Here is a 57,671-nt window from a genome sequence, read left to right as displayed (position 1 = left end):
CTACCGCCGTCCTCACGCCGTGCAAGGCGGCGAATACCGGATCGGACGCGCGGTTCAAGCTGATCGAGAACGCCAGTTGCAGCGCCATCAGGATCAAGCCGGTAAGCGCGGCGAGCACCCACATCGGCAGCATCCGCATCAGCGGATTGCGCTTGTCCACGACACCTTGCCAATGCGGCGACAGATCGCGTTCGAGCGGACCGCGCCGCTCGCGGATCATCGCCAGCAGCCGCTCGCGCAACACGTCGAGTTGTGCGCGGCCGCCTTCGATCAGGCGGTAGCGCCCTTCCATGCCGAGCGCGAGACACACGTACATCAGTTCGAGCACCTCGAGGTTGGCGCGCGGGTCCTGCGCGAGCCGCTGCAGGATCATGAAAAATTTCTCGCCGCCCGACGCCTCGTTGTGGAACAGGATCAGCAGGCTGCGCCCCGACCAGGCCCCACCCCCGCCCCACGGCGTGCTCGACACCGTTTCGTCGAGAAAGGTGCACAACGCGTAGCGCGCCGCCGACAATGTTTCGACACTGAGGTTCGCCGCACGGGCTTCGCTCTCGAACTGACGCACGCCGTCGACGAGACGGCGGCGCAGATCTTCGAGATCGGAATGGGTCGACATGTGGCGCAGCGGCACGATCAGATCGAGCAGCGGATTAGCCGCGCGCAACAGCGGATTGAGTCCGCTCGTCGGGATCGGGCCGGACAGAGGCGCGTCGGCCGGTCTGGATGCCGCCATGGGTGGCTGGGTTGGCGGCGGGGACGCCGGCACGCCGCCTGACGCGCCGGGCGTTGCGCCCTTGCCTCCCGGACGCGGCACCAGGAAGGTCGCGTCCTGATCCGCAGCGAAGTCGTCTCGACTCATGATCGGCTATCTCCTGATGGCCCAGAACGTCAGTTGCAGACCCGGAAACTCGCCCGCCACATGCATTGCGAAGCCGGCCGAGGTGGGCAACAGCTTCCACAGATCGTTGCTGCGGTCGAGTTCGAAGTACGTGAAGCCGGCGTGGAACGGCAACTGCCGTGGCGCGACCGGCAGTGCGCGCAAGGCGATGCCGGGAAGCTGCAAATTGACGAGGTCGCGGATCTTTTCTACCGGCCCGATCTTGACCTGTTGCGCGAAGCTGTTGCGCACGGTTTCGGCCGGCATCTGCGCGTTGACTGCGAGCACGAACATCGCCGACTTGTAGAGCTCGGTGTCGGGCACCACCGCGACATGCACGCCGAACTTGCGAGCGTCGAGCGGAATCGGCACGACGGCGGAATCCATCACCATGCTCAAGGACTGCCGCAGATCGGCAATCACCGGCATGAAGGTTTCGGCGAGGCGGTCATGGCGGTACACCGGGTATTGCGCGGTGCGCTTGTTCGCCTGCGAGAAGGTGGCCAACTCGCCGGCCAGCGCCACTGCAACACGGAACAGTTCTTCCGGGTGCAAGCCGGTCATGGTCGCCAGATGAGCGATCAGCGGCTCGGCACGATTGACGAGTTGCAGCAGCAGAAAGTCCTGAATCTCGGCGGCGCCGCCTGTGCCCGGCGCGCTCAGGCGGCTCGCGAGCGCCTCGCCGCGCTGGCGCAACAGTCCGGTGAATTCGTCGGCGAATGCGGCGAGTCGTGGCGCCACCCGGAAGTCGAGACACGGCGGCGCATAGTCGGAATCGAGCACGACGCGGTTGTCCGCGCGCCGCTCGATCACACGCGCGACGCCCAGGCATGCATGCGCATTCACCACTTCGGATTCGAACGCGAGTCTCAGGCGCAGCTTGCCGATCTGCAGCAGTGCCGCGCCGGTGCCGTCCGAGTTGCTGTCGTTCACTTCGTATTCAAGCGTGCCGTAGCGCGCGAAACTGTCGGTGGACGGCGCGGCCGTGGCCTCCGGAATCCCGGGCCGGCGCACCGGCAGCGCGAGCACGACGAGCGCGTTGCGTGCGTCATCGGGAATGTCGATGCCCGGCGGCGGGGCCTCGTCGGCTGAGAGCGCGAACGGCGTGCCGTCCGGCAGCACGCCCGCGCATTCGAGAATCGCCAGCTTGCCGAGCGCGAGTTGCGCGTCGTCGAGCCTGAGCGCGGTGAAGCCCCAGCCATACGGCCGCAGGCCGGCCGCTCGCGATTCGACCAATGCGTGCAGGTAACGGTCGTGTTGCTGGAGATGCTGCGGCTGCAGAAACATCCCCTCGGACCAGATGACTTTGTTGTTCCAGGACATCGCGTGTGCTAACTCCGGTGATGCTTCGATTCATCAATTCGTCTGCCTGGCTGACGCGTTCGGGACTGTCATTACCCGCCTGCCGACAGCCGATGTGCGCTGTTCACTCTACGAATGGGGCGCGCCGCCTTGACTTGCCGCTACCGCAGGCGCTGCCCCTGGCGCGATCGCAACGCCCAGTGCCTCGAGCCGAACCTCGACTCGTTTCACCTCGGCCGGCCATACGTCGATCACCGCCCGCCAGCTCGCCGAGTCGACGTCGCGATACGCGGCCAGCACGGCAACCTGGCGAAGCTCCTTCGCGCGCTCCAGCACCGCCGTGCGGCTCGTGCCGGGTTCGATCAGAAGGTCCTCGCGCGCCAGCAGGTCGGCGCCGAGCAACGCACTGTCGTGATCGAACAGCGCAAAGAAGTCGGCATGGGCGAACTTGCTCGCCGATTTCAACTGATAAAGCCGCACCGCAAGCGGTGAGGGCCGGCCGGTGATGTCCGGATTCAGTTCGGCGGCGGCCTTCAGCGTGATGTCGATAAGCTGCGGTTGCGGCGCAGCCGGGGCCGGTGGAGGCGGCGGCGGTTTGGCTTTGCCGATCAAAGGCAGTTTGTCCATCATCCCGCAGCCGGCCAGCAGCGAGCCGGCCGCGCCAAGAACCAGCAGGCGGCGCATATGACCGGGCGTCCGTGGCCGCGCAGCGGGCAAGCTCTCGCACGGTATCGCCAGCGAGCGGTGGAACAGATCCAGCGGAGAACGAGTTTTCATTTCGAGCGGATGCGTCCGATCTGGTCTTCGTAGGCGCTTGCGAAACGTTCGCCGAACAGGCGCTGGAAGTCGTCGTCGGCCTCGCGCACCATCTCGTCGTACATTTCGACCTGGCGGTCCCACATGCGCGCCTTGCGGTTGCCGCCGAGCATCTTGTCCATCACGCTCGGCGCCGAGATACGCTTCTCGATCGCCGCCGGATCGAAACGCTTGAGCACGTCGAGCAGCGCCGCGCGCATGCCGGCCACCATCGCGAGCTCGTGCGCCTTGATATCGTCGAACGAGGCCCAAATTGCCTTGAGCGGCGGCAGGTAGCCCACCCCACGGCCCGACAGCATCTGCATCAGCGCGCTATCCACATCCGGGAAAAATTTCAGCGGATTGTTGTCGCGCACGCCGATCACCGTCATGTCGATGCGAATTTCCTTCTTGGTCAACGCACGGGCCATCAGCACGTCGATGGTGCCGCCCAGCGATTCGCGCAGCATCTGGCCGACCAGTTCGGCGAGGTCCACCGCGCTGCGCGAGCCGAGCGGCAGATCGGGCACGCCGAGACCCTTGAGTAGCGCCTGCAGGATGGCGTCCTGGCTCGGCGAGGACGTGGGGGCAGGAGCAGCAGCGGCCGCGGCGGTGTGGATCGGCGGGGTTGGCTGGGCTGCGTGCGCAAAACCCGGCGGCTGAGACGGCGCTTCTGCGTGCCGCGCATCGGGCATCGGCCCGGCCGGCTCCGCTCGCGCAATCACGGGCGGCGTATCCACCCGAGCAGTCTGCGAGCGCGCCGATAGCGAATCCGCCCGATCATCATGCGCAGGCGGCAACGGTGCAGCCGGAACCGGTGCCGGGCGGCCGAGAATCGTGAACTCCGGCAGCAGCACCGGCGCGGGCGCGGCCACAGGCGCTTCACTCATTGGCGGCGCATGCCGCGGCGCAGCCGTCACCGTGTCATGACCCGCTCGATCAGCTCGACCACCATGCCCCAGATCGGCGAACGGATCGTAGTCCGTAGGAATGCCCATCGACGCACCGGTAAACGGCAACGACTCCGGCGCCGCCTGCGTGCCCATCGAGCCGCTGTAGCCCGGTGTCCGTTCGAGCAACGGGCGTTCGAACAACGCATCGGCCAGCGGCCCCGCGTGCGAGTTCAGCGCGCCATTGAGTCCAAGCGGATCGTCCGCCGGCCCGCTGCCGATCTGCAGCGCCTCGAGTCCCGCCGGCACCGCCAGCGGATCGGGCAAGGGCACACCCCCGCCCGCACCGAGCAGATCGTCGAGACCGTTGGGAACGGCCGTTGAAGACGGCGCCGCCATAACCGCCGGCGCCTCGGCCTGCACCACCACGCTCAACAGATACTCGCCTATTGCAAGATCGTCGCCATGCGTCAGACGGGCCTGTCGCGAGCCGCCCAACGGTCTTCCGTTCAACACGCTAGGATTGCTGCCCACGTCCTGAATCAGAAAGTTGCCGTCCCGAAACTCGATGCGGGCATGCGCGCGCGAAATAAGTTTGTCCGGGTCGGGCAGGACCAGGTCGTTGTCGGTTGAGCGGCCGATCGTGCCGCCGTCCACTCCGAACTTCCTTTCGATCGCCTCGGGCGCCGCCGCGTTGCGATAGTGTTCGACGCGAAGGATCAGGAACATGACGGATTACCTCGTACCATCGTCGGCCTCCGTGGGCGCCTCGGGCGCTTGCGGCGAGGCCGCCTGCGCGGAACCTCCGCTGTTCGCCCCGCCGCCGTTGATATTGACCATCGCCGAGCCGACGATAGCGACGGTCGGGCCCGAGATCGAGATACTCTCGCCCGCGAGTACGATCGTGCTGCCGCCGACTTTCAAGGTCAGCATCTGGTCCGCTTCCAGCGTGATATTCATGGCCTTGAGATCGATCCGGCCATCCGCACTCAACGCGATGTTGCCGCCCGACTTGTGCTGGGTGTCGCCCGTCACGTCGAACGAGAGCGTCCCGCCGATCTTGCCGTTGTGCGCGCCGACTACCGTGTCGTGCCGGTCGCCCGCCACCTTGGCGTAGTGATTGCCGGCGATCGAAAGATGGCGGTCCTTGCCCACCGATTCGAGCGAGTCGTTCTTGACGGTGTTGTCCTGGTTGCGGCCCGCGAAGAGAAACAGTTGCTCACTGCCGCCCTTGTCGTCGAAGCGCAGTTCGCTGTAGGTCTCGCCACCTTTGAACGAATCGCTCCTGATCGCCGAGCGCGTGGCGTTGTCGGGCAGCGCGTAAGGCGGCATCATGCCCGCGTTGTAGACACTGCCCGTCACCAGCGGCCGGTCGGGATCGCCGTCGAGAAACTCGACGACCACCTCCTGTCCGACACGCGGCAGAAACAGCGCACCCCAACGCTTGCCGGCGAACGACTGCGCAACGCGCACCCAGCATGAACTGTCGCCGTCGCTGACGCCGGAGCGATCCCAGTGAAAGCGCACCTTGACGCGGCCGTACTGGTCTGTCCAGATTTCCTGATCGTTATTGCCGGTCACGAACGCGGTCTGCGGGCCACGTATCGAGGGCCTCGGCGTCGTGAGCGGCGTGCGAAAGGCATGCGTGCTGTCAAGTGCGTCGAACCTGCAGGAAAACTGCAGGCCTTCCGCCGCACCGCCGGCCGACTCGTAGCCGCCGTATGAAATTGCGTAGCGTGCGCCGGTCACGAGATAGCTGGTGTTCTGATCCGCTCGCGGATGGTCGTGCAGATCGAACAGTCCACCCGGCGTGATCGCGCATACGTTCGAGCGGCCACTGGCGCGCTGCGCCTGCGCTTCGACCGCTTCCATGCGCGTGCGCACCACGGTCTCGGCGGCGGTCCCGGTCAGAAAACCACCCGGATAATCGAACCGCGCCGCGGAGGCGTTCTCAAAGTCCGATTGCAACGTGGCCTGCGCCAGCGGAATACTGGCCTCGCGACTGGTCGCCATTTCGAAGTTGAAATCCGCCGCGCTCTGTTCGTGCGTTTGCAGCGCGCCCTGCAACGTCCACTCGTCGATGCATTCCATGCCCCGTGTACCGCTCGCACCACCGGACAGATAACGGATCGATCCGGCGTCCTCGAGTGCGTTGTGCGCCGCGTACGAATCGGCGAGCACGAGCGTGTGGCTCGAAGCATCCTGACGGAAGAAATAGTAGATGCCGGCCGACTCCATCAGGCGGCTCACGAAGGCAAAGTCCGTCTCACGGTATTGCACGCAATACGGCAGCGCCTCGTACGTGTTCGAAAGCGATGCGTCGAAACTCGCCGGATAGTCGTTGAACACGTCCTTGATGATCTCGACGACCGTCTTGTTCTGAAACACCCGGCAGTTGTGCGCGCGCGTGAGAAACCATAGCCAATGGTGCAGCGTCGCCTGATAAGTCGCGAAACGGCCGCGCCAGCCGGTGTGCGCGAACTCGGTCACGTAGCCGTGAAAATACCGCGGGTTGCCGCCCGGCCGGTCGATGCGCACGCCCACCGGCTGCCCGAGAATGTCGTGCAGCACGATCGAGCCGCTCTCGCTCAGCAGGTCGAGCCGGTATTCACTGAGCCGGCCGAGTTCGTCGTCGCCGTTCATGCCGGCAAACAGCAGCGCGTCGTCGCCAAGCGGGCTCGATACGGCGCACGGGCGGTTCTTCTGAGTGGTCATGGGGGTGGTCGCCAAGGTCGCCACGTATCAGCCTCTAGGGAATCATCGTTTTGACAGTGCCCGGCGCGACGAAGCTGACCGCGCCGCCCCAGGTGCACAGGCAGTTCGACGTGTTGTCGAGGGCCGGGAAATTGCCGATCGTCACCGTCGGCGCACCGGGTGTCCACGGCGACACCGTCGCGGGCACGCATGGCATCGGTGTCAGCACGCCGAGCGCGGCCGCCGTCGCGGCGGCGACCGTGGGGTTCGCGAGCGAGTTGCACATGCCGAACGGCATGATGTTCACAAGCGGAATGTGGTCCATGATGTTCGCGGCGGGCGGCCCCTCCGCGAATACCTTGTTGGTGGGCAACACGACGAGGCTCGACGGCGCCGCGCCGAACGAGCACTTCAGGGTCGCGCCCATCGAGACCTGGCTAGCCATGGCAGCGTCGCTCCTCAATCAAAGGCATAGCTGAACTCGCCGTTCGACACGGTGATATGCGCGCGCCGCACCGGCTTGCCGTCCATCAGCCGCGTCAGGAATTCGCCGCTGATGGCGGGCAGCAGACTGTTGGTCAGGATCGCGTCGATCATCCGGCCACCGCTTTCGAGCTCCGTGCAGCGGCTCGCGATCAGCCTGACCACTTCGTCGTCGTAGGTGAACGGCACCTTGTGGCTTTGTGCGACGCGCCGCGCGATACGTCCGAGTTGCAGGCGGATGATCGCGCCGATCATCTCGTCGTTCAGCGGGTAGTACGGGATCGTGACGAGGCGGCCCAGCAGCGCGGGCGGGAATACTTTCAGCAGCGGTTCACGCAAGGCTTTGGCGATGCCTTCGGCGTCGGGCATCAGCTCCGGGTCCTTGCACAGGCTCGTGATCAGATCGGTGCCGGCGTTGGTCGTCAACAGGATCAGCGTGTTCTTGAAGTCGATCACGCGGCCTTCGCCATCTTCCATCCAACCCTTGTCGAAGACCTGGAAGAAGATTTCGTGCACATCCGGATGGGCCTTTTCCACTTCGTCGAGCAGCACGATGCTGTAAGGGCGGCGACGGACCGCTTCGGTCAGCACGCCACCTTCGCCGTAGCCCACGTAGCCCGGCGGCGCGCCCTTGAGCGACGACACGGTATGCGCTTCCTGGTACTCGCTCATGTTGATCGTGATGACATTCTGTTCGCCGCCGTACAACGCTTCGGCAAGTGCCAGCGCGGTCTCGGTCTTGCCCACGCCCGAGGTGCCGGCCAGCATGAATACGCCAATCGGCTTGCCTGGATTGTCGAGACCCGCGCGCGAGGTCTGAATGCGTCTGGCGATCATGTCAAGCGCGTGACGCTGGCCGATAATCCGCTGTGACAGCGTATCGGCGAGCTTCAGTACATTCTCGATTTCGTTCTTCACCATCCGGCCGACCGGAATGCCGGTCCAGTCCTGCACCACCGATGCGACCGCCTGGTGATCGACGGTCGGCAAAATCAGCGGGGTCTCGCCCTGGTGCGCGGCGAGTTGTGCCTGCAAATCTTTCAGTTGTGCGAGCCATGCCTCGGCGCTGCCGGTATCGGCCGCGCCTTCGACCTTGCCGGTCGCATCGCGCAACTTGCCGCGCAGTTCGAGGATGCTGTCCACCAGCGTCTTTTCCGTTTGCCAGCGCGCATCGAGCTCGGCAAGCCGCGCACGTTCGCCGACAAGCTTCTGCGTCGCGAGCGTTTCGCGCTCAAGCGTATCGACACCGACCGCCGTTTCGCGGCCAATGATCGCCAATTCCGTTTCGAGCGCGGCGATGCGCTTTCTGGCATCGTCGATCGCGGCGGGCGTGGCGTGCTGGCTCACGGCGACGCGTGCGCAGGTGGTATCGAGCAGGCTCACGGCCTTGTCCGGCAATTGGCGCGCCGGAATGTAGCGATGCGACAGTTTGACGGCTGCATCGAGTGCCTCGTCGAGAATCTGCACGCGATGGTGTGTCTCCAGCGACGAAGCAATGCCGCGCATCATCAGCAGCGCTTTTTCCTCCGACGGCTCCGGCACCTGCACGACCTGGAAGCGGCGCGTGAGCGCCGGGTCCTTCTCGATGTGTTTCTTGTATTCGGCCCAGGTGGTCGCCGCAACGGTGCGCAACGTGCCGCGCGCGAGCGCCGGCTTGAGCAGGTTGGCGGCGTCGCCCGTGCCCGCCGCACCGCCCGCGCCCACCAGCGTATGCGCTTCGTCGATAAACAGGATCACCGGTTTTTCCGAGGCCTGCACTTCTTCGATCACTTGCCTGAGACGATTCTCGAACTCCCCTTTCATACTCGCGCCCGCTTGCAGCAGACCGACGTCGAGCGTGAGCAGACGCACATCGCGCAACTGCGGCGGCACATCGCCCGCCACGATGCGCTGCGCGAATCCTTCGACCACCGCCGTCTTGCCGACACCGGCCTCGCCGGTGAGGATCGGATTGTTCTGGCGCCGCCGCATCAGAATGTCGATCACCTGACGAATTTCCTCGTCGCGTCCGACGATCGGATCGAGCTTGCCGCTTCTCGCCTGTTCGGTCAGATCCAGCGTAAAGCGTTTCAATGCTTCACCCTTGCCGAGCGCTGCGGGAGCGAGCGCACCGCTGGCCTCGCCAGGGGCTGCCGCACCCATCTGGAAATTGTCGGTAGGCGCGAGGTTCGCCTCCGGCGAGCCACCGGCGATTTCGTTGAATGCATCGGCGAGCGTCTCGCTCTTGACCTTCTCGAACTGACGCGAGATCGCATATAGCGAATGACGCAAACCCGGCGTTTTCAGCAAGCCGACCATGATGTAGCCCGTGCGCACCTGCGATTCGCCGAACATCAGCGTGCCGTACACCCACGCGCGCTCGACGGCCTCCTCGACTTGCGACGACAGATCGGTAACCGAGGTCGAGCCGCGCGGCATGCGATCGAGCGTCGCCGTCAGATCGCGCGCGAGCACGGCGGTGTCGAGGTCGAAGTGACGAATGATGCGATGCAGGTCGGAGTCCTGCAGTTGCAGGATCTGATGAATCCAGTGAGCAAGCTCCACGTAGGGATTGCCACGCAGCTTGCAGAACACCGTACTGCTTTCTATCGCCCGGTAAGCGAGCCCGTTCAACTTTCCGAACAGCGCGACGCGACTGATCTCAGCCATGAATGTCCTCTAGAGCGTATGGGTGCCCACGTTTAACGAAATGTTCTTTCTCCGACACAGAAGACTTGTCGCCTCAGGATCGCGAAGGAACCGGATAGAACAGCAACTGGTCGGCATCGCGCGTTCGTTCGCGCTTGCCGACCCAGGTCGTATAGCCGAGCCGCGCGGTGCGCCCGAGCCGCAACGGCGGCACGTGCTCCTTCCTGAGCACGAGCCGTAGATCCCAGGCGAGCGCGTCGCCCGCGTACTGTCGAACCCAGTCGATCAGACGCGCGAGGTTCGTCCCGCCGGGCAATAGCGTGGCGAACTGCTCGAAGTCGAGTGGACCGATGCGCAAACGGAACTTGTGCTGAACATTCCATACCGCGCTGCCCAACACGGTGCTCACGCCCAGCCGCTCGGCGCTCACGCCCGTCTTCAGACGCGTGCGCTCGTCGGCCGGCAGCCGCAGCCAATGCCCGATGAAAGGCTCGACCCGTACCGGCACCTGGAAGAAATCGGCGAGCAGCGCGGCCAGCCCTTCGGCATTGCGGCGCTGATCGGCAAGACGCCCGGCATAGTGGAGCTTGGCGACGCCGGGCAGTGTCGAGCGATGTTGCAGCGACGGCATGCCGAGTCCGACAAGCGAGGCGACATAGGTCGCGAAACGGTCGGCTTCGGGACGGTCGAGACTGACCGCGGGCTGTGCGTTGGCCCACGCGCAATAGAACAGCGACAGCATGCGATGGTGAAATACGTCGAGAAAGCGCGCCAGAGTAGGATCGGCCGAATTGCGCAGACGGTCGCGGATGTACTCGGTCAGATGCAAGGGCAACGGTCCGTTCGGCCCGCTCAGGCCGAGAAAGTTGACCTCCATGCGCGGCGGTTTCTCGCCACGCCATTCAAGCTTCTCGATCATCGCCGGCTCGAAGGCGAGCGTCACTGCCTGAGCCAGCCGCACCGGATCGTCAGCGGCGCGCTGCGAGCGGCCGAAACGCGGGTTGTCCGGATACGCGGCCTCGATCAGGCGCAGGGCCGCGTAGAAATCGAAGCGCCGTGGTTCACCGGCAAGTGGCGCGAGGAGCGCTACAGGATTTCGCATCGCCCACTCCTCGCCGGCCATTTCATGATGTCGCCGCGCGTGGCCGAACGCACGACGGTCTCGGTGAAGGTATTGAGCGATGTGTATTTGGCGAAGAACTGTTCGAGCACGCTGCCGAACAGAAAAATGCCCGCGCCTTCGAAGGCGCTTTCGTCCATCGTCACGGTGACCTGCAAGCCTCGTCCGTAAGCGATATGCCCCGGCGCGGGAATGCGCCGCACGACCGGCTGCGACGACACCGAACGCACCCCTTCGATCTGCCGATGCCCGACCGTGTCGGCAACGCCCACGTACAGGCGCAGCAGATCGCGCAGCGCCGAAGCGCCCTCCTTCTCGCCTTGATCGAGCAAGGACAGATAGTTCAACGACAGATGGCTGACTACGCGCCACGCCACTTCCCCTTCCGCATAGGAGGGCGCCGGTGCGGTGGGGCCGGCCACGCAGCGCACGGACTGCACGGGCGCGCTTGCCTCCAGCGTGAAATCGGTCTTGCCGAGACCCAACGGCATTGACAGCGGCAGATCGCGATTGGTGCACAACAGTTCGGCGCCGAGCTGGCGCAAATCGCTGCGGTAAGGCGCTTCCAACGGGTCGACCAACGAAACGAACATCTCGCTGCCGATGTAACTCGAACGCGGCCCCTGGCGGCGCTGACGCTCGGACAGCACGCGGCGCGCGCGGCGCACCTGGTAGTACGCGCCCGCCTCACGCTCGTTCATCAGATCGTTGGCCGCATAGAACGGCCGGAAGACCTGCTGCTCATCCTTGCCGCTGCCGTACCCGGTGACGGACAGCACCTGATGGATTTCGAAATCCATTGGCCGCGTGCGGTCGGGAATGAGGTGAAACTCGGCGTGCTGTTTCGTCAGGTGAATACGATCCGATCGCTTCGGAAACAGATTGATCGCGGGGGTGCAGAACAGGCTGAATGTCTCTGTGCCGACGCCGCCTTCGAGCGACGCTTGCAAGCGGTCGAACAGGATCACCAGATCGAGTTCGTTATCCGCGCATCGGCTGACGCTGCGTGCAAGGCCGCCGAGTTCGACGAACTGATAACGCTGCGGGAACGCGAAATACTCATGCAGCAGCCGGTAGCCGTGGAACGAACGCGGTCCGTGCGGCAGCAAGGCTTCTTCTGCCGCGAATCCCACGCGGCCAATCTGCGTCCGGTCGATCACCTCGTGCCATAGCGCGTTACCGTTGGCGTTGGTCCTGGCCGGCATCGCCACCAATGCCAGCGCATGACCGAAGATCTGCTCATACAACTGCGCGGGCAGCGCATCGCTGCCGCGTAGATGCAGCGTCAGGCGGTCGAGCGACAGTTCGTTGAACGCAAGGCCGGCGGTGGTCCGCAAACGCAATCGCAGGGCCGCACGCACGCTGCCGAGTCGCGAAAAATCGAGCCCGGCAATCTCACCGGCATGCGCGAAATACTGCGCGTGAGCGATTTCGAGCGGCCACAGGGTGGTCTCGTGCGCAGTGCGGTATTCGCACGGCGTCTGATCGTTCTTGCCGAGAATGCTTTTCAGCACGGTGCCGCGCGGCAGCGTGAAACCGGAGGCGAGGCTGCCTTCGGCCAGGTCCGGCGCGAACTGCACCACCGCCATCGACGGTGTAGGCGCCAGATAATGCGGATAGACCAGTTCCAGCAAGTGTTCGGTGAAGCGCGGAAACTCGGCGTCGATTTTCATCTGCACGCGCGCGGCGAGAAAGCTGAAGCCTTCCAGCAAGCGCTCGACGTACGGATCGGCGCACGCGAAACTTTCGAGTCCGAGGCGCCCGGCGATCTTCGGAAACTCGCGGGCGAATTCGCCGCCGGTCTCGCGCAGATGCTGGAGTTCGCGCTCGTAGTAGCGCAGCAGGCGCGTGTCCATCAGGAAAACACCGCGTCGAAATCGGTTACGCGGATCTCGCCCATCTCCAGGTCGAGCTCGGTCTTCAGAAACAGGCGCTCGGGCACGGGCTGTCCCCACAGTTCGCCTTCGAGTTCGAAAATGAGCTGGTTATGTGAGCTTTTGTCGAACGCAATCGGCCGCACCTGCACCGTGTTGCGCAAGATACGCGGCTCGAAGTCCCAGATGGCCTGACGCATACGGCGCGCGACGCCTTCGATGTCGATACCCGAAGCGGTCTGCCCGGAAAAATCGGGCATGCCATAGTTGACGACCGATTGCGCCGCGAGTGGAAGTGCGTCGAGGTCTTGCAGGATGCCGATACCGTTGGAATTGAAAAGCCACGCGAGATCGCGCAGCACCGCCTGTCGCAGCGTGCGCATCGACAGCACGCGGCGTTCGCGAGATTCCTGTGTGTTGTCCGGTTCGTCGTCGGTCAGCCGGTCGAGCAGCGACGGCTGAAGACGTTCCTTAGCGGTCAGTTCGGCCATGGTCGCCTCACTGCAGCGGCGCTGCGGGCGCGGCGTCGAGCAGAATTTCGCGCACGTCCATCAGCGAGTGCTCGCCCATGTCGGTTGCAAAGACGCGCTGCCCCACGCCGACAAACACGCCCTCGTGAGGCTCATGCCATTCGGTGCGGCGCGCGAGCTTCAGCGCGTCGTTAGCCGCGGCAAGTGTGCCGTCGTAACGGGTCGGCACAAAGGCGACGCTCTCGCCGCCGCTCGCAAAAGTCACCTGGGCGGGCATCCACACGGTGTCGCGCAAATCCGCCGGGGCGTCAAAAGCAATGCGGGTCAGCCGGTGAAACGGGACCCAGTAATAATGGCCGTTGACGATCATCTCCACCAGCGGCCCGAGGCGCGCATCCGCATCGGCAATCCATTCGAACGGTTCGCCGTCTAGCGTGCCGCTACTGGCCGGCGCCATCTCGAGCGCCTCCGCGCGAATGTGCGCGGCCTCGGCGAAGGCGCCGTCGGCATCGCGCTTCAGTGCTTCGAGCATCAACGCGATCCACGCTTCCGGTTCGCCGAAGATGACCGGCGTACGCCGTCCCGCGAACACCTCCGCCCGCAATGCCTCGCAGCGCAGCGCCTCGCGGTAGCTTTGCACCATCGCCAGCGCACCGGCATCCAGCTCGCCGCACACGGCAAGCTGCGTATTCGCGCGCTCCCACTGACCAAGCACAGCAAGTAGCTGAAACAGGAATACGCGGCTTTTCGGATCGGCCGGATTGGCGCGCACTTCCTGCGTCAGCGCGGCGAGTGCGTCGTCGAGCCGGCCGTTTCGCAACAGATCCTGAGTCGTCATGGCGTATCTCTGAAATTCTCCGGCACGCGGCGCGAGCGCCGCGGCATGAAGAACAGTGAAGGTCGGTGTGGCCGAACAGCGGCAATCAGTACGACGCCTTGTTCGTGCTCAGGTCCCACTTCTTCGGCGTGCCGGTCTTCACCGTGGCGCCGTCGAACTGGTCGTACTGGAACGAGATCTTCGCGAAGTTCAACGAGAACGATTCGGACGGCCGGTCGCCGCCGCTCGACAACGAATAGGCACTGACGATCGCCTCCTCGAGTTCGATCTTCAGATACACCTGGTCGGTCTTGTCCGCGCCGCCCGTCTGGATGAAGTGAATTTCCGCCTTGCCGAGCGACTTGCCGTAGGTCGCCTGGGCGAACAGGTCAGCCGACGCGATATCGGTCGGCTTCGAAAAGCTCACCTCCGAGAACGACGGATTGCTCGTATCGCGATCGGTCGCGCCGTCGCTGCTCGTGGAGATGGCGCGACCGACGCCCAGTTGCATGGAGTTGACGGCGATCCAGTCGGTATGGCCTTCGACCTTGGAGGTGCCTTTGATCTGCGTTGCGAAGTTCAGGAGAATCATTTTTTTCCTCTTGATAAGTGAGCAACAACCCGATGGACACCGGGCTGCCGAAGCTTGCTGATCCGATTACTTCTTGGCCGACGGCAGCTTCGAGACGAGCCGCAACGACACGGTCAGTCCTTCGAGCTGGTAATGCGGGCGCAGGAAAAACTTCGCGCCGTAATAACCCGGATTGCCTTCGACTTCTTCCACCACGACTTCCGCACCGGCGAGCGGTTTGCGCGCCTTGTCGGCCTCGGTCGCGGTGGCCGGATTGTTTTCCACGTACTGGCCGATCCAGTTGTTCAACCAGATCTGCATGTCGCTGCGTTCCTTGAACGAGCCGATCTTGTCGCGCACGATGCACTTCAGGTAATGCGCGAAGCGGCAGGTCGCGAACAGGTACGGCAGGCGCGCCGCGAGATTCGCATTGGCGGTCGCGTCGGCATCCTCGTATTCGGCGGGACGCTGCAACGATTGCGCGCCGATAAAGGCAGCGAAGTCCGTGTTTTTCTTGTGAATGAGCGGCATGAAACCGTTCTTCGCCAGCTCCGCTTCGCGACGGTCGCTGATCGCGATCTCGGTCGGACAGGTCATGTCGACACCGCCGTCGTCCGACGGAAACGCGTGCACCGGCAAACCTTCAATAGCGCCACCCGACTCGATGCCGCGAATCTGCGAGCACCAGCCATAGGTCTTGAATGAGCGGTTGATGTTGACGGCCATCGCATACGCCGCGTTCGACCATGTGTAGTTCTTCGGATCGCCGCTCGTCTCTTCCTCGAAATCGAATTCCTCGACGGGATTCGTATTCGCGCCGTACGGTGCACGCGACAGAAAACGCGGCATTGTCAGACCGACATAGCGTGCATCCTCGGAATCGCGAAACGAACGCCATGCCGCATGCTCGGGCGTCTGAAAGATCTTGGTCAGATCGCGTGGATTGGCGAGCTCCTGCCACGAGTCCATCAGCATCACCGCCGGATCGGCGGCGCTAATGAACGGCGCGTGAGCCGCGGCCGCGATCTTCGCCATCGAACTTAGCAAGTCCACATCGGGCGCACTGTTGTCGAAGTAATAATCGGCGACGAGAGCGCCGAACGGTTCACCGCCGAACTGACCGTATTCTTCTTCGTAGATCTTCTTGAACACCGGGCTTTGATCCCACGCGGTGCCTTTGTATTTCTTGAGCGTCTTGCCCAGTTCATTCTTCGAAACGTTGAAGACGCGGATCTTCAGCATCTCGTCGGTTTCGGTGTTGTTCACCAGATAATGCAGGCCGCGCCAGGCGCTTTCGAGTGCCTGGAATTCTTCGTTATGCAGGATCTGATGAATCTGCTCGGTGAGCTTCCTGTCGATCTGGGCAATCAATGCGCCGACGGTGGCAAGCACGTCGTTCGACACGAGATGCGTGCCCGCGAGCGCCTGCACGGCGAGTGTCTTGACGGCCTCTTCGACGGCTTCTTTCGCCTTGTCGGTTTTCGGCTTGAATTCCTTCTGCAGCAGGCTCGCGAACTCGCTGAGCTCAACGGTCTCGCCGCCTGGCGACGCTTGTGATTCGGTACTGGTCTCGGCCATGTGAAACTCCGTCGGTAGCGATTGAGGTTATTCCTGCGGCTTCGGTGCCGAGGTGAGCGCCTGCATCAGCGCCGGCTGCTCGAGCAGTTGCGCGATCAGCGTTTCCGCGCCGGTCTTGCCGTCCATGTAGGTCAGAAGGTTCGCGAGTTGCGAGCGCGCTTCGAGCAACTGGTTGAGCGAACCGACCTTGCGGGCGATCGCCGCCGGCGAAAAATCGTCCATGCTCTCGAAGGTCATATCGACCGAGAGATTGCCTTCGCCCGTGAGCGTGTTCGGCACCTGGATCGCCACACGCGGCTTGGTTGCCTTCATGCGCTCGTCGAAGTTGTCGACGTCGATCTCGAGAAACTTGCGATCGGCAACCGGCGCGAGCGGGTCCGCCGGTTTGCCGGACAGATCGGCGAGCACGCCCATGACAAACGGGATCTGCACTTTCTTCTGCGATCCGTAGACCTCGACGTCATACTCGATCTGGACGCGCGGCGCCCGGTTTCGAGCGATGAATTTCTGACTGCTTTCCTTGGCCACGATGACTCTCCGCTTACGAAGGGGTTGCTGGGATTACTCCGACTGAATGCCGCCCACCTGGCGGACGGATGCCATGCTTTCCGGCGCGAGCTCGGCGACGATTTCGAGGAAGCTCATCGTCACGAGGCGCCGCGCGCGCAGCAGCATCAGCGGCACGGGGCTCGACGGTTCGTGGCGCTCGTAGTACGCGCAGAGTTTGTCGAGCAGGCGCGTGACGTCGTCGCGGCCGGTGATTTCGTCTTTGCGCGCCGTAGCGTCCGCGCCGGATTGAGCGGCGTCGCTGTCTGCGTGGTTCGGGTCGGCTGCGTCGCCCGCATCGGCCGTCTCAGCCGCTTCTGCCGGCGCACGGCGCTGCAACCGCTGGGCCGTGAAATCGCGGGCGCGTTTGAGCAGCCGGGCGAGTTCGGTGAGGTCGATGGCGCGTGCGGCGCCGACCCGCGCGGTGAGCTGCGACTCGATATGTTCGATGCGTGTGCAGGATTCCTCGAGCACGGCCGCCGATTGCTGCAGCACGCTGAGATCGACGTTCAGGAAGATCCCTTCGATCAGCGTCATGGTCGGCGCTTCCTCGCCTTCCGGAGCTGCCATTTCGCCGTTGGCGATTTCGATGTCGCGCAGGCTGACGCGTCCCGCGACACCGGCATCGATAAGAGGCGCAGCCTTCAGCGTGCGCAGAACGGTGGTGGGGTCGATCAGGGCAGCGAGCGCGTTGACGCGCATCGTCGGATCGTTGCCGTCGTCCGGATCGAGTTGCGGATGCACGTGCTCCCAGTTCGCGTCGAGCAAACGGTCCAGCACGACGAGACCCTGTGTGAACCCGGCGACGCCCTCGGTTTCGAGCAGCGCGCGGGTCAGATGGATGGCGATGCGCAGATCGCGCGTGCGGGTGAAGAGTGCGAGGCAGGCCTTGCGGATTGCCTTCCAGTCAGGCGGTTCGCCCGCAATGACGGTCGCGCCGAATTGGGCCTCTTCCTTGCCCTTGGCGAGTTCTTCGAGCTCGAGAAAAGCCGCGTCGTATTCCAGGTCGCTGCCGCATGGCGCGTCCACGGATAACTCGGTCAGGATTGCATCGGCATCGAACACGTTCACCCCTTTTTCTGATTGCGGGGTGAATTATTGAGATGATGCGTTTCCCAAACGTTTCCGTGGTGCTTCACGGCCACGCACGCTCGGCTACAGGTTTGCCAGGCGTTCGATCGTCTTCTGCGTCGAGGTCTCGAGACTTTGCAACAGTGTCAAATCCGCCTGAACCCGCTGCAATGCCTTTTCCTGAAACGCGCGCAGCTCCAGTTCCTGCGTTGCGAGCCCATGACCGAAGCGCTCTATCGACTCGATGGCCTGCTGCGATACGTCTACCCGCTCCAATGCGTCTCCCCTTCTTTCTTTGTATCCGTAGAGCTGATACAGGCTGATCGCATTGCCGAGGAAAGGGACGAACGCAAGCGGCTTCGTCACCAGCTCCGTGCCCGTGGGAATTCTCGGGGTTAGCGATAGGGGACTACTCCGGTAGACCTCTTCAAGGTTCTGCTGCTCGATTTCCTTAACCTTGCGGGCCGCCTCGATATCCTCTCGATTCACGCCCAACTGCTGCTTGAGTTGGTCCGCCGCGTCACTGAGTTCACGGTATTGCTCGACGCTGTTTTCGTGCTTTCGCACCAACTGCGTTCTTCCCATTTTTGCGTTCTCGACGTAGGCGGTCAATGTCCTGAATTCACCCGCATTGCCTCTCATCCACGTCGCGAATGGAACGCCGGTCGCGCGGTGAAACATCCCCTTGCCGCCGTCACTTTCTCCATATATATCAGCCATGCTCGTTCTCCTAAGTTAGCCATGCGTTAACGATTTCCATGCGCTGCTTGCGGTGGCGAAAAAGTAGCCACCGAACACTTACCGCTTGCTCACATCCGGCACATCCACCCCTGCCGTGCGCGCAACGTTGTACCAGCGGATCGACTCCGCGTAATCGCGTGGCACGTCGCCCGAACCGTTTCCGTAGATGTCGCCCAATTGCTTCGCCGCCTGACCGCTGCCGCCACGCGCCGCGCGTTTGTAGAGCCGCACCGCGTCGTTGAGCTTGCCCTCGCCTTGCAGCTTTGCCGCCTGCGCAAGCAGATCGGCGGACGAGACTTTTGGCTCGGCAGCGGGTGTTGTGTCGGCTGGTTTGGCGGCGAGCGTGGACGCGGTTGTGGCAGGCGCCGTTGTCTGGGTGTTCGCCCCGTTCGCCGCATTTGCCTGCGACGATGCAGTTGATCCCGGCGACGTGGCGGCATGCGCCGCCGTCGCGCTGCTGACTGCCGCTGCAGCTTGAGCTGCGGTAGTACGCGGTGTCTGTGCCTGTGTTTGCGTCGCGGCAACGGCCGTTGATGCCGCCGCCGGCGCAGCATTCGACCTGGCAGGCTTGCTTGTGCTCACCACCGCTTCCGAAGCACGGTTCTTCGCAAGCGCCTCGCGCGTGCGGCGTTCAGCGTCCGCCGCGGATGCAGCCTTCAGACGTGCGGCTTCACGCTGCGCCGTGTTCGCGCTGCTTGCACTGTTCGTGTTCGTGACTGTATTCGCGGCGCCTGAGGCACTCGCATTGCCCGTCTCACCCACAGGCGCTGTTATCGCAACCCGTGCCTCGGCGCCGGATGCGGCACCTTGAGATATGGATGCAGAAGCGGGCTTGCCAGCCACAAGCGATGACCCATTTGCATCGAGCGGCGGCGCCACACTTGCAGCCGGCCCACCGCCGCCCGACGGTACCGGCGTACTCTGCCTGAGCATGAAGTACCCACCGCCGCCCACGGCCAGCACCGCCACCGATGCGACCGCGATCAACGCCGTCCTGGCCGGCTTCTTCCCGACCGGCGCAACCCGCATCGATCCATCGCCCAGGGCCGCCGGCATGCCAGGCAGATCGGGCCGGTCAAGCGCGAGCCGCGTGCCCCCTTCCGCTACACCCTCGCCGCGCACACCGGGGCGCGAAGCCGCCGAATCGTCGCCATGCAGCTTCGCCAGCTTGCGGCGTGCGAGATCGGCATAGGTCCCGTTCGGAAACTTCGCGATATACAGCTCGAATTCGTCCGGATCGCTGCTGTCCTTGATCGTCTTCCAGAACTCGATCTCGACGGCACTCGAATCGTTCGCGCCGCGCGTACCGCGTGCCGCGCCGGTTTCGCCCGGCGGTCGTGCGCGCGCCGCGGCCACCGCGAGCATAGTCGCCTCGTCTTCGTCGATCGCCTGACCGGCAAGTGCACGCTGCAAGTCTTCCTTGAAGGCTCGTGCGTACGGGTAACGTTCCTCGGGATTCTTCGCGAGCGCTCGGAACACGATCGCGTCGAATACGGGATCGAGTGCCGGATTCTGCACCGACGGCGGCACCGGGTCGTCCTGAATGATCTGACGCTGCACGGCCCAGTGACCATCGCCGACAAATGGGCGTTTCATGGTCAGTAACTGATACAGCACGATGCCGACCGCGAAGATGTCCGAGCGCGTGCCGACCGGATTGCCCATCGCCTGCTCGGGCGACATATAGCTAGGCGTGCCGACCATCGTACCGGCCTGGGTGCCGTCGCTGCCGGTATCCGACAAACGCGCGACGCCGAAGTCGGTCAGCTTCACCCGCATCTGCGCGTCGAGCATTACGTTCGCCGGCTTCACGTCGCGATGCACGATGCCTTGCTCGTGCGCGTAGCCAAGCGCGTCGAGCAATTCACCGGTCATGCGCACCACGTCTTTCACCGCGAATTGCGTGCCCTTGTCGAAGTACGCCTTGAGCTCCTCGCCGCGAATCAGCTCCATCACGATATAGGCGACGTTGCTCTCTTCGCCGAAATCGAATACGCCGACAATATGCGGATGATTCAGGCGGGCGACGGCCTGCGCCTCGCGCTCGAAACGCACCTGATATTCGGCCGCCATTTCCGGATCGGAAAGCTGGCTCTTCAGAATGGTCTTGATCGCGACAGGCCGGTTCAGTTTCGGGTCGACGCCTTCGTAGACGACGCCCATCGCGCCGCGTCCAAGCACGCGCCGGATCTGGTATCTGCCGAGTTGTTGTAGCTCTTCCATCGCTGCGGCCGCTCAAGGCGGCGTGCCTCCCATGAAAACATGCGGAAGATCGATCGACTCGCCGGACTCGCGCGCCCGGCGCTGCCAGTACACGGCACACGCATAGTCGCGCGCGACGTCGCCCTCGCCGCCATACAGGTTGCCAAGACGTTTTTGCGCGGGGCCATAGCCCGCAACGGCGGCGACGCCGTACCAGCCAAGTGCTTCTTCGAGCCGGCCGGCTGCGTCGTACAACTGCGCGCAGTGATAGGCCGCGAGCCGGTCCAGCGCGGCGCTGGGTTGCCCGGCGCAGCGTGGATCGTCCATGCGCGCGAGCGGCAGGTGGTGGGACGTCTCGGGCGTTTTTTTCTGCACGTGCGCGGGTGGACCTACCGGGTAGCCGAGCGGGCACGCCACTTGTGGCTCCGCGGCGAGAACGGAGACAACGGAGACAACGGAGACAGTCGCCGCGGCCGCGACCGCGGCAGCCATCCTCCACGCAGTTGCGGTGAGTAATGCTGTGATCGCCCGCTCCAGGAACGGTGTTGCAAACGACCTTGCAATCAAGCGTGCGAACGGTCTCACGGGTTAGCTCCCGGACAGGTCTCGGCAGCACGCAAGCGCACGCTCTCGTCGCGCGGTTCGGCGACAGCATGATCGGCGAGCCGGCACGGGGCGGGCTGGCGCACCTCGAGGTCGCCCTCATGCGGATAGGTCTGAACCTGCTCGAGGTCGCCGGCGAATCCGTACTTCACCTTCAACGTGAATTCGTCCTCCTGATGCATCTGATTCACCATCGCCGACTGAATCCCCGCCTGCACGGAGGAAATTGCGCTGACCAGCACGTTGTTGCCGATGCAGGGCCCCATGTTGACGCGCGCGCAGTTGACCTTGGTGCCGATCGCGAAGCGGGTTTGCTGACCGTCCGGCAGCAGGAAAAACGCGTCGTAGCCGGACACGAGCGACAGCTTGCCGACGTTGTTCAGAACGAATTCGCCCGGCAGCGCCGCGCCGATGTTCTGGTTTTCCTTCGCCGTGAGCGTGATGCTGTTCGCGCTCACCGACGCGCCGCTCGCGGTGCTGACAGGGCCGCCCGCGACAACCGTCAGCGCGTCGCCGATCACCGTGCCGCCAAACGTCGTGGCGCCGCCGCTGGTGGTCGACAATGCACCCGCCGTGCCGGAGACAGTGAGCGCGCCACCCGCCGTCACGTTCATCGTGCCCGGCGTCGAGAGCGCCAGGGCAAGATCCCGCGCGCTCGTGAGCGAGCCACCTGCGGCGCGGGCCGTAACCAGGGCGCCGAACGTGTTGGCCAGATCGAGGACCAGATTGCCGTTCGGCGTGCTGAGCGTGGTCGTGCCGCTCACCTGCAGCACGCCGGTCTGCGCGATGTCGCCACCCGCGCTCGCGTTCAGCGACGCGAGGCTGGATGCGCCGAAGTTCAGCGCGCCCGCGCTGTTCACGCTGGCCGCACCGCCGCTCAATTGCAGCACGCTGCCGAATTGATTGGACTGGTTGAGCGTGATCGCGGCGCCGCCGGTCGTCGCGATCGAGGTCGTACCGGTGATCGTCGCGGCAGCCGACTGCGTGACGGCGCCATCCGATTGCAATGTCAGATTCGCGAGCGTCGTGGTGCCGAGCTGGATGCCGCCCGTGTCGGCGCTGAGCGCGAGCGAGCCGCCGCCGGTGAAGGTGCTGGCGCCGGTGAAATGATTGAAGGCGTTGGTGGCGTTGAGCGTCGAGCCGTTGCCAATGCTGAAGGTAGCGCCGCGCACATTGAGCGCACCCGACAAGGTATTGAGACCGCCGCTCGCGACCAGCGTGCTCCCGCCCAGCAGACTGAGGTTGTTGCCGAGCGTGGCGCCGGCGAGCGCGAGCGTGCTGCCGCCGTTCACCGTCGCGAGACCGCTGCCGAGCGAACCGCCGGCGCCCACGGCAAGCGTGCCTTGCGCGATCGACGTGCCGCCGGTATAGCTGCTGGCGCCGTTCAACGTGACAAGGCCCGCGCCCTGCTTGGTTAGCGACTGCCCCGTGCCGTCGTCGCGAATCACGTTATTGACGGTGAGCGTTGCGCTCGACGCCGCCGACACCGTGCTGCCGCCACCGCTCAGCATGATGGTCCCGTTCGCGACACCATTACCGGTTGTCGTTTCCAGGGTGCCGCCCGCCAGCGTGACAGCATTGGCCAGCGTGTTCTGCAGATCGAGCGATGCGCCACTGCCGACTGTGATCGCGCCGGTCTGCGCGCCTGCCGTGCCGCTGTTCTTTAGTGCGAGCGTGCCGGCTGTCACGGCCGTGCCGCCGGTATAGGTCTGAGCCGTATCGAAGCTCAGCGTACCCGTGTTCTGCTTGCTTACCGCGCCGCCGCCACTGATCGCACCGTTGAAGGTGCTGTCCGATGCCTGGTCAAAGACGAGCCGTGTGCCGCCGGCGAGCGCAATGTTGCCGTTCAGGCTGGCCGTATTGCCTTGCAGCGTGCCGCCCGTCACGCTAGTACCGCCCGTGAAGCTGCTGATGCCGTTCAGCGCCACGAGGCCCGCCCCGTTGACGACCACTGCCCCCGCCGATGTGCCGTTGCCAAGCGCGCCGTTGATCGTGAGCGTGGCATTGTTGCCGGCCGCGAAGCCGTTGCTGCCGTTCAGCGTCACCGCACCGTTCACGATGCCGCTACCCGTGGTCGTCTCCAGTGTGCCGCCGTTCAGCGTCACTGCGTTCGCCACCGTATTCTGCACGTCCAGCGCCGCGCCGCCGCCCACCGTGATCGCGCCGGTCGAAGCGCCGGCTGTGCCGTTTCCTGTCAGCGCCAACGTGCCGTTCGTCACGCTGGTGCCGCCGGTATAGGTTTGATCCGTACCGAGCGTCAGCGTGCCGCCGTTCTGTTTCGTGACCGCGCCGGCGCCGCTGATCGTGCCGTTGAAGTTGCCGTTCGATGCCTGGTCGAACACCAGACCCGTACCGCCGGCGAGCGCGATATTGCCTTGCAGGCTGGCCGTATTGCCCTGCAGTGCGCCGCCCGTCACGGTCGTGCCGCCGCCATAGCTCTGCGTGCCGTTGAGCGTTAGCGTGCCGCTACTCTGTTTCGCGACCACGCCGGCGCCGCTGATCGAACCATTGAAAGTGCCGTTCGCCGCCTGCTCGAACACCAGCGTCGTGGCGCTCGCGAGACCGATGGCGCCGTGCAGACTGCCGGCGTCGCCTTGCAGCGTGCCGCCCGTCACCGCTGTGCCGCCGCTATAGGTGTTGAGCCCGGTCAACACCACGGTTCCCGGTCCGCTGACAGTCAGTGATCCTTGCGATACACCGTCGCCGATGACGCCGTTCACCGTCAGCCTGGCGCCGTTTCCGGTGGCGAACGCGTTGCCGCCGTTCAGCGTGACGAGGCCGTTCACGATGCCGGTGCCGCTTGTGGTTTCAAGCGTACCGCCGCCGTTCAGCGTCAATGCGTTGGCAAGCGTGCTCTGCAGATCCAGCGCGGCGCCGTTGTTCACCGTGATCGCGCCTGTCGAAGCGCCGGCTGTGCCGCTGCCGGTCAGGGCCAATGTGCCGCCGTTGATTGTCGTACCGCCGCTGAAGGTGTTGACGCCGGTCAGCGTCACCGTGCCCGCGCCGTTCACGGCGAGCGCGCCCGCCGGCGTGCCGTCGGTAATGACACCACTGACAGTCAGCGCCGCGTGATTGCCCGTCGAAAAGATGTTGCTGCCGTTCAACGTCACCTGGCCGTTCACGATGCCCGCGCCGGTCGTTGTCTCCAGTGTCCCGCCGTTTAACGTCACCGCATTGGCGAGCGTGTTCTGCACATCCAGCGCCGCGCCGCTGCCAACTGTGATCAAGCCCGACTGGGTTCCCGCCGTTCCGTTTCCGCTTAGAGCCAGGGTGCCGCCGCTGATGGTCGTGCCACCGCCATAGCCTTGCGCCGTATCGAATGTCAGCGTGCCAATGTTCTGCTTCGTCACCGTGCCGGTTCCGCTGATCGTGCCGTTGAACGTGCCGCTCGATGCCTGATCGAAAACCAGCGCGGCGTTGTTCGTGATGCTGCCTTGCAGGCTCTGCGTATTGCCTCGCAGCGTGCCGCCGCTCACCAGCGTGCCGCCGGTATATGTGTTGACGCCGGTCAGCACCACCGTCCCCGTGCCGCTCACGGTCAGCGCGCCGGCTGGCGTACCGTCAACAACAGCACCGCTAACCGTCAACGTCGCGTTATTGCCGGTCGAAAATGCGTTGCTGCCGGCCAGCGTCACCTGTCCGTTCACAATGCCCGTGCCGGTCGTTGTCTCCAGTGTCCCGCCATTCAACGTCACCGCATTGGCAAGCGTGTTCTGCACATCCAGCGCCGCGCCGCTGCCGACCGTGACCAAGCCTGACTGAGTTCCGGCTGCTCCGTTACCGGTTAACGCCAGGGTGCCACCCGTGACGCTGGTGCCGCCACCATAACTTTGCGCCGAGTCGAACGTCAGCGTGCCGGTGTTCTGCTTCGTCACCGTGCCGGTTCCGCTGATCGTTCCATTGAACGTGCCATTCGAGGCCTGATCGAAAACCAGCGAAGCATTGTTCGTGATACTGCCCTGCAGGCTCTGTACATTGCCTTGCAGCGTGCCACCGCTCACCAGCGTGCCGCCGGTGTACGTATTGACGCCGCTCAGCACCACCGTTCCCGGACCGCTGACAGTGAGCGCATTCGGCGACGCGCCGCCGCTGATCACCCCGTTTACCGTGAGCAACGCGCCGGAGCCCGCTGCAAGAGTTCCGTTGCTGTTCAACGCAACAGGTCCGCTCACGATACCGGTGCCAGTCGTCGTCTCGAGTGTCCCGCCGCTCAACGTTACTGCATTGGCAAGCGTGTTCTGCACGTCGAGCGCGGCACCGCTGTTCACCACAATCGCTGATGTGCCTGCTGTTCCGCCGCCGGTCAGCGCCAACGTGCCCCCGTTGATCGTCGTGCCGCCACTGAAGGTATTGATGCCGGTCAGCACCACCGTGCCCGCCCCGTTCACGGTCAATGCATTCGGCGACGCGCCGCCGACCGTCCCACTTACCCTTAGCGTCGCGCCGGCGCCGGTTGCAAAAATGCCGCTGGTATTCAGCAGCACCGGTCCGCTCACGATTCCGGCGCCGGTTGTGGTTTCGAGCGTAGCGCCGCCGTTTAATGTCACCGCATTGGCAAGCGTGTTCTGCACATCCAGCGCCGCGCCGCTGCCGACGCTGATCGTAGAAGTGCCGGCTGTTCCGCTGCCGGTCAAGGCTAACGTGCCACCCGCGACGCTGGTGCCGCCGCCATAATTTTGTTGGGTGTCGAACGTCAGCGTGCCGGTGTTCTGTTTCGTGACTGCGCCAGTCCCATTGATCGTGCCGTTGAATGTGCCGGTCGATGCCTGGTCGAAAACCAGCGAGGCGTTGTTCACAATGGTTCCCAACAAACTCTGCGTATTACCTTGCAGCGTGCCACCGCTCACCAGGGTGCCGCCGGTGTAGGTATTGAGGCCACTCAGCACCACCGTGCCCGGACCGCTAACAGTGAGCGCATTCGGCGATGCGCCGCCGCTAATCACCCCGCTTACCGTTAGCAAGGCCCCGGAACCAGTGGCAAAAATGCCGTTGCTGGTCAGCGCAACCGGTCCACTCACCGTACCGGTGCCAGACGTCGTCTCCAGTGTCCCGCCGCTCAGCGTCACTGCGTCGGTAAGCGTGTTCTGCACATCCAGCGCCGCGCCGCTGCCGACGCTGATCGTTGACGTGCCGGCTGTTCCGTTGCCTGTCAGGGCCAGCGTGCCGCCCGTGACGTTCGTGCCGCCGCCGTAATTTTGTTGAGTATTGAACGTCAACGCACCGCTGTTCTGTTTGGTGACTGCGCCGGTCCCGCTGATCGTGCCACCGAACGTTCCTGTCGACGTCTGATCGAAAACCAGCAACGCGTTGTTCGTAATACCGCCGTGCAAACTCTGCGTATTACCCTGCAGCGTGCCGCTGCTCACCAGCGTGTCGCCGGTATATGAGTTCATGCCGGTCAGGACTACCGTGCCCGTACCGCTCGTGGTGAGCGCACCGGCCGACGCACCGTCGACAACGGCACCGCCAACAGTCAGCGTAGCGTTACTGCCGGTTGAAAACGTATTGCCGCCGTTCAGCGTCACCTGACCGTTCACGATGCCCGTGCCGGTCGTTGTCTCCAGTGTCCCGCCGTTTAACGTCACTACATTGGTAAGCGTGTTCTGCACATCCAGTGCCGCACCGCTGCCGACGCTGATCGCCGCCGTACCCGCTGTTCCACTGCCAACCAGGGCCAACGTGCCGCCACTGATTGTCGTTCCGCCACTGAACGTGTTGACGCCGCCTAGCACCACCGTGCCCGGACCGTTGACCGTCAGCGCACCGGCCGACGTGCCATCGCTGACGGCATTGCCGACCGTCAGCGTGGCATTGGTGCCGGTCGAAAACGTATTGCCGCCATTCAGCGTCACCTGACCGTTTACGACACCGTTACCCGTGCTCGTCGCCAGCGTGCCACCGTTCAACGTCACCGCGTTGGCGAGCGTGTTCTGCACGTCCAGCGTCGCGCCGCTGCCGACGCTGATCGCTGAAGCGCCGGCCGTGCCGCTGCCTGACATGGCCAAGGTGCCGCCGCTGACATTCGTGCCGCCGCTGTACCCATTAACCTGGCTCAGGTCGAGCGTTCCGCCGGTCAACGTCAATCCGCCAGTACCAACGATCGAACTGCCGCTTGCCTGGGTTATCGTCCCATTCGCGTCCGTCAACCCAAGCGTGATCGCTCCCGTGCCCGCACTCAGGTTGCCAAGCGACATGCCGCCTGCGCCGGCCAGCATCGAGATGTTGCCGCCGCCAGTCGTGAGCGAAAAACCATTCATCTGAATGGCGTTGCCGGCCTCGAGCGATATCGATCCCTGCGAAGCCGGCGTAGTCGTCGCATTCAGTGCCAGATTCGAGAGGAAGATGATGGAGTTGGTGGCCTGAAGCACGAGGTTGGTCGTCGACGAAAGTCCTGCCAGAGTCGACGTCAACACATACGAATCACTCGCGCCCGCGGTGAATGTGCCGGTTCCCGACGCCAGGGTCCCGCAGGTGCCGGGGTCTGCCGCGACGATGCACAGATCGTACGGATCGAGCAGCAAAGTGCCACGTTGGCCATGCGGCGCGCTCAGATCAACCGAGCCGTCCACGACAAACGCCCCCTTGCTCGAAATCTCCGCGTTGCCGCCATTGCCGCCGTTGGCGCCGCCGCGCGACACAATCGCACCTGAAAATTGCGTGCGGTCATTGGACCAGACGACAACCTGTCCGCCATTACCCTGGCCGGTTGCGCTCGCGTCCAGCACGGCTCCTTTTGCAATTGTCGTGGTCGACGCATTCTGCAATGGCCCATCGCCGTGCGCGGCGCCGCCTACCAGGATGGTGCCGCCGCCGAGAGCGCCGGACGTGTCGAGCTTCGCCGTCCCGGCAAGCGCCAACTGAGCGCCGCTCACCGTAATGTCGCCGCCGCGGCCACTCGTCCCCGTGCCGCTTGCGTCGAGTGTGCCGCTGATCGATACGATGCCTTGCGCGCCGCCATTCAGTTGAATGTCTTCACCGTTCGAGCTGATCGACCGCGCACGAATCACACCGCTGCTGTTGATAACGGTATCGAGCGCACTGTCGCGCGTCTGCGCGCTCAGCATCACCGGGCCGCCGGAGAAAATGGTGCCGCTGTGGGTAATGCTGGCCTTCAGCGCACTGGCGTCGACACTCACCGACAACGGGCTTTCGGCATCCAGCGTCATGCTGACCCGATCTCCCGCCGCCAGTGCAACGCCGCCCGCCGCGCTCACGTTACCCGCGTTGACGATCTGCGGCGCGATGAAAACCACTGCACCGTCGCGCGCGTTCACCGAACCCTGATTGACGATGCTGCCCGCCGAGCCACCGTTCTGAAACGTATAGCGCCCGGCGAGAAAATCGCTGTCCGAGATACCGAGCGTCGACGCCACGAAACTGCCGGTGTTCACCGATGCCCCCGGCGCAAACAGCACGCCCGCCGGGTTGACGAGAAAGACCTTACCGGTCGCCGTGAGACTGCCGAAGATCGACGACGGCGAGCCGCCCACGACCCGATTAAGCGCAACGGAACTCGCATTCGGCTGAACGAATGTAACGCTGTTACCGTGACCGATCGAGAAGCTCTGCCAGTTGATGATCGCGCTGCTACTCCCCTGGTTGACCACCAGTTGCTGGCCGCTGGGCTGCGTCACCGTCACATTGCCCGATACCACCTTGGCGCCGGCGGGAAGGGTCTGCGCGAAACCAGTCGCGCTTGTCAGCAGCAGCGCAGACTCCAGTACGAGCGCGCACAGGTATGGCGGCCACGAAACGGCGCGCGTGCCGCAACGGCTCTCGTTAAAGGAACAATCGGAACGACCGGAATCATGCACCGATCCGTTTTTCCGCAGCATCCCGTCTCCCCAGCGCACGGACCTCAGGCCCGTATCAAAAGAACTGCACCCATTGCACCCAGACCCGCGGCGTGTTGTCGTGCGTGTCGGAGGTCGGCTTCCTGCCGCCATGCCACGCAATGCTGGTGCGGAACAGGTACTTGTTCGGCGCGCCGAAATTCATGCCGACGCCGTAGCTCAGCAGGCGCACGCTATTGGACTGGCCGGGATCGGGCGCCGGCGCGTCGCCCGGTTTGGCGTTGGACAGGATGTAGCCGAAATCGAAGAAGCTCGTCAGTACAAAACCGCCGGCGCCGATATGCAAGCCCGGCACCGTGTAGCGCAATTCGAGCGTGCTGGCGAAGCCGTCGTCGCCGATTGCCTCGCCTTCGGGATAACCGCGCACGCGGTTCGCGCCGCCCAGCGAGAACTTCTCCGCCGCGGTCAGATTCTTCGAGGCGGCCTGGCCCGATGCGGAGAAGAACAGGGCGAGATTCGGCGCGAGTTGCTGCAGACGCTGATAGTCGCCGTAGAACTTCGTGAAGAAGCCGTTGGTGTGATAGCCATTTACGCTGGCGTCGTCGCTTTTCTCGGTGTCGCTGCCAAAGCCGAGTGTGCCGAACATCACGCCGGCGGTGTACACGTTGACATAGCCTGTGCCGCGCGAATCGCCGTTCACCTGAGCCTTCAGCCCAATGATATTTTTCTGCTGCGTGGGCGCGCCGCTCTGCTTGTCGTTCAATTGTTCGTAGGTCAACCCCACCTGAGCGAACAGATTCGAATCCTTGCTGCGCTCGATCGGATGGAGTACGAACAGATTGACGACGTCGGCGGTACCGTGCGCGTTCAGGTCGGCGAACTCCTTGCCGAGCGAATAGTTGAGCCGTCCGTAATCGACGCCCACGCGGGTCCCGAGGTGCCCCACCGGCACGAGATAGCTCACGTCGCCGAAGTCGCTCAGGTTCTGGTTGGTGATGAAGCCTTGCACCGTCAGCAGATCGCCGATCCCGAGCGGACTCACGAGACTGGTCTTAAGCCCCAGGCGATAGGCGCCCGCATAGCGATTGCCGTAGTTGTCCACATCGACTTCGCCGGTGATCCGCTTGGGCTTTTCGGGCAGCACCTCGACTTCGAGATCGGCGGTGCCGACCTGTGCGCCGCGATTGAGGGTGGAGCGAATTACTGCACCGGGCAGATCGCGAATCAGCAGCAGCGGTGTTTCGACGGATTTCTCCGTAATGATGTCGCCTTCCTTCAGCCGCGCGCGCAGCATGCCCAGCACCTGGTCTTCGGTCACGCGCGCTTCGGGCGGATAAGGATGCTTGACCGTGATCCTGCCGAGGCGCCCTTCGAGAATGCCGATTGTCACGACGCCATCCGAAATATTCTGCTTCGGCAGGAATGCGACTGCAAGGAAGTAGCCCCGCTGGCGATAGAAAGCCTTCACCTTGTCGACGATTTCGTTCAGACCGTCCAGGTCGATTTCGTGAAACGCATACGGCGCAAGCAAGGCGGTCAGCTCCTCGCTCGATATCACGGTGTTGCCGGTAAAGCGAAAACCCTGCGGCGTGAAGCGCAGATCCGGCGCTTCGACTTTCGGCGCCGGCGGCGCCTCGGGCGGCTTGACGACCACGTTCGGGTCGGCTGGCGGCACCTGCGGAGCTGGCTTGATGGCTTCGAGCAATTGCCCTGAAGTCGGCGGAGTCGGCGGAGTCTGTGGGAATGCTGGCCATGCGGCGCACAGGCCTGCCGTCAGCAAGGCTGTGCGATGCAACACGTCAAAGCGCGTCGGCGTCCTGCACGGAAAAAATGGCATTGGATGAAAACCCGGACGGTCCTTTTATGTTTCTTTCGCGTGCGATGCGCCACGCCCCCTGGCTTGCAATTCGCCAAACCCTGCATAACCTGCTGCAAAGTTCAGCGAGTTGCCGCCATGATGGGAAGACCGCGTTTCCGAAACGTTTCCGTCCTTGATCGAAGCGCTTTTCGCGTCTTTAATGTCTGCGCTCGTGAGCGCGGCGCGAGCTTCCTTGCGAAGCTCGTTTCACGGCTGCTGGATCGATTTCGGCACGCCTTCCAGCGCGAGCCGCGCACCGGCGACGCGCTGATGCGCCCATTGCCGCCGTTCGCGCGAGAGCGATTGATAGGCCGCCTCACGCAGCATCGGATGGCGAAACGCATAGCAACCCGCGCCCGTTGCAACGATGAGCCGCGCCTGCAAAAGCGTGGTGAGCACCGGCTCGATTTCGCCGACACTGCGTCCCGCCGCGTCAGCCAGCAACGCCGCGGAAAAATCCCTGCCGCTGGCGGCGGCCAGTTGTGCCAGCGGTTTGGCGGCGCCGACCGAATCGATGCGCCCCATCAGCAATTCATGCAGGCACGGCGGCACGGTGTTGGCCGGTACGCGTTCGGCGTCGGCCGCCGCGCGCGCGAGCGCCACCAGATAGAGCGGCACACCGTCGGCACGCCTCGCGATTTGCGCCTCCGTGTCGGGCTCGAGCGCCGCGCCCTGTGTGAGTGTCGTGATCAACTCCAGGCTCGATTCGGGCGACAGCGGTTTGAGCTGGATGCGGGCTATCGCAGTCGTAGACAGCCACGGCGCGGCAAAATCGTCGCGCCCGACGAGGATCGGCAAGCGCCGGTGCAGCGGTGTCTCGACGAGGCGCGACACGAGTTGCAAGGTGCCCGGGTCCGCCCATTGCAGATCGTCGAGACAGATGAGGCCGCCATCCGGTACGGTTTCTTCGAGCATCCCGAGCAGGTGATTCACAATCGCTTCGGCCTGGCGCGAAGCGCATTCAAGCCGGTTCGACTGATCGCTGAACGCATCGCCCAAGGCCGCGAATGCTGCTTGAGCACGCGCAGTGTTCGGCACCGTAGCGTCGCGGAGCCAGCGTCGAAATGGATGAAAAAACGTCGTCGCCAATTCGGGGCGACAGCGCAGTTCGATCGCCGGTATGCCTCGGCTCTTCACAAATTGCCTCACTAGCGACGATTTTCCTGTCCCCGCGTCACCCGTCATGAGCAGCGCGCGCATCGATAGCTGCGCGCACTGACGCAATGCATGATTCAGTTGCGTCAGTTGCGCATCGCGACCGATCAGCGTGCCGCGCTCCTGCGCCGGCAGCGCGGCATCCAGCGGCATCGCCAGCAGCGCTTCCACTCTTTCGCCGGTGGAGGCATCGCTGACGAACACCTGGCGCACGGCGCGAAAATCGCAATCCGGTAGCAACTCGGCCGTTGCATCGCTCATGAGAACTTCGCCGGCGCGCGCGCTATTGGCAAGCAAGCCGACGATGCGCGTCAGCCGGCAACCGAGATCCGGCTGATTCTCGTGGGCGGCGCTAAGCGTGAGCCCCGTATGAATGCCGAATGCGATATCGACGCCACCGCGATCGGGTGTACCGGCCGCGCCGTCTGCCCGCATCGAATCGCGGCATTCGAGCGCGGCAGTCACGGCCCGGCGGACAGTGCCTTCATGCGTGACCGGAAAGCCGAAGTACGCGAACATGCCGCCGCCTGGCGCATGCACGATATAACCGCCCGCTGCCTGCAGAATCGCTTCGCAGCGCTTGCGCGGGGCCACGAGCGCGGCGGCCCAGCTATCCGGATCGTCGCAGCGCGGCACGGTGAGCTGGCAATAGACGACCGTGATCTGCCGACGCTCCGCCGCCTCGGCGAACATCGGCGCAACCGAACGCGTCGGTGTCGCGACGAGTGCAAGCGTGTCGCGATGCGGGGGGACGTCGAGCGCGGCCCGGCAGTGTTCGAGTTCGGCTTGCGCCTCGGTGCGGCGACCGGCACGCATCAGCAGGCCGATCAGCAACTGCCATGCGGATTCGTCCCAAGGCTCCTCGACCGTCAGGCGGCGCGCATGGGCGGCCGCGCGGGTGAACTCGCCCTGCTGCGCAAATCCTTCGGTAAGGAATCGCCGCAAGCGCGAGATGGCGCAACGATAAGCGACGCGACGCGCGTCCATCCAGCGTTCGAATTCACCAGCGTCGTCGATCTGGATATCTGCGAGGAATTCCCCTCTGTAGAGCGCAGCGGTTTCCGACAACGCTTCGAGCTGGGCCGGCGCTGCGTCCGCGGCGGCCTCCACGAGCCGGTCGTCGGGTGGCAACTCGCCGATCGCTACGGACAACGCATGAACGTCGACCCATGGCAACGCGTCCGGCCTCAGGCACAGCAGATCACGATGGATCTCGAAGCATTCTTCGCCAAGCGCCGCTTTCACGTCGAACAGAATGCGTTTCAGCTTGCGACGCCCGCTCCCCGGTTCTTCGCCAGGCCATAGCAATTCGGCCAGCCAGTCGCGCGAATGCGCGGCGCCCGGTTGCGACACGAGCCACGCGAGCAGCGCGCGCGACTTGTGATACTTCAGCGGGAGTACGGTATCGCCGCGCTCGATACGCATCGGTCCAAGCAACGCAATGCGGTTTGCATGCGGCACGGCAAGTTCGTCGCTGTCCGCGCGATAACGCTGAAGTAGCGGCAACACGGCCGCCGGTCCTGCTGGATTTGATTCGATCACGAGCATGTCGTGTCCGCCCCCGCCGTGCGACGCCTCTCAGGTACGCAGCCCGGACTGGATGCCTGCTCCAGTTAATTGTGGATAAACTCGCCCTGGGTCGGTCCCCGGGGTTAGTGGTCTTTGCTGTTCAGTACTGGCAGGAGGATCGAATCCTGGCTGGAAAGGTCCATGTTTTTATCCCCATGTTTTTATCCCCCCAGTCAGTAGGATTTCTGGTGCCTCTTGCTGCCCCCGGCCCCCAATTGCCCGGTCTCGGCAGGGACTTTTAACAAATAATATTCATCGTACTAATACAAAGTCGGCGCTTGATTTGTATGCCGCGCCGACCTATGCGACGCTCACTGCAGCCGGCCCTGCCGCCTCCAGAAAGGCTGAGCCGGTTTTCGCGCCACCAGTCCAAACGATCAGCCCGGCTCCGCTCACCGGCTCGTGCCGGCGCGCATGCTGCCGCCCAGCACGCCCAGATCGCGCGCCGCCTTGGCTGCTTCGCTGATATGACGAACCCGTAGTTTCTCGACGATCTCCGGATAGATCCTTCGGTGTACCTGGTTTGCAGATAGCTTCAGCACCTGCGCGATGGGTGCGGCTGCCATACCGCGGCTCAACATCTGCAGGACTTCGATATCGCGTGCGGACAGCTTGTATTCGTCGGTAGCCGCGCGCGCACGCGCTTCGGCGCGCCACTCCACCAGTTCGGCCGCCAGCACCCGCAGCGTGTGACGCCGCCTCAGCATCAGATCCTGGCTTCTCGCGTCGCCCATGCCCGCCACCAGCAGGTACGCGACGAAAGTCTCGCCCGCCGTGCGGGCAGGCGATATCATGCCGGCGGCAAAACCCGCCTCGGCAAATGCGTCGAACGCCTGACGCTGCCCGGCGCTGCGGATTTCGATCTGATCGCTCCGGCACGGCTTGCTATTCGAGCGCGCGTACTCCAGAAACAGGTCGTTCATGTACCACCGCCGCTGCACAAACTTTTGCAGCAGCGAGAAGCAGCCTTCCGAAAGGAAGTGACACCAGCTGATACCCTGCTCGCGATCGGACAACTGGTACGACGCGAAGATGTACTTCACCGGCGCTTGCCCGCGCCGGTCGAGCACGGACGATACGAGATGCGCCAGCCTGGGTTCGCTGCGCGTCGCGCGAATCGAATCAAGGTCGCTTAAGCCCATTTGCAAGGCCTTGCCGCTCGCTTCGGCGCGTTCGCGCAGCAACCGGTCATGCCGCTCGAAAGCGCGCTGATAGGCGACCCGCAGCACATCGCGATGAGGATCGCTGGCAACGGCCTCCGTCAAGTCATCCGCGCCGCGAAGCCGCGTCGCAATGGTGATGCACATGCCGTCGGGTTGCACGAGTTGCCGTTCGATCAGTTGTCCATCGGGGCTCGCCATCAACGATAGCCGCAGCCGCTCTTTCGCCGCCCAGGCGGTCTCAACGAACTCCAGGTCCACGGTACAAGATCCCCTTTCGCCGTGCCAGAAGACGCGGGTAGTCCAGCGTTGCCTGAAAATCATGTGCCCGCAGCCGTGGGAGAGATGCGGGGGCGCCGCCTTGCTGCAGGCAGCACATGGACGCGCGATATTCTTATTGCCATCTCAGGTCACCCGTACGTTCGTTTTTCCTCGGACGTTGAACGATGCGGTCTGTCGTGACGTTAGTGCAAAGCGCTGCAATAGAACATACCTGGAAATGAGTATGTCCATACCGCTTCTGAGGCCCGTTCGACATCCGGTCCGCGAATCTTACGAATATTGCAAACATCGCGCATCGGACTAAAGTCCCATGCCGACGATAAAAATCTGTGGGAGACTCCCGCTGCGAACCGGTCGTGACTCAACGCCAAAGGCTCTCGAACAATGAACCGTCAAACGGCGCCGATCGCCGTGCCACCTTCCCCGTATGCCGATCAGATTTTTGCGGCGCAGATGGCGGCGCTGCGCCGCAACTTTCCTGTGGCGCTCGCGGGCTCGTTGCTCACGGTCGGCCTGATCGTCGTTGTATTACACGGTAATTTTTCGCTGCGCGAACTGCTTGCCTGGTTCGCCGCGAATGCGTTAGTCACGCTCACGCGTGCGGTGCTGCTGGCGCGTTATGACCGCGCGAGCCGGCAGATGATGTCACTGCGGCGCTGGGAACGTTCGATACGCTGGTGTACCGCGCTCGCCGGCGCGCTCTGGGGTCTGCCGTATGCGTACTGGCTGTTTCATGCGCCTTTCGAACAGCAGATGTTCCTGATCATCGGTCTGCTCACGCTCGGCACCGGCGCCATTTACGCGTATTGCATTCATCTGCCGCTGCTGTATGCGTTCGAAGTGCCCTATTTCGTGCCGTCGTTCGTCGCGCTTTGCTTGCTGCCGGGCACGATCGCCCATGCGCTTGGACTCGCGGGTGTGTTGTATCTGGCCGTCACGCTCGCCTTTGCGCATCGCATGTACCGGACGCAACTCGACTCGCTGCGCATCCGCTTCGAGAACACCGATTTGCTGCAACGTCTGGCGGTCGAGAAAGAAGCGGCTGAACGCAGCAATCTGGCCAAGTCGCAATTTCTCGCCTCGGCGAGTCACGATCTGCGTCAGCCGGTCCACGCGCTGAGCCTGTATGTCGGAGTCCTGCGCGAACAGCAACTGAATGCCAAGAGCCGCCAACTGGTCGATCACATCGGCCGGGCAACCGCGGCGATGGGTAGTCTGTTCGACGGCTTGTTGAACATCTCGCGTCTCGATGCCGGCGTCATCAAACCGCGACGCCGCCATTTCCCGATCGACTCGCTGCTCGATCAGATTCAACGCGAATATGCACCGCAGGCAGCGGCACGCCGGCTTATCCTGCGTTTGCATTGCTGCGGCGCGCCTGCGGTCTATTCCGATCCTGTGCTGCTCGACCGCGTTCTGCGCAATCTGGTCGACAACGCGATCCGGCACACACGGCAAGGCGGCGTGCTGATCGCGTGCCGTCACCGCGGCACGACGTTGCGGGTGGAAGTGTGGGATACCGGCGTCGGCATTGCGCCTGAAGAGCACGAGAGCATCTTTCTCGAGTTCCGCCAGTTGAGCAACCCGGAACGTGACCGCAACAAAGGACTGGGGCTCGGCCTTGCTATCGTGCGCCGCACCGCCGACCTGCTCGGCCATCCGCTCGAATTGCGTTCCCGGCCCGGACGCGGCAGTGTGTTCGCGATCACGTTGCCGGTCGGCGAGACAGCGGCAGCCGCACCGCTGCCGCTTACCGCCGATGCGGAAATCGGCGCCGGTGACGACAAGCAACGTCTTCAGGGGCAACTGATCTTTGTCGTCGAAGACGACGCGGACAATCTGCAGGGTCTACGACTGCTGCTCGAAACCTGGGGCTATCGGGTGATGGTCGGCGGCAGTGGCGATGAGATCCTGCAGGCGACGGCCGACGCCGCCGGGAAGCCGGCGCTGATCGTATGCGACTTCCGGCTGCGCGATCATGAGACCGGCATCGAGGTTATTGACCGACTGCATGAAGAGTATGCAGACGACACGATCCCGGCGATGCTGATTAGCGGCGACACCGATCCGTCGCGGTTGATCGAAGCGTCCGCGCGCGCGTGGCCGCTGCTGCACAAGCCGGTCGACTCGGTTCATCTGCGTCATGTGATTACGGAGTTGCTCGCACCCGCCGCACGCGAACGGAACGGCAACACCGTCTAGCGCGTCAGGTCGGCTTGCCGAATAGCCCGGCACGGCGCGCGATAAGTACCGCTTGCGTGCGATTGATTACGCCGAGCCCGGCCAGGATCGCCGTCATATGCGCCTTGACGGTTTTCTCGCTAGTGCCCAGACGCGTGGAGATTTCGCTATTGCGCAAGCCGTCGCAGACGAGCCGCAACACCTCGATCTGCCGTGGCGTCAATGCGCTTAGCAAGGCTGCGTCGTCGGATTGCGGGAGGCGGCGGCCGTTCGTTTCGATGGCCGCGTAGGTGTCCGGCACGATCTGTTTGCCTTCGATCACACCGTTGAGCGCTTCCAGCAATGTCTTGCTCGAAGCCGATTTGTGAATGAAGCCCTGGGCGCCGGCTGACAAAGCGGCGTGCACGTCATCAGGGTCTTCCGACGCGGACAGCACGAGTATGTGAATGCCCGGACGCGCTTGCCGAAGACGCCGTAGCAAGACGCTGCCCCCTACGTCCGGCAAGTAGTAGTCCATCATCACAACGCTGATCCCGCTGTGCGCTTCGAGTTCGGCAATGGCCTCGCTGCCATTGGAGACAGCGTGCACGGTGAAATCGGGCGCGGCTTGAGTGAGCGCGAGGACGAGCCCTTCGCGAAACATTGCGTGATCGTCGATCAACAGAACTGCTCGCATCGGATCCTCGGTCTCCGTGGATGGGCCAGGCGGCGCTCAGGTAGTAGTCAGGCGGTAGTCGGGCAGTAGTCTGGCAGGAAGCGGGACAGGGTAAAACAAAAACCGCCAGGAAACGAAAAAGGCCTTACAAGCATCGCTTGTAAGGCCTTGATTTCTTTGGTCGGGGCGAGAGGATTTGAACCTCCGACCACCTGCACCCCATGCAGGTACGCTACCAGGCTGCGCTACGCCCCGAACAGCTAAAAATTATAACAGACACTTCAGGCGATTAGAACTGCCCGAGCCCAACAAAGCCAACTAGTGGCCCAACAGATCGATCACGTGCAGCAACTCTTTGCGCAACTGCTCCACGTCTACCGCAGCCGTTTTTGCTGCTGGTGCCGCTGCACCCTCACCTTCCTCGACGATCTCAGCAGGCGCATTGTGGGCGCCACCGCCGTGCGAATCCAGCCGGTTGCGCGCACCGTTGATCGTAAAGCCCTGCTCATACAACAACTCCCGAATCCGCCGGATCAGCAGCACCTCATGATGCTGGTAGTAACGGCGATTGCCGCGCCGCTTGACCGGCCTCAACTGCGTGAACTCCTGTTCCCAGTAGCGCAGCACATGCGGTTTCACACCGCATAGTTCGCTGACCTCACCAATCGTGAAGTAGCGCTTCGCCGGAATCGGAGGCAAGACGACTTTTTCGATCGTCGCTGTCATCGTCAGTTAGCCGTCGTGGTGGGTTGCGCAGGGACGCGCCAGTCGATCAGCGCGTGAAGCTCGCTTCAGCGCCGTTCTCGACCAGCGCTTTCAGCTTTTGACTTGCATGGAACGTCACAACGCGGCGCGCGGCGATCGGAATCGCCTCGCCGGTCTTCGGGTTTCTGCCGGGACGCTGGGGTTTGTCGCGCAACTGGAAGTTGCCGAACCCCGACAGCTTCACGCTATCGCCACTCTCAAGCGCGTCGCGGATCACCTCGAAGAATGCTTCGACCATGTCTTTCGCTTCCCGCTTGTTGAGCCCGACATTGTCGAACAGCAACTCGGCAAGTTCAGCTTTGGTCAGCGTCGGCGTTTCGGTAGAAACGGCCGCGGGTGATGTCGGAATATCGCGAATCATGGCGCTACGCTGCGCCGTAAGAAGGGCTTCGAAATCACTCGAGTTCATTTCATTCATATCTATCAAATGGCGCGCCAAGCAGAAACGGAAGTTGCGGAAAAATGCCGTGCAAATGTTAACTGCGGGTTATCCACGCAACCGTGCGCCATATACTCGAGCCAGACATTCCACCAGAGTTTGAATGGCCAGATCGACCGTTTCATCCTGAAGGGTCCCGCCAGTATCTTGCAAGGTCACACGGAACGCAAGGCTTTTCTCATGCGCGGCCAGACCACCGGAAGTGTTTGATTTTGGACGGAATTCGTCAAAAAGCGCAACCTTCTGGACAGCCTTGCAGGCGGGTTCGGATTGAGCCTTCTGAAGCTCGTCCAGCAGCGCCTGCACCTCGATTTTCTGATCGACGACTAGCGCAATATCACGCCGTACCGGTGGGAATTTCGACACCTCCGCCGGAGTGGGCAATACCCGCTGCATTAATGCTTCCGCTTCGATTTCAAACAGAATTGGCGCATGCGGCAAATCATACTTTTGCATCCAGCGCGGATGCAATTCGCCAATCCAGCCCACTGCGCGGCCATTCAGTTCAATACGCGCACTGCGGCCCGGATGCAATGCCGGATGCTCCGCTTTCACGAAGCTCGCCACGGCCGGCGCAAGCACCGCTTCCAGATCGCCCTTCACGTCGAAGTAGTCGACCGGGCGCGTTTGCGCACCCCATTGCTCTTCCAGAGCGGGACCATAGGCGAGGGCGCCGATCATCTTCGGCTGAGCAAAACCTTCCACCGTCAGTTCACCCGCCTTGATCGACGGATCGTGCAGGAACACGCGGCCGGCTTCGAACACGCGCACGCGGTCGGCCGCGCGACGGTTCAGGTTGGTGCGCAATACATTGATCAGGCTGCCGAACAGCGTGGTGCGCATCACCGACAACTGGCTTGCAATCGGATTGAGCAGACGTACCGGCTTGTCGTTGCCGGCGAAGTCCAACTCCCACTCGGCGTCGACGAAACTGAAGTTGACCGTTTCCGCGTAATCGCGCGCGGCGAGCGCGTGACGGATCACGTGAATCGAGCGCTTCGTTTCGTTGGTCGGCAGCATTTCGCTGGTGGCGACCGGCGGACGCGCGGGGATCTTTTCGAAGCCGTAGATACGCGCGACTTCTTCGATCAGGTCTTCTTCAATTTCGATATCGAAGCGGTATGACGGCGGGTTCACCGCGAAGGTATCGCCGTCGCGTTCGAACGTCAGGCCGAGGCGCGTGAAGATCTGCGCGATTTCGTCCGCATCAATCTTGACGCCGATAATGCGGTTCGCACGCGAGACACGCATCTTCACCGGCTCGCGCTTCGGCACGTTGACGATCTGATCGTCAACCGGACCGGCTTCGCCGCCGCAGATATCGAGAATCAGTTGCGTAATGCGTTCGATGTGCTCGACGGTGGTCGCGTAATCCACGCCGCGCTCGAAGCGATGTCCGGCATCGGTCGAGAAGTTGTACTTGCGCGAGCGGCCACGAATGCTATCGGGCCACCAGAACGCGGCTTCGAGATAGATGTTGGTGGTGTCGAGCGTCACGGCGGTGCTGTCGCCGCCCATGATGCCGGCGAGGCTCTCGATGTGCTGTTCATCGGCGATCACGCCGACGGTTTCATCGAGTTCGACGGTACTGCCGTTCAACAGCTTGAGCGTTTCGCCCTTGCGGCCCCAGCGCACGTCCATGCCGCCATGGATCTTGTCCAGATCGAACACGTGCGACGGACGGCCGAGTTCGAGCATCACATAGTTCGAGATGTCGACGAGCGCGGAAATGCTACGCTGGCCCGAACGCTCCAGTCGCTGCACCATCCATTGCGGCGACTTCGCGCGCGCATTCACGCCACGAATCACGCGACCCGAAAAACGGCCGCACAGATCGGGAGCCGAGATCTTGACCGGCAATGTTTCGTTGAGCTTCACTTCGGCCGGCTTGATCTCGAGCGGACGCAGCGGCGCGCCGGTAATCGCCGAGGTTTCGCGCGCCACGCCAAACACCGACAGGCAGTCCGCCTTGTTCGGCGTCAGCTTGATTTCGAAAATCGTGTCGTCGAGATTGAGCGTTTCGCGAATGTCCTGGCCGATCGGCGTAGCTTCCGGCAGGATCATCAGGCCGCTATGATCTTCCGAGAGCTTCAACTCGCGTGCCGAGCAAAGCATGCCCTGACTTTCCACGCCGCGCAGCTTCGAGAGCTTGATCGCGAACGGCGCCCCGCCCTCTTCGGCCGGCGGCAGTTGCGCGCCTACCAAAGCGACCGGCACCTTGATGCCCGGCGCGACATTCGGCGCACCGCACACGATGTTCAGCGTCGCGCCGGTGCCGGCGTCGACCTGACACACGTTGAGCTTATCCGCATCCGGATGCTTGACGACCTCCAGCACCTGGCCGACGACGATCTTCGAGGTCGGCGGCGCGGCCGGCCGCAGGTCTTCGACTTCGAGACCCGCCATCGTCAAAGCGTGCGACAGTTCATCGGTCGTCAGTTGCGGATCGACAAAGGTTCTCAGCCAGGATTCCGGGAATTGCATGGTTCTGTGTACGTTCTGATCAGGTTAGGTCCATGTCCGGCAAGCGGCCCATTGATTCGCTGGGCACTGCCGGGGACGCTGCTGGCGGCACGCACTGCGTGCGATGCCGCGCTCTATGCTAGTCGCGTTCGTACGCGCCGGTTCACGCGAATTGACGCAGGAAACGCAGGTCGTTTTCGAAGAACAGACGCAGGTCTTGCACGCCGTAACGCAACATGGTGAGCCGCTCGAGGCCGCTGCCGAAAGCAAAACCGATGTAGCGTTCGGGGTCGAGGCCCATGTTGCGGATCACCGTGGGGTGAACCTGGCCGGAACCCGAAATTTCGAGCCACTTGCCGGCGTTCTTGCCCGTTTCGAACAGCATGTCGATTTCGGCCGACGGTTCGGTAAACGGAAAGTACGACGGACGGAAGCGCACCTGAATATCGTCGCGCTCGAAGAATTTCTTAAGGAAGTCGGAATAGACGCCCTTCAGGTCCGCGAAGCTGATGTTCTCGTCGATCCACAGGCCTTCGACCTGATTGAACATGGGCGAGTGAGTCGCGTCACTGTCCACACGATAGGTGCGGCCCGGCACGATCACCTTGATCGGCGGCGTGTTGGTACGCGCGTAGCGCACCTGCATCGGGCTGGTATGCGTGCGCAACAGCAATTGACGGCCGTCGGCATCTTTGCCGTCGACGTAGAAGGTGTCCTGCATCGAACGCGCCGGATGGTTTTCCGGGCTGTTCAGCGAGGTGAAGTTGTACCAGTCGGTTTCGATCTCGGGGCCGTCGGCCACGTCGAATCCGATCGTACGGAAAATCTGTTCGACGCGCTCCCATGTGCGCATCACCGGGTGCAGGCTGCCCGCACCGGTGCCGCGGCCGGGCAGCGTAACGTCGATGGCCTCGGCGGCGAGGCGCTGGTTCAGCAACGCGTCGGCCAGCGCCTGACGGCGGGCCGTCAACGCGGCTTCCACCTGCTGCTTGACGAGGTTGATCCGTGCGCCTTCGGTCTTGCGCGTTTCGGGGTCAAGTTTGCCAAGGCCCTTCAACAGCTCGGTCAGCGCACCCGATTTACCGAGAAAGCGGGCTTTCTCGTTCTCGAGGGTGGTGACGTCGGAGGCTTCTGCGAAGGCTTTTTGCGCGTCGGCGACAATCTGGTCCAGATCCATTGATCCCATCATTTCAACGTCAGTGTTCAATCGTTGCAAAACTGGTTCTACCAACAAAAACGGGGCTCGGTGAGGAGCCCCGTTTTTGTTGCAGCGTCACCGAAACTACCGGATGTTCGCTGCAACGAACCACGCAGTTTAATTGCCCAAAGCGCAATCAGGCTGCAACGGCGGCTTTCACCTGCTGAACGATCGCAGCAAAAGCAGCCTTGTCGAACACAGCCATGTCGGCCAGCACCTTGCGGTCGAGTTCGATCGAAGCCTTCTTCAGGCCGTTGATGAACACGCTGTACGTCATGTCGTGCTGACGCACCGCCGCGTTGATACGCGTGATCCACAATGCGCGGAACACACGCTTCTTGTTGCGGCGATCGCGGTAGGCGTATTGGCCTGCGCGCATGACCGCCTGCTTGGCGATGCGATAGACGTTATTGCGACGGCCGCGGTAACCCTTGGCCAGCTTGATGATCTTCTTGTGACGGGCCCGTGCGGTAACCCCACGTTTTACTCGAGGCATGTCTTGCTCCTATGAGTGTCGGTTAAGGGTTAAGCGAACGGCAGCATTGCGCGCACGGAGTTCATATCTGCTTCATGAACTGCCGTCGAACCGCGCAAATGGCGTTTGTTCTTGGTGGTCTTCTTGGTAAGAATGTGGCGCTTGAAGGCTTGACCGCGCTTGACGGTACCGCCCGGACGCACCACGAAGCGCTTTGCAGCACTCTTCTTGGTCTTCATCTTCGGCATGACAACTCCATTATTAGATGGATATGGGTGTGCGGTCGGCCAGATGGCCATTACCCGCCCTTCGAAACCCATTCCACTTGGTATGCAGACCGCCGGCAAGTGAAAATGCCGCCGGCAGCCGCTTTTCAGGACACAGTGCCCATTTGCATGGACACCGATCCGAAACCTGCCGATACCGCACCGGACACCCGGCACAGCACCGTTCAATCTTTCACAATGACAACCAAAGCGCGCGCCACACGGCGCGCCGCCGCTCCAATCGCTTACTTCTTTTTCTTCGGCGCGAGCACCATGATCATCTGGCGCCCTTCCATTTTCGGCATCTGCTCGACCTGACCGACTTCGTCGAGGTCAGCACGCAGACGCTCAAGCATGCGCATACCGATTTCCTGGTGAGCCATTTCGCGGCCACGGAAACGCAACGTGATTTTCGTCTTGTCGCCGTCGTCGAGGAAGCGGATGAGGTTACGCAGCTTGACGTTGTAATCGCCGTCATCGGTACCAGGGCGGAATTTGACTTCCTTGACCTGGACCACCTTCTGCTTGAGCTTGGCCTCGTGCTGCTTCTTCGCTTCCGAGTACTTGAACTTGCCGTAATCCATCAAACGGCAGACCGGCGGGACCGCTTGCGGAGCGATTTCGACCAGATCCACATCTTGCTGTTCCGACATGCGGAACGCATCAGCGAGTTTCACGATGCCGAGCGGTTCGTTCTCGACTCCGACCAGACGCACCTCAGGTGCAGTAATCTCACCGTTGATGCGGTGCGCAGACTTATCAGTAGCGATGTTACGTTTCCTCTAAAAATTAAAAAAACGAGCCGGGCTGCCAGGTGGCTCAGTTGAACGACTGCACGTCCTGACGCAGACGCTCAATGAAGGCATCGAGAGGCATCACACCCAGATCGACACCACCACGGGCACGCACGGCTACCGTTTGGGCTTCACGCTCTTTGTCGCCGACCACGAGTAGGTACGGCACCTTTTCTAGCGTGTGCTCGCGTATTTTATAGCTAATCTTCTCGTTGCGCAAATCGGCCTCTACTCTAACCCCTTGTTTTTGCAACGATTGGGCTAGAGACTGCGCATATTCGGCCTGATTCTCCGCGATATTCATCACTACGACCTGCATCGGCGCAAGCCACGACGGCATTGCACCAGCATGGTGCTCGATCAGAATCCCGAGGAAGCGCTCCATTGATCCGACGATTGCCCGGTGCAGCATGATCGGGCGGCGGCGGCTATTGTCTTCGGCGACGTATTCGGCGCCCAGACGCTCCGGCAGCACCATATCGAGCTGCAAGGTGCCGCACTGCCACGAGCGGCCGAGCGCGTCCTTGATGTGGTATTCGACCTTCGGACCGTAGAACGCACCTTCACCGGGCAACTCTTCCCAGGTTACGCCGCAGGCCGTCAGCGCCTCGCGCAGACCCTGCTCCGCGCGATCCCACGTCTCGTCCGTGCCGGCGCGCGCATCCGGACGCAACGACAGCTTGATCTCGACATTCTCGAAGCCGAAGTCTTTGTAGACGCTCATCGCCAACGTATTGAACGCGATCGATTCGCTGATGAACTGGTCTTCAGTACAGAAAATGTGGGCGTCGTCCTGCACGAAACCGCGCACGCGCATCAGGCCGTGCAGCGCGCCCGACGATTCGTTGCGGTGGCACGAGCCGAATTCCGCGTAGCGCAGCGGCAGATCGCGATACGAGCGCAGACCGTGGTTGAACACCTGCACGTGACCCGGGCAGTTCATCGGCTTGATCGCGTAGTCGCGCTTTTCCGACTCGGTCGTGAACATGTTTTCACGATAATTCTGCCAGTGGCCCGACGCTTCCCACAGCGAGCGGTCCATGATCATCGGCGTCTTGATTTCGAGGTAGCCGGCGTCGTTCACGCGGCGGCGCATGTACTGCTCGACCTGCTGCCACAGCGTCCAGCCACGCGGGTGCCAGAACACCATGCCCGGCGACTCGTCCTGCATATGGAACAGATCGAGTTGTTTGCCGAGCTTGCGGTGATCGCGCTTTTCCGCCTCTTCGAGCATGTGCAGATACGCGTCCTGGTCTTCTTTCTTCGTCCAGGCCGTGCCGTAAATGCGCTGCAACTGCTCGTTCTTCGAATCGCCGCGCCAGTAGGCGCCGGCCAGCTTCATCAGCTTGAAAACCTTCAGCTTGCCGGTGGACGGCACGTGCGGGCCGCGGCACAGATCGGTGAAGCTGCCGTGCGAGTAGAGCTTGATTTCGTCGGTAGCCGGAATCGATTCGATGATTTCGGCCTTGTACTTCTCGCCGATGCTTTTGAAGTAGTCCACCGCTTCGTCGCGCGACACCACGCGGCGCGAGACCGGCTCGTCTTTCTTCGCCAGTTCCTGCATGCGCTTTTCGATCTTCTCGAGATCTTCGGGCGTGAAGGGACGGTGGTAGGAAAAGTCGTAGTAGAAGCCGTTGTCGATAACCGGGCCGATCGTGACCTGGGCTTCCGGGAACAGATCCTTCACCGCGTACGCGAGCAAGTGCGCCGTGGAGTGGCGAATGATATCGAGGCCGTCTGCGTCTTTTTCGGTGACGATGGCAAGCGCCACGTCGTGATCGATCAGCGTGGACGTGTCGACGAGTTCACCGTCGATCTTGCCGCCGAGCGCGGCCTTCGCGAGGCCGGGGCCGATCGAGGCGGCCACTTCGGCGACGGTCACCGGATGCTCGTACTGTCGAACAGAACCGTCGGGCAGACGTATCGAAACCATTGTGTTCTCCGTGGTGCCGACCGGCGGCGGCACATACAACCATCAAACAAGCCAAAAAAAAATGCGGCCCCGCTTTCGAGGGGCCGCATTCACATTTTTTGCAAACTACATTGGCGAAAGTGGTCCTCGACTAGCGTCGCTCCGAAGTAGTTTCGGTCAACGTTCGCGGTGCCATAACCGTATTTGCCTTTTGCGCCGAAGCGCTTACTGCAGTTTGCGAAACCCCGGCAAAGCCGGAATTTCTCTTTCGTTGGTAGGCTCGATTGGACTCGAACCAACGACCCCCACCATGTCAAGGTGGTGCTCTAACCAGCTGAGCTACGAGCCTGAAGAAACGAGATTATATGGAGCGCCACACCGCTTGGCAAGTACTTTTATGCATCGACTTTAAATTTCTACGCACGCGCCCGGACGCGCGGAAGCGATGCCGAGGGCAACCCGCCGCCGCGCCCAAACCTCAGTTCTTGCGTGAAGCGCGCATCACGCCCGTCACCTCACCGAGCAACGTACACGCGCGCTGAATCTGCGCCGCGCTCGATACCTCGACGGTAAATTGCATGAACGCGGCGTTACGCCGCGATTGCGTTTTCACCCCGATCACGTTCATCTTCTCTCGCGCGAAAACTTCGGAGATATCGCGCAGCAGGCCTTGCCGATCCGTTGCCTCGATGCTGAGGTCGACTGGATAGACCGATTGCCCGCGCCCGCTCATCACATCGGCCGACCATGCAGTTTGCAGCACACGCTCCGGCGCGCGTTCGGCCATGCGCAGGAAGCTCGGGCAATCGCTGCGGTGAATCGACATGCCCTTGCCGCGCGTGACGAAGCCACTGATCTCGTCAGGCGGAGCGGGACGGCAACAGCGCGCGAGTTGCGTAAGCAGCGCGTCGACGCCGACCACCAGCACGCCAGTCGAAGCGCCACGGGCGACACTCGCGCCGCTACTGCGCTTCTCGAACTGTTCCGGCGCCTCGACGACAGGCTCGGGCGGCGGCGCATCGTGCAACGCCTGCTCGACGAGCCGCAAGCTGAACTCTTCCTTGCCGACCACCGAGAACAGATCGTCGGTAGTCTTGAAACCGAGTTTGGCGGCGAGCTGATCGAGATTGACGGACGTCTTGCCCTCGCGCTGCAGGGTCTTTTCGACCATCGCACGGCCGCTCGCGATGTGCTCCTGCACTTCGACCGCGTTGAACCAGGCGCGCACTTTCTGCCGCGCCCGATGGCTCTGCAGATATCCGAGTTGCGGGTTGAGCCAGTCGCGCGACGGACCGCCCTCCTTCACCGCGACGATCTCGACCGTTTGACCGTTCTGCAACGGCGTATTGAGCGGCACCATCGCGCCGTCAACGCGCGCGCCACGGCAGCGATGCCCCAGCTCGCTATGCAGGTGATACGCGAAGTCCACCGGCGTCGCGCCATGCGGCAACGGAATCACCCGCGCTTGCGGCGTAAGCACGTAGATGTGGTCGTCGTCGAGCGTGGCCTGGCGCAGTTGCTCCCACGGCTGCGCCGCGCGCTTCTCGCCGTGCTCGCCTTCTGACACTTCGTCTTTCCACGCGAGCAGTTGACGCAACCACGCAATCTTCTCGTCGTACTTCTCGTTGGCGCTGAACTGGCCGCCGTAACCCCGCGTGCCCGCTTCCTTGTAGCGCCAGTGCGCCGCCACGCCGTACTCGGCGAACTGATGCATTTCCTGCGTACGGATCTGCACTTCGAACGCACGGCCGTCGTCGCCGATCACAACCGTATGCAGCGATTTATAGCCGTTCGGCTTCGGCCGCGAGATGTAGTCGTCGAACTCTCTGGGCACCGGCTGCCACAGGTTATGCACGATGCCGAGCACCGTGTAGCAATCCTTGATGTCCGGCACGATCACGCGAAACGCGCGCACGTCGTACAGTTCGGCGAAGTCCAGTTCCTTGCCGCGCATCTTGCGCCAGATGCTATAGATATGCTTGGGCCGGCCGCTCACTTCGGCCTGCACATTCGCCGCGGCCAACTCCTGCTGCAACCGCTCGATCGCCTGTGCGACATAGCTTTCGCGCTCGACGCGTTTCTCGTCGAGCAGCTTGGCGATGCGCTTGTACGTGACCGGCTCTTCGAAACGGAACGCGAGATCCTCGAGCTCCCATTTCAGTTGCCAGATGCCCAGACGGTTGGCAAGCGGCGCATAAATATCGAGCGTCTCACGCGCAACGTCGGGCGACGGTGTGATCTTCGCCGCCGCGTAATAGCGCAGCGATTGCAGGCGCGACGCGAGCCGTATCAGGACAACACGAATGTCCTGCGCGAACGCGAGCAGCATCTTGCGCAGCGCCTCGACCTGGGCACGGCGCGCGGCCTGCGCATCGCGCCCGGCCTCAGGCATCGCGTTCTGCGCGGCGCGCAAGCTCACCGTACCGAGGCGCAGCAGCTTGCGTACATCGCCGACCAGTTGCGCCACTTCTTCGCCGAAGTTGTCGGCAATCACGCGCTCAGGGTCTTGCAGATGCGGCGTCAGTGCAAACAGCGCCGCCGCCAGCACCGCCGGCGGATCGACGTTGAGCGTGCGCATGATCGACGCCGTACCCGCCGCATGATCCGCCAGCAATTCGCCCGACGAGAGCCGCACATCGCCCGCATGTTCGCGCACGAACGCCATCGCTTCGTCGAAGGAAGGGATGGGGGCCGGCGTGCTCGTAACGATTTCGGTAGTCATGGTGCGACGGCCCACCGGGCCAGACGGATCAACAGAATTTCAACAACTGCGAGACCGGGTTCGGTCACGCTCAATCGCGCTGCGCCGCGACCACGACGATTTCGACGAGGCATTTCGGGTTCGCGAGCTTCGCTTCCACGGTAGCGCGCGGCGGCGTGGCGCCTTGTGCAACCCACTCGTCCCACACGGCGTTCATGCCGGCGAAATGCACCATGTCCGAGATGTAGATCTGCACGGACAGCAAATGCGACTTGTCGCTATTCACTTCCTCCAGCAGACGGTCGATGTGGCCGAGCACTTCGCGCGTCTGACCCGTGATGTCCTGATCCGCGTCTTCGGCGATCTGGCCTGCGAGGTACACGGTACCGTTGTATACGGCGGTTTCCGAGAGGCGCTTGCCGACGTGATGACGAATGACTGCCATGAAGAATCCTGAGTTGGGTTGAAAGTTGATCTAAGATGCGTTCCGCATTGCACCCGGCCAGAGACAAAAGGGCAGTGTGCGGAACCCTACATTATGACGCGTCAGCGGCCGGCCCGATGAAGAACCGCCTCGCGAGGTCGATCTGATCGGCCGACAGGAACGCCGGCGCATGCCCGACGCCCACGATTTCCGCGCTCGATACCGCACGCCCGGTTTCGACCATCTTCGCGACGGTCTCACGGGAAAGCAGATCCGATTGCTCGCCGCGCACCACCAGCACTGGCCCCTGAAACGCCGCCAGCGAATGCCACAGCGCGGCTTCGCCGAGTTTGGCCGCCTCTTCGGTGGTCGCGGTAAATGGCTGAGCAATTCGCGGGTCGTAGCGGAACAACCATGCGCCGTCCTGCTCGTGCAGCAGCGGCGTATTGATCTCGCGCCACTCCTCCGGCGTGAGCGGGCCGAACGTTTGCGCAAGCAGCGCGGCGTAATCGATACCCTGCTGCAGCGATTCGAAACGCACCGGCTTACCCAGGTAATCGCCGATTCGCTGCACGGCCACCGGTTCCAGATGCGGACCCACGTCGTTCAGCAGCATCTTGCGAATCGGCGTTTCCGGCAGACCGGCCAGCGCGAGCCCGATCAGACCGCCCATCGAAGTGCCGAACCAGTCGACCGTTTCGACGTTCAGGCGCGCGATCAGCGTGACCATATCGGCGACGTACTGCGGCACGGTATAGAAGTTGGGGTTCGCGAGCCATGAAGACAAGCCCCGCCCCGCCACATCCGGACACACCACACGGTAAGTGCCGGCGAATTCCGCCGCGAGGCGGTCGAAATCGCGCCCCGAGCGCGTCAAGCCGTGCACGCACAGCAGCACACGCGGGTTGGCCGGGTCGCCCCACTCGGTGTAGGCGATACGGTGCAAGCCGCCGCCGCTTGCGCATTGCACATAACGTTGGCGCGGCGCAGGCCGCCCGGTAGTGGAAGTGGACGTGTCGGTCATCGGGTTTCCTTGCAAAAGCGCTGCGGATTCGGCCTGGGCACAGCAGGGATCAATAAGCGTCCAATCTTCGAAAGATTGTAAACCGCTTTGCCGTGCGGCAAGGATCGGCCAAACGTCATAGGACAGCCCGGGACTCGTATCGAACGGACTTCAGGCGCAAAAACAAAGCGGGCGAGACTCGCGCCTCGCCCGCTCCGGGTCCTGCCCCGCCGCCACGTTCCCGTCATGCAGACCGAACCCGCGGGCGGCTCATAAAAACATTCAGCTCACCGCGCTCACATCCAGCGGCGCGCCCGTCTTCGCCTTGATTTCCTCGACGCTGACGCCCGGCGCCAGTTCGGTCACTTTCAGACCGTCTTCCGTCACTTCGATCACGCCGAGATCGGTGATGATCTGATCGACCACGCCCACGCCCGTCAACGGCAACGTGCACTCTTCAAGGATCTTGTGCTGGTCGCCCTTGGCGACGTGCTCCATCAGCACGACCACGCGCTTGACGCCCGCGACCAGATCCATCGCGCCGCCCATGCCCTTGATCATCTTGCCAGGGATCATCCAGTTGGCCAGATCGCCTTTCTTGCTGATCTGCATCGCGCCCAGAATCGCCAGGTTGATGTGGCCGCCGCGAATCATCGCGAACGAATCCGCCGACGAGAAAATCGACGAACCCGGCAGCGTGGTCACCGTCTGCTTGCCGGCGTTGATCAGATCGGCATCCACTTCTTCTTCGGTCGGGGACGGGCCGATGCCGAGCAGGCCGTTCTCCGACTGCAGCCACACTTCGACGCCGGGCGGCACATGGTTCGCCACCAGGGTCGGCAAGCCGATGCCGAGGTTCACGTAGAAACCGTCCTGCAATTCCTTCGCCGCGCGGGCGGCCATTTCGTCACGAGTCCATGCCATCATCAGTCTCCTTTCGCGCGGACGACGCGTTGTTCAATGCGTTTTTCCGGATGCGCATTGAGCACAATGCGCTGCACGAAAATGCCCGGCGTGTGGATCGCATCCGGATCGAGCTCGCCCACTTCCACGATTTCCTCGACTTCCGCGACCGTGATCTTGCCGGCCATCGCGCACATCGGGTTGAAGTTGCGCGCGGTGCGGCGATAGATCAGGTTGCCCGATTTGTCGGCCTTCCATGCCTTGACCAGCGCGACGTCGGCCGTCAGCGAGTGTTCGAGCACATAGTGGTTCTCGCCGAACTGACGGGTTTCCTTGCCTTCGGCGATCAGCGTGCCGTAGCCGGTGTTCGTGAAGAAGGCCGGAATGCCCGAGCCGCCGGCGCGCAGCTTCTCGGCGAGCGTGCCTTGCGGCGTGAATTCCAGTTCGAGTTCGCCGGCCAGATACTGGCGTTCGAACTCCTTGTTCTCGCCCACGTACGACGAAATCATCTTCTTGACCTGGCGCGTTTCGAGCAACAGACCGAGGCCGAAACCGTCGACGCCCGCGTTGTTGCTGATGCAGGTGATGCCCTGCACCTTCGAATCGCGCAGCGCGCCGATCAGCGCCTCGGGAATGCCGCACAGCCCGAAACCGCCGACGGCAAACGTCTGCCCGTCCTTGACGATGTCTTTCAGCGCCTCGGCAGCGCCTGGATAGACCTTGTTCATCTGTATGTCCCTTCCTTTATGGAAACCCGAAATCGGTTCGTTGCGGCCTCGATATGACGCTCGGCGGGCAAAAGCCCGACACGTCATTCTAGTCATCTGCGGCTGGCCCTGCGCTCAGGTCGTCTAACCTTGCGCCAACGCCCGCCGCGAATGCTTCGCCGCCTTGTCATGTGCCCGAAAGAGTACGCTGGGCGCGCCATGCGGCACAATACGCAAAAATACATAAGTACTTGCCGCCAGCCCATGCCCGCACTGGATTACCAAACCGCGTTTCAACTCGCCCCGATCGGACTCGTGCTGTCGCGCGAACGGATCATTGAAGACTGCAACGACGAACTGGCGTCGATATTCGGCTACCCGCGCGAAACGCTGCTCGGCCAGTCGTTCCAGATGCTGTACCCGTCGACCGACGAATTCGAGCGGATCGGCGCGCGGATTCCGCCGATCATGACCGCGCAAGGCAGCTACGCGGACGACCGGATCATGAAGCGGGCCAATGGCGAACTGTTCTGGTGTCACGTGACGGGCCGCGCGCAGCAACGCGCCGACGCGCACGCAGCCGGCGTCTGGACCTTCGAGGATTTGAGCGCGACGCGGCGCGTGGCGGTCGAACTGACTCCGCGGGAACGGGAAATCGCCGCGCAACTGGTGACGGGCAAAACCAGCAAGCAGATCGGGCGTGCGCTGGATATCAGCCCGCGCACGGTCGACGTCTACCGCGCGCGGCTGATGCGCAAATACGATACGGGGAACGCGACCGAGCTACTGCAGCGGTTGCTCGGTCATTGAGGAGCGATCAGGCCGCCTGAATCAGGCAGCCTTCACCAACGCCGCGCGCTCGATTGTCTCGCGCAGCAGATCGGGAACCGGCACCGATTTACCGGCCGCGTAGTCGATCCATACGCAGCGGGCGGCGCCACGGGCATAGACGGTGTTCGGATCGTCGGCACGCACGAGCTCGAAGGCCGTGTCAAAACTGCTGCGCCCAGGCGTCGCGACGGACATCCGGCCGATCACGTCGCCGGGATAGTGCAACTGCTTGAGAAACTCCATCGACGCATTGACGATCACCGGCCCCTGCCCGTCGGCGTTGCTGCCGGCCATACCCATCTGTTCGAACCAGGAAATCCGCACCTGCTCCATATAACGAAAATAGACCGTGTTGTTCACATGGCCGAACGCGTCCATGTCGCCCCAACGGATCGGCATAGACATCTCAAAAACTGCGTGAAAATCGCTCATCGTACTTCTTTAACGGGTTGAAACGAGGGTGAAACCGGCGAGTAAGCCGGCGCAAAAAATGACATGCCGCGAAATGCGGCCAGTGTTCCGGCAAACGGTCCGCGCGTTCAGGCAAGTCCGAAGCCATCGTCGGCGGCAATCACCGACCCATTGATGAACTGCGATTCGTCGGCGGCCAGCAGCAGCAACAGCCCGTCCAGATCCTCCGGCTTGCCGACACGATGACGCGGCAGCATCGATACCAGCTTCTGCCCCTGCTCGGTCGACCAGTGATGGTGGTTGATCTCGGTATCGATATAACCCGGGCAAATGGCGTTCACATTGATACCGTGTTTGCCCCACTCCAGCGCCATAGCCTTGGTCATATGGACCACGGCGGCCTTGCTCATCGAGTACAGGCCAATCTGCGGCAACACCCGCAAGCCCGCCATCGACGCGATATTGATAATCCGGTATGAAGGCTTCTGGGCACTATTGCCGCGCATGATCATGCGCTTGGCAACCTCCTGGGCGACGAAGAAAGCACCGCGCGTGTTCGTGTCGAATACGTACTCGAAATCGGCCGGCGTCACTTCCGCAAGCTTCTGCGTGGTCGACACGCCTGAATTGTTCACCAGAATATCGATCGTGCCCGCTTCGGTTTCCGCGTGCGCGACGGCCGACTTGATGCTCTGATAGTCCGTGACGTCGAGCGAGACAACATGTGCCGCGCCGCCCGCGGCCTCGATCTCGGCGCGCAATTCCTTCAGACGCTCGGTGCGGCGGCTCGCCAGCACGACTTTGGCGCCGGCCTGCGACAATACCTGAGCAAAGCGCTTCCCCAACCCGCTCGAAGCGCCGGTAATCAGCGCGACTTTGCCTTCCAGATTGATCGAACGGCCCATTGTCGTTCCCTTGTTCGGTTGTTGTTACAGACGCGATTGACGGATGCGGCAAGACCGCCACTGCGGGTCACACCGTATCACAAAAATAGAACGATCGTGCTAATCTCCGCTGATCGGGTTGCGGTGGCGGAGACCATCGCCCACAATACGATCCCGAAAAAAGCATTCTAACGGTAACAAGAGGAGCATCAATGACCCCCGCAAGCCTCATTGAGCAATACGGACCACGCGAGTCGATGGAATACGACGTCGTGATCGTCGGCGGCGGCCCGGCTGGCCTGTCCGCAGCGATCCGCCTGAAGCAGCTGGCGGCCGAGAAAGGCGTCGAGATTGGCGTGTGCGTACTGGAAAAAGGCTCGGAGATCGGGGCTCATATCCTGTCGGGCGCGGTGATGGATCCGCGCGCGATCACCGAACTGATCCCCGACTGGAAGGAAAAAGGCGCGCCGCTGACGGTGGACGTGACCGAAGACAAATTCCTGTTCCTGACCGAAACCGGTTCGAAGAGCGTGCCGACCTGGGCGCTGCCGGACAACTTCAAGAACCACGGCAACTATGTGATCAGTCTCGCGAACGTCACGCGCTGGCTCGGTCAGCAGGCCGAAGCGCTCGGCGTCGAGATTTTCCCGGGCTTTCCGGCCGCGGAGATTCTGTATAACGACGACGGCTCGGTCAAAGGCGTCGCCACCGGCAACCTGGGCATCGGCAAGGACGGCCAGCCGACCGAGAATTTCCAGCTCGGCATGGAGCTGCACGCCAGGTACACGCTGTTCTGTGAAGGCGCCCGTGGGCACCTCGGCCGCCAGTTGAACGACAAATTCAAGCTGCGTGAAGGCGTCGATCCGCAGGTCTACGGTATCGGCATCAAGGAACTGTGGGAAATCGATCCGGCCAAGCACAAGCCGGGTCTGGTGATGCACACCGCCGGCTGGCCGCTGGAGAACGACACGTACGGCGGCTCGTTCCTCTATCACATGGACAACAACCAGGTGGTGGTGGGCTTCGTGGTCGGCCTGGGCTACACGAACCCGTACCTGTCGCCATTCGAGGAATTCCAGCGCTACAAGACGCATCCGGCGATCCGCGCAATTCTGGAAGGCGGCAAGCGGGTGTCGTACGGCGCGCGGGCCATTACCGCAGGCGGCCTGATGTCGCTGCCGAAGCTGGTGTTCCCGGGCGGCGCACTGGTCGGCGACGATGCGGGCTTCCTGAACGCATCGCGGATCAAGGGCTCGCATGCGGCGATCAAGACCGGCATGCTGGCCGCTGATGCTGCATTTGAGGCCGTGCAGGCTGGCCGCACCAGCGATGAACTGACGGCCTATCCGGAATCGTTCAAGACCTCGTGGCTGCACACGGAACTGCATCGCGCGCGCAACTTCAAGCAGTGGATGAGCAAGGGCCTGTACCTCGGTACGCTGATGGTGGGCATCGAGCAGAAGCTGCTGGGCGGCAATGTGCCGTGGACGCTGCATCACCAGCATTCCGATCACGAGATGCTCAAACCCGCGTCGCAGTGCAAGCAGATCGTCTATCCGAAGCCGGATGGCAAGCTGACGTTCGACCGGCTCTCGTCGGTGTTCATTTCGAACACGAATCATGAAGAGAACCAGCCGGCGCATCTGACGCTGAAGGATCCGACGGTGCCGGTGAACGTGAACTGGCAGACCTATGCCGGTCCGGAATCGCGCTACTGCCCGGCTGCGGTGTATGAGTTCGTGAAGAACGACGACGGCAGCGAGCGGCTGGTGATCAACGCGCAGAACTGCGTGCACTGCAAGACCTGCGATATCAAGGACCCGACCCAGAACATCGTCTGGGTGACGCCTGAGGGCGGCGGTGGTCCGAACTATCCGAATATGTGATCCGGAGTTGATTTGCCGTGCGCGGAGCTTGTTGGTCTGCCCGCGCACGGTCCGTAACCAACCGTTCTGAGTCGGCAGAAAAGAGGGCGTCTACGGCCGACTCGCTGTCAATGCCAATCCCAAAGCCGCCGCAAGGCAGAAAGCTCAGACACGCCGCGTCATTTCAATCCGCTCCCGCACCTTGGCCAGCACCGGCGCCCACGCGCCAATCTCGGGCTGCCGGAATATCTCGATCGAATCGTACCAGGCCGTGGTGCGCGATTCATCCCCCCAGAACCATGCCGACACGTGATCGATCATCAGACAGGTCGGCACGCCAAGTGCGCCCGCCAGATGCGCCGGCCCGCTGTCGATCGTGACAACCAGATCCAGATTCGCCAGCAAAGCAGCGACGTCATCGAATCCGGACTGAAAATGGTGGGTCAGATCGGCGACATCGTGACCTTGGGCCCGCCACTGCGCAACCGTCTCGCTGCGCCCGGGCGACAAGGCAAACCAGGTCACGCCGGGCACGCTCAATAGCGGTGCGAGTTGCTCGACGGGCACTGAGCGCCGCCTGTCGCGGACATGGTCAGGATTGCCATTCCACACCAGACCGACTTTGCGATTACCCGGTTTGCGCGCCGTGTGCGCGTGAACTCGCTCGCGCCAAACGTGCACACGCGTGGGCTCCGCACTCAGATACGGCGCACCCCACCCCTTTGCATCGAAGACGCCAAGCCGCAGCGGCAAGCTCATCAATCCGCAATGGAAATCAGGCTGGGTTTCGAGGCTCGTTTCGAGCCGCAAATCGGCAGGCAGCATTCGTTCGAATAGATGCCGCAACGGCCCGTCGTGACCGAAAATCACGCGACCGCCCTCACGGCGCGCCCTCTCCGCCAGCAGCGGCAGAAAGCGCACCGCCCAGAGACAGTCGCCGTTGCCTTGCTCGCCGTACACCACCAGCGTTTTGCCTTGCAGCGATTCGCCCTGCCAATGCGCGCTGATTGCAGCAAGCGCATGCTGCGCATTGTTCAAATCGTCACCGAACGCGACCCGTGATTCGTAATGCGTCCAGCCGGCGGCGAAACGCCCGGTGCGGATTTCGAGCTCCGACAGATCGAATAGCGCATGCACGTTATCCGGCGACAACTCCAGCACCTGCCTGAGCAAGGCCTCCGCTTCCTGAAACCGCGCCTGCTCCTTGACGCACAACGCAAGTTTGTGAAGCGCCACCGGATTACCGGGCGCGACGCGCACCGCTTCGCGCAGCAGGTGCTCGGCCGTGTCGAAGTCGTTGCGTTGTTGCACGGCGGCGGCGCGCCAGATCAACGCGTTGGCGTCTTCGGCGTTGCGTTCGAGAAGCAGCGTAGTGGCGGAGTCGACGAGTGCCCAATCGCGCACGATGAACGCTGTTTGCGCAATCGTGTGAAGCAAGGTGGGTTCGCAGGAGGGATCAAGCTGATAGGCCCGTACGAGCGCTGCAAGCGCTTCGCGCTGGCTGTCTTTGTTACGGGCGGCGTGTTGCAGCAGTGTTTGCCCGAGCGCGAGGCAATCGGCCACGCCGGCTCGCGGCGCGGCCGCGCGGGCACGCAGATCCGCGAGTTGGCTAGTTGCCGGCTCGATGTTCGGATCGGTCATTGAAACGATGCCGCGCGCACTACGAGGACGCTCGAAGCGCGCCGTTTACGACGCGCTCGCGGCGATCTTCGGCG

General features: G+C 62.9%; 43 protein-coding genes and 2 tRNA genes (2 of these 45 cut by a window edge). 3 read left to right on the top strand and 42 right to left on the bottom strand.

The genetic code is table 11. From position 1 onward, the window contains the following. The 22 genes from HWX91_RS31085 to HWX91_RS30980 form a co-directional block, all read right to left on the bottom strand. Positions 1-859, bottom strand: the 5' portion of a protein-coding gene (locus HWX91_RS31085) for a DotU family type VI secretion system protein (protein ID WP_028200224.1). It extends 485 nt beyond the left edge of the window; 859 of the gene's 1,344 nt are visible here — the first part of the coding sequence; it begins with the start codon at positions 857-859; its stop codon lies beyond the left edge, outside the window. Positions 860-865: 6 nt separating this feature from the next. Then, entirely contained in the window at positions 866-2,200 is a 1,335-nt protein-coding gene (gene tssK / locus HWX91_RS31080) for a type VI secretion system baseplate subunit TssK (RefSeq protein WP_028200223.1), read from the bottom strand. A 108-nt stretch (positions 2,201-2,308) separates the two neighbouring features. Then, positions 2,309-2,956 (bottom strand): type VI secretion system lipoprotein TssJ, encoded by a 648-nt coding sequence (gene tssJ, locus HWX91_RS31075; RefSeq protein WP_081833253.1) that lies wholly within the window; start codon positions 2,954-2,956, stop codon positions 2,309-2,311. Then, the gene (gene tagH, locus HWX91_RS31070; RefSeq protein ID WP_028200222.1) at positions 2,953-4,593 is read right to left on the bottom strand and encodes a type VI secretion system-associated FHA domain protein TagH; all 1,641 of its coding nucleotides are present in this window, start codon (positions 4,591-4,593) and stop codon (positions 2,953-2,955) included. The genes tssJ and tagH overlap by 4 nt, the downstream gene beginning before the upstream one ends. Before the next feature lie 6 nt (positions 4,594-4,599). Further along, positions 4,600-6,579, bottom strand: a complete 1,980-nt coding sequence (locus HWX91_RS31065) for a type VI secretion system Vgr family protein (protein ID WP_028200221.1) — start codon at positions 6,577-6,579, stop codon at positions 4,600-4,602. A 34-nt stretch (positions 6,580-6,613) separates the two neighbouring features. Continuing rightward, on the bottom strand, positions 6,614-7,003 hold the full coding sequence (locus HWX91_RS31060; RefSeq protein WP_028200220.1) for a DUF4280 domain-containing protein: 390 nt from the start codon (positions 7,001-7,003) through the stop codon (positions 6,614-6,616). Positions 7,004-7,017: 14 nt separating this feature from the next. After that, positions 7,018-9,690: a type VI secretion system ATPase TssH gene (tssH, locus tag HWX91_RS31055; RefSeq protein WP_028200219.1), complete on the bottom strand. Its 2,673-nt coding sequence runs from the start codon at positions 9,688-9,690 to the stop codon at positions 7,018-7,020. Positions 9,691-9,763: 73 nt separating this feature from the next. Further along, positions 9,764-10,771 carry a type VI secretion system baseplate subunit TssG gene (tssG, locus tag HWX91_RS31050; protein WP_042277220.1) on the bottom strand — a complete coding sequence of 336 codons (1,008 nt, stop codon included), beginning with the start codon at positions 10,769-10,771 and terminating at the stop codon, positions 9,764-9,766. Then, complete coding sequence (tssF, locus tag HWX91_RS31045) at positions 10,756-12,645, bottom strand: type VI secretion system baseplate subunit TssF (RefSeq protein WP_028200217.1); 1,890 nt, start codon at positions 12,643-12,645, stop codon at positions 10,756-10,758. Before tssF ends, tssG begins: the two co-directional genes overlap by 16 nt. After that, the gene (tssE, locus tag HWX91_RS31040) at positions 12,645-13,154 is read right to left on the bottom strand and encodes a type VI secretion system baseplate subunit TssE (protein WP_028200216.1); all 510 of its coding nucleotides are present in this window, start codon (positions 13,152-13,154) and stop codon (positions 12,645-12,647) included. The genes tssF and tssE overlap by 1 nt, the downstream gene beginning before the upstream one ends. A 7-nt stretch (positions 13,155-13,161) precedes the next feature. Beyond that, complete coding sequence (locus HWX91_RS31035; protein ID WP_028200215.1) at positions 13,162-13,971, bottom strand: type VI secretion system accessory protein TagJ; 810 nt, start codon at positions 13,969-13,971, stop codon at positions 13,162-13,164. Between the two features lie 85 nt (positions 13,972-14,056). Continuing rightward, positions 14,057-14,542 carry an Hcp family type VI secretion system effector gene (locus HWX91_RS31030; protein WP_028200214.1) on the bottom strand — a complete coding sequence of 162 codons (486 nt, stop codon included), beginning with the start codon at positions 14,540-14,542 and terminating at the stop codon, positions 14,057-14,059. Positions 14,543-14,608: 66 nt separating this feature from the next. Beyond that, entirely contained in the window at positions 14,609-16,099 is a 1,491-nt protein-coding gene (gene tssC / locus HWX91_RS31025; protein WP_028200213.1) for a type VI secretion system contractile sheath large subunit, read from the bottom strand. 27 nt (positions 16,100-16,126) lie between these two features. Continuing rightward, positions 16,127-16,630 (bottom strand): type VI secretion system contractile sheath small subunit, encoded by a 504-nt coding sequence (gene tssB, locus HWX91_RS31020; RefSeq protein WP_200898847.1) that lies wholly within the window; start codon positions 16,628-16,630, stop codon positions 16,127-16,129. Positions 16,631-16,660: 30 nt separating this feature from the next. Further along, a complete protein-coding gene (gene tssA / locus HWX91_RS31015; protein WP_042277200.1) occupies positions 16,661-17,716 on the bottom strand; it encodes a type VI secretion system protein TssA in 1,056 nt (351 codons plus the stop codon). An 84-nt stretch (positions 17,717-17,800) separates the two neighbouring features. Further along, positions 17,801-18,436: a hypothetical protein gene (locus HWX91_RS31010; protein ID WP_028200210.1), complete on the bottom strand. Its 636-nt coding sequence runs from the start codon at positions 18,434-18,436 to the stop codon at positions 17,801-17,803. 78 nt (positions 18,437-18,514) lie between these two features. Next, positions 18,515-20,680 carry a serine/threonine-protein kinase gene (locus HWX91_RS31005; protein WP_052660836.1) on the bottom strand — a complete coding sequence of 722 codons (2,166 nt, stop codon included), beginning with the start codon at positions 20,678-20,680 and terminating at the stop codon, positions 18,515-18,517. Positions 20,681-20,692: 12 nt separating this feature from the next. Next, the gene (locus HWX91_RS31000; RefSeq protein ID WP_028200209.1) at positions 20,693-21,151 is read right to left on the bottom strand and encodes an SEL1-like repeat protein; all 459 of its coding nucleotides are present in this window, start codon (positions 21,149-21,151) and stop codon (positions 20,693-20,695) included. Between the two features lie 89 nt (positions 21,152-21,240). Continuing rightward, the gene (locus HWX91_RS30995) at positions 21,241-29,097 is read right to left on the bottom strand and encodes an autotransporter-associated beta strand repeat-containing protein (RefSeq protein WP_028200208.1); all 7,857 of its coding nucleotides are present in this window, start codon (positions 29,095-29,097) and stop codon (positions 21,241-21,243) included. A gap of 34 nt (positions 29,098-29,131) precedes the next feature. Then, complete coding sequence (locus HWX91_RS30990; RefSeq protein WP_162181315.1) at positions 29,132-30,853, bottom strand: ShlB/FhaC/HecB family hemolysin secretion/activation protein; 1,722 nt, start codon at positions 30,851-30,853, stop codon at positions 29,132-29,134. 267 nt (positions 30,854-31,120) lie between these two features. Further along, complete coding sequence (locus HWX91_RS30985; protein ID WP_162181314.1) at positions 31,121-33,577, bottom strand: ATP-binding protein; 2,457 nt, start codon at positions 33,575-33,577, stop codon at positions 31,121-31,123. 452 nt (positions 33,578-34,029) lie between these two features. Next, a complete protein-coding gene (locus tag HWX91_RS30980; protein WP_028200205.1) occupies positions 34,030-35,058 on the bottom strand; it encodes a helix-turn-helix transcriptional regulator in 1,029 nt (342 codons plus the stop codon). A gap of 405 nt (positions 35,059-35,463) precedes the next feature. On the opposite strand from HWX91_RS30980, the gene HWX91_RS30975 reads away from it, so the two are divergent. Beyond that, the gene (locus HWX91_RS30975; protein WP_042277196.1) at positions 35,464-37,281 is read left to right on the top strand and encodes an ATP-binding response regulator; all 1,818 of its coding nucleotides are present in this window, start codon (positions 35,464-35,466) and stop codon (positions 37,279-37,281) included. A 4-nt stretch (positions 37,282-37,285) separates the two neighbouring features. Here the strand turns inward: HWX91_RS30975 and HWX91_RS30970 are convergent, their stop codons facing one another. From HWX91_RS30970 to HWX91_RS30895, 16 genes are all read right to left on the bottom strand, one after another. Continuing rightward, positions 37,286-37,936 (bottom strand): response regulator, encoded by a 651-nt coding sequence (locus tag HWX91_RS30970; protein WP_028200204.1) that lies wholly within the window; start codon positions 37,934-37,936, stop codon positions 37,286-37,288. A 157-nt stretch (positions 37,937-38,093) separates the two neighbouring features. Continuing rightward, positions 38,094-38,170 (bottom strand) — tRNA-Pro (locus tag HWX91_RS30965). 63 nt (positions 38,171-38,233) lie between these two features. Continuing rightward, a complete protein-coding gene (locus tag HWX91_RS30960) occupies positions 38,234-38,641 on the bottom strand; it encodes a MerR family transcriptional regulator (RefSeq protein WP_028200203.1) in 408 nt (135 codons plus the stop codon). Between the two features lie 46 nt (positions 38,642-38,687). Then, positions 38,688-39,098, bottom strand: a complete 411-nt coding sequence (locus HWX91_RS30955) for an integration host factor subunit alpha (protein ID WP_028200202.1) — start codon at positions 39,096-39,098, stop codon at positions 38,688-38,690. A 69-nt stretch (positions 39,099-39,167) separates the two neighbouring features. Further along, positions 39,168-41,603, bottom strand: a complete 2,436-nt coding sequence (gene pheT, locus HWX91_RS30950) for a phenylalanine--tRNA ligase subunit beta (protein ID WP_028200201.1) — start codon at positions 41,601-41,603, stop codon at positions 39,168-39,170. Positions 41,604-41,745: 142 nt separating this feature from the next. After that, the gene (gene pheS, locus HWX91_RS30945; RefSeq protein ID WP_028200200.1) at positions 41,746-42,759 is read right to left on the bottom strand and encodes a phenylalanine--tRNA ligase subunit alpha; all 1,014 of its coding nucleotides are present in this window, start codon (positions 42,757-42,759) and stop codon (positions 41,746-41,748) included. Between the two features lie 157 nt (positions 42,760-42,916). After that, on the bottom strand, positions 42,917-43,276 hold the full coding sequence (gene rplT, locus HWX91_RS30940; protein WP_006052502.1) for a 50S ribosomal protein L20: 360 nt from the start codon (positions 43,274-43,276) through the stop codon (positions 42,917-42,919). Positions 43,277-43,305: 29 nt separating this feature from the next. Further along, complete coding sequence (gene rpmI, locus HWX91_RS30935) at positions 43,306-43,503, bottom strand: 50S ribosomal protein L35 (RefSeq protein ID WP_028200199.1); 198 nt, start codon at positions 43,501-43,503, stop codon at positions 43,306-43,308. A gap of 263 nt (positions 43,504-43,766) precedes the next feature. Next, positions 43,767-44,291 carry a translation initiation factor IF-3 gene (infC, locus tag HWX91_RS30930; RefSeq protein WP_081833249.1) on the bottom strand — a complete coding sequence of 175 codons (525 nt, stop codon included), beginning with the start codon at positions 44,289-44,291 and terminating at the stop codon, positions 43,767-43,769. Positions 44,292-44,340: 49 nt separating this feature from the next. Beyond that, positions 44,341-46,248 carry a threonine--tRNA ligase gene (gene thrS, locus HWX91_RS30925; protein WP_028200197.1) on the bottom strand — a complete coding sequence of 636 codons (1,908 nt, stop codon included), beginning with the start codon at positions 46,246-46,248 and terminating at the stop codon, positions 44,341-44,343. 251 nt (positions 46,249-46,499) lie between these two features. Beyond that, positions 46,500-46,576 (bottom strand) — tRNA-Val (locus HWX91_RS30920). Positions 46,577-46,705: 129 nt separating this feature from the next. Continuing rightward, complete coding sequence (locus HWX91_RS30915; RefSeq protein ID WP_028200196.1) at positions 46,706-48,949, bottom strand: RelA/SpoT family protein; 2,244 nt, start codon at positions 48,947-48,949, stop codon at positions 46,706-46,708. A gap of 70 nt (positions 48,950-49,019) precedes the next feature. Next, on the bottom strand, positions 49,020-49,373 hold the full coding sequence (locus tag HWX91_RS30910) for a RidA family protein (RefSeq protein ID WP_028200195.1): 354 nt from the start codon (positions 49,371-49,373) through the stop codon (positions 49,020-49,022). Between the two features lie 91 nt (positions 49,374-49,464). Further along, positions 49,465-50,376, bottom strand: coding sequence for an alpha/beta fold hydrolase (locus HWX91_RS30905; protein WP_028200194.1), 912 nt, complete (start codon positions 50,374-50,376; stop codon positions 49,465-49,467). 261 nt (positions 50,377-50,637) lie between these two features. Then, positions 50,638-51,279 (bottom strand): CoA transferase subunit B, encoded by a 642-nt coding sequence (locus HWX91_RS30900; protein WP_028200193.1) that lies wholly within the window; start codon positions 51,277-51,279, stop codon positions 50,638-50,640. A 2-nt stretch (positions 51,280-51,281) separates the two neighbouring features. Then, a complete protein-coding gene (locus HWX91_RS30895; protein ID WP_028200192.1) occupies positions 51,282-51,986 on the bottom strand; it encodes a CoA transferase subunit A in 705 nt (234 codons plus the stop codon). A gap of 243 nt (positions 51,987-52,229) precedes the next feature. On the opposite strand from HWX91_RS30895, the gene HWX91_RS30890 reads away from it, so the two are divergent. Then, complete coding sequence (locus HWX91_RS30890; protein ID WP_028200191.1) at positions 52,230-52,775, top strand: LuxR C-terminal-related transcriptional regulator; 546 nt, start codon at positions 52,230-52,232, stop codon at positions 52,773-52,775. A 21-nt stretch (positions 52,776-52,796) separates the two neighbouring features. On the opposite strand, the gene HWX91_RS30885 is transcribed toward HWX91_RS30890, so the two are convergent. Both HWX91_RS30885 and HWX91_RS30880 read right to left on the bottom strand, forming a co-directional pair. Then, positions 52,797-53,228: an acyl-CoA thioesterase gene (locus HWX91_RS30885; protein ID WP_028200190.1), complete on the bottom strand. Its 432-nt coding sequence runs from the start codon at positions 53,226-53,228 to the stop codon at positions 52,797-52,799. Between the two features lie 107 nt (positions 53,229-53,335). After that, positions 53,336-54,112, bottom strand: coding sequence for an SDR family oxidoreductase (locus HWX91_RS30880; RefSeq protein ID WP_028200189.1), 777 nt, complete (start codon positions 54,110-54,112; stop codon positions 53,336-53,338). 191 nt (positions 54,113-54,303) lie between these two features. Between HWX91_RS30880 and HWX91_RS30875 the strand changes: the two genes are divergently transcribed. Beyond that, positions 54,304-55,977: an electron transfer flavoprotein-ubiquinone oxidoreductase gene (locus HWX91_RS30875; RefSeq protein ID WP_028200188.1), complete on the top strand. Its 1,674-nt coding sequence runs from the start codon at positions 54,304-54,306 to the stop codon at positions 55,975-55,977. Between the two features lie 144 nt (positions 55,978-56,121). On the opposite strand, the gene HWX91_RS30870 is transcribed toward HWX91_RS30875, so the two are convergent. Together HWX91_RS30870 and aroC are read right to left on the bottom strand one after the other, a co-directional pair. After that, the gene (locus tag HWX91_RS30870; RefSeq protein WP_028200187.1) at positions 56,122-57,597 is read right to left on the bottom strand and encodes a tetratricopeptide repeat protein; all 1,476 of its coding nucleotides are present in this window, start codon (positions 57,595-57,597) and stop codon (positions 56,122-56,124) included. 45 nt (positions 57,598-57,642) lie between these two features. Further along, positions 57,643-57,671, bottom strand: the final stretch of a protein-coding gene (gene aroC, locus HWX91_RS30865; protein WP_028200186.1) for a chorismate synthase. 1,072 nt of this gene lie beyond the right edge of the window; only the last 29 of its 1,101 coding nucleotides appear in the window; its start codon lies beyond the right edge, outside the window; it ends in the stop codon at positions 57,643-57,645.

Origin of the sequence: Paraburkholderia fungorum (assembly GCF_902833645.1) — a bacterium.
GTDB classification, from domain to species: domain Bacteria; phylum Pseudomonadota; class Gammaproteobacteria; order Burkholderiales; family Burkholderiaceae; genus Paraburkholderia; species Paraburkholderia fungorum.
Note: the sequence above shows the minus strand (reverse complement) of the source record. Positions and strands in the feature narration are given on the sequence as shown.

What these genes read in the sequence shown, in the direction of transcription:
- HWX91_RS30870 (WP_028200187.1), bottom strand. Translation starts at nt 57,597, where the DNA reads ATGACCGATCCGAACATCGAGCCGGCAACTAGCCAACTCGCGGATCTG.
- HWX91_RS30900 (WP_028200193.1), bottom strand. Translation starts at nt 51,279, where the DNA reads ATGGCATGGACTCGTGACGAAATGGCCGCCCGCGCGGCGAAGGAATTG.
- HWX91_RS30875 (WP_028200188.1), top strand. Translation starts at nt 54,304, where the DNA reads ATGACCCCCGCAAGCCTCATTGAGCAATACGGACCACGCGAGTCGATG.
- HWX91_RS31030 (WP_028200214.1), bottom strand. Translation starts at nt 14,542, where the DNA reads ATGATTCTCCTGAACTTCGCAACGCAGATCAAAGGCACCTCCAAGGTC.
- HWX91_RS30880 (WP_028200189.1), bottom strand. Translation starts at nt 54,112, where the DNA reads ATGGGCCGTTCGATCAATCTGGAAGGCAAAGTCGCGCTGATTACCGGC.
- tagH (WP_028200222.1), bottom strand. Translation starts at nt 4,593, where the DNA reads ATGTTCCTGATCCTTCGCGTCGAACACTATCGCAACGCGGCGGCGCCC.
- HWX91_RS31035 (WP_028200215.1), bottom strand. Translation starts at nt 13,971, where the DNA reads ATGACGACTCAGGATCTGTTGCGAAACGGCCGGCTCGACGACGCACTC.
- tssJ (WP_081833253.1), bottom strand. Translation starts at nt 2,956, where the DNA reads ATGAAAACTCGTTCTCCGCTGGATCTGTTCCACCGCTCGCTGGCGATA.
- pheT (WP_028200201.1), bottom strand. Translation starts at nt 41,603, where the DNA reads ATGCAATTCCCGGAATCCTGGCTGAGAACCTTTGTCGATCCGCAACTG.
- thrS (WP_028200197.1), bottom strand. Translation starts at nt 46,248, where the DNA reads ATGGTTTCGATACGTCTGCCCGACGGTTCTGTTCGACAGTACGAGCAT.
- HWX91_RS30970 (WP_028200204.1), bottom strand. Translation starts at nt 37,936, where the DNA reads ATGCGAGCAGTTCTGTTGATCGACGATCACGCAATGTTTCGCGAAGGG.
- HWX91_RS30975 (WP_042277196.1), top strand. Translation starts at nt 35,464, where the DNA reads ATGAACCGTCAAACGGCGCCGATCGCCGTGCCACCTTCCCCGTATGCC.
- HWX91_RS30955 (WP_028200202.1), bottom strand. Translation starts at nt 39,098, where the DNA reads ATGAATGAAATGAACTCGAGTGATTTCGAAGCCCTTCTTACGGCGCAG.
- tssH (WP_028200219.1), bottom strand. Translation starts at nt 9,690, where the DNA reads ATGGCTGAGATCAGTCGCGTCGCGCTGTTCGGAAAGTTGAACGGGCTC.
- pheS (WP_028200200.1), bottom strand. Translation starts at nt 42,759, where the DNA reads ATGGATCTGGACCAGATTGTCGCCGACGCGCAAAAAGCCTTCGCAGAA.
- HWX91_RS31000 (WP_028200209.1), bottom strand. Translation starts at nt 21,151, where the DNA reads ATGGCTGCCGCGGTCGCGGCCGCGGCGACTGTCTCCGTTGTCTCCGTT.
- HWX91_RS30960 (WP_028200203.1), bottom strand. Translation starts at nt 38,641, where the DNA reads ATGACAGCGACGATCGAAAAAGTCGTCTTGCCTCCGATTCCGGCGAAG.
- tssC (WP_028200213.1), bottom strand. Translation starts at nt 16,099, where the DNA reads ATGGCCGAGACCAGTACCGAATCACAAGCGTCGCCAGGCGGCGAGACC.
- HWX91_RS31010 (WP_028200210.1), bottom strand. Translation starts at nt 18,436, where the DNA reads ATGGCTGATATATATGGAGAAAGTGACGGCGGCAAGGGGATGTTTCAC.
- HWX91_RS30895 (WP_028200192.1), bottom strand. Translation starts at nt 51,986, where the DNA reads ATGAACAAGGTCTATCCAGGCGCTGCCGAGGCGCTGAAAGACATCGTC.
- rplT (WP_006052502.1), bottom strand. Translation starts at nt 43,276, where the DNA reads ATGCCTCGAGTAAAACGTGGGGTTACCGCACGGGCCCGTCACAAGAAG.
- HWX91_RS31060 (WP_028200220.1), bottom strand. Translation starts at nt 7,003, where the DNA reads ATGGCTAGCCAGGTCTCGATGGGCGCGACCCTGAAGTGCTCGTTCGGC.
- rpmI (WP_028200199.1), bottom strand. Translation starts at nt 43,503, where the DNA reads ATGCCGAAGATGAAGACCAAGAAGAGTGCTGCAAAGCGCTTCGTGGTG.
- HWX91_RS30905 (WP_028200194.1), bottom strand. Translation starts at nt 50,376, where the DNA reads ATGACCGACACGTCCACTTCCACTACCGGGCGGCCTGCGCCGCGCCAA.
- HWX91_RS31065 (WP_028200221.1), bottom strand. Translation starts at nt 6,579, where the DNA reads ATGACCACTCAGAAGAACCGCCCGTGCGCCGTATCGAGCCCGCTTGGC.
- HWX91_RS30910 (WP_028200195.1), bottom strand. Translation starts at nt 49,373, where the DNA reads ATGGCAGTCATTCGTCATCACGTCGGCAAGCGCCTCTCGGAAACCGCC.
- HWX91_RS30890 (WP_028200191.1), top strand. Translation starts at nt 52,230, where the DNA reads ATGCCCGCACTGGATTACCAAACCGCGTTTCAACTCGCCCCGATCGGA.
- HWX91_RS31005 (WP_052660836.1), bottom strand. Translation starts at nt 20,680, where the DNA reads ATGGAAGAGCTACAACAACTCGGCAGATACCAGATCCGGCGCGTGCTT.
- tssE (WP_028200216.1), bottom strand. Translation starts at nt 13,154, where the DNA reads ATGGCCGAACTGACCGCTAAGGAACGTCTTCAGCCGTCGCTGCTCGAC.
- HWX91_RS30995 (WP_028200208.1), bottom strand. Translation starts at nt 29,097, where the DNA reads ATGCTGCGGAAAAACGGATCGGTGCATGATTCCGGTCGTTCCGATTGT.
- tssK (WP_028200223.1), bottom strand. Translation starts at nt 2,200, where the DNA reads ATGTCCTGGAACAACAAAGTCATCTGGTCCGAGGGGATGTTTCTGCAG.
- HWX91_RS30885 (WP_028200190.1), bottom strand. Translation starts at nt 53,228, where the DNA reads ATGAGCGATTTTCACGCAGTTTTTGAGATGTCTATGCCGATCCGTTGG.
- tssG (WP_042277220.1), bottom strand. Translation starts at nt 10,771, where the DNA reads ATGCGAAATCCTGTAGCGCTCCTCGCGCCACTTGCCGGTGAACCACGG.
- HWX91_RS30915 (WP_028200196.1), bottom strand. Translation starts at nt 48,949, where the DNA reads ATGACTACCGAAATCGTTACGAGCACGCCGGCCCCCATCCCTTCCTTC.
- tssF (WP_028200217.1), bottom strand. Translation starts at nt 12,645, where the DNA reads ATGGACACGCGCCTGCTGCGCTACTACGAGCGCGAACTCCAGCATCTG.